The 57671-nt window shown below is 51.9% G+C and carries 42 protein-coding genes (2 of these 42 cut by a window edge); 9 read left to right on the plus strand and 33 right to left on the minus strand.

Features of this window, described 5'->3' with window-relative positions:
• The 17 genes from O9139_RS06805 to O9139_RS06885 form a co-directional block, all read right to left on the minus strand.
• Positions 1-1144 carry the 5' portion of an ABC transporter substrate-binding protein gene (locus O9139_RS06805; RefSeq protein ID WP_270878708.1) on the minus strand. It extends 197 nt beyond the left edge of the window, so only the first 1144 of its 1341 coding nucleotides appear in the window; the start codon lies at positions 1142-1144; its stop codon lies beyond the left edge, outside the window.
• Positions 1145-1241: 97 nt separating this feature from the next.
• The gene (locus tag O9139_RS06810; RefSeq protein ID WP_270878709.1) at positions 1242-2804 is read right to left on the minus strand and encodes a response regulator transcription factor; all 1563 of its coding nucleotides are present in this window, start codon (positions 2802-2804) and stop codon (positions 1242-1244) included.
• A gap of 3 nt (positions 2805-2807) precedes the next feature.
• A complete protein-coding gene (locus O9139_RS06815; RefSeq protein ID WP_270878710.1) occupies positions 2808-4559 on the minus strand; it encodes a cache domain-containing sensor histidine kinase in 1752 nt (583 codons plus the stop codon).
• 223 nt (positions 4560-4782) lie between these two features.
• Positions 4783-6576: a sensor histidine kinase gene (locus tag O9139_RS06820; RefSeq protein ID WP_270878711.1), complete on the minus strand. Its 1794-nt coding sequence runs from the start codon at positions 6574-6576 to the stop codon at positions 4783-4785.
• Positions 6577-6587: 11 nt separating this feature from the next.
• Complete coding sequence (locus O9139_RS06825) at positions 6588-7604, minus strand: response regulator transcription factor (RefSeq protein ID WP_270878712.1); 1017 nt, start codon at positions 7602-7604, stop codon at positions 6588-6590.
• A 90-nt stretch (positions 7605-7694) separates the two neighbouring features.
• Positions 7695-9836 (minus strand): glycoside hydrolase family 31 protein, encoded by a 2142-nt coding sequence (locus O9139_RS06830; protein WP_270878713.1) that lies wholly within the window; start codon positions 9834-9836, stop codon positions 7695-7697.
• Positions 9833-10813: a Gfo/Idh/MocA family protein gene (locus tag O9139_RS06835; RefSeq protein WP_270878714.1), complete on the minus strand. Its 981-nt coding sequence runs from the start codon at positions 10811-10813 to the stop codon at positions 9833-9835. Before O9139_RS06835 ends, O9139_RS06830 begins: the two co-directional genes overlap by 4 nt.
• 362 nt (positions 10814-11175) lie before the next feature.
• The gene (locus O9139_RS06840; RefSeq protein WP_270878715.1) at positions 11176-12777 is read right to left on the minus strand and encodes a type 2 periplasmic-binding domain-containing protein; all 1602 of its coding nucleotides are present in this window, start codon (positions 12775-12777) and stop codon (positions 11176-11178) included.
• 220 nt (positions 12778-12997) lie between these two features.
• Positions 12998-14572: an extracellular solute-binding protein gene (locus O9139_RS06845; RefSeq protein WP_270878716.1), complete on the minus strand. Its 1575-nt coding sequence runs from the start codon at positions 14570-14572 to the stop codon at positions 12998-13000.
• A gap of 20 nt (positions 14573-14592) precedes the next feature.
• Positions 14593-15462, minus strand: coding sequence for a carbohydrate ABC transporter permease (locus O9139_RS06850; protein WP_270878717.1), 870 nt, complete (start codon positions 15460-15462; stop codon positions 14593-14595).
• A 27-nt stretch (positions 15463-15489) separates the two neighbouring features.
• Complete coding sequence (locus tag O9139_RS06855; protein ID WP_270878718.1) at positions 15490-16449, minus strand: ABC transporter permease; 960 nt, start codon at positions 16447-16449, stop codon at positions 15490-15492.
• 78 nt (positions 16450-16527) lie between these two features.
• The gene (locus O9139_RS06860; protein ID WP_270878719.1) at positions 16528-17796 is read right to left on the minus strand and encodes a glucuronate isomerase; all 1269 of its coding nucleotides are present in this window, start codon (positions 17794-17796) and stop codon (positions 16528-16530) included.
• Between the two features lie 179 nt (positions 17797-17975).
• Positions 17976-19760 carry a glycoside hydrolase family 36 protein gene (locus O9139_RS06865; RefSeq protein ID WP_270878720.1) on the minus strand — a complete coding sequence of 595 codons (1785 nt, stop codon included), beginning with the start codon at positions 19758-19760 and terminating at the stop codon, positions 17976-17978.
• A gap of 13 nt (positions 19761-19773) precedes the next feature.
• Positions 19774-20139, minus strand: coding sequence for a cupin domain-containing protein (locus O9139_RS06870; protein ID WP_270878721.1), 366 nt, complete (start codon positions 20137-20139; stop codon positions 19774-19776).
• Entirely contained in the window at positions 20136-22352 is a 2217-nt protein-coding gene (locus O9139_RS06875) for an alpha-galactosidase (RefSeq protein WP_270878722.1), read from the minus strand. The genes O9139_RS06870 and O9139_RS06875 overlap by 4 nt, the downstream gene beginning before the upstream one ends.
• Before the next feature lie 20 nt (positions 22353-22372).
• Entirely contained in the window at positions 22373-23362 is a 990-nt protein-coding gene (locus tag O9139_RS06880) for an aldo/keto reductase (protein ID WP_270878723.1), read from the minus strand.
• The gene (locus O9139_RS06885) at positions 23362-24747 is read right to left on the minus strand and encodes a family 4 glycosyl hydrolase (RefSeq protein WP_270878724.1); all 1386 of its coding nucleotides are present in this window, start codon (positions 24745-24747) and stop codon (positions 23362-23364) included. Before O9139_RS06885 ends, O9139_RS06880 begins: the two co-directional genes overlap by 1 nt.
• 399 nt (positions 24748-25146) lie before the next feature.
• Here O9139_RS06885 and O9139_RS06890 point away from each other — a divergent pair, with 399 nt between their 5' ends.
• A complete protein-coding gene (locus tag O9139_RS06890; protein WP_270878725.1) occupies positions 25147-26226 on the plus strand; it encodes an HD-GYP domain-containing protein in 1080 nt (359 codons plus the stop codon).
• Between the two features lie 70 nt (positions 26227-26296).
• Here O9139_RS06890 and O9139_RS06895 read toward each other — a convergent pair whose 3' ends face one another.
• The 5 genes from O9139_RS06895 to O9139_RS06915 form a co-directional block, all read right to left on the minus strand.
• Positions 26297-27916: a helix-turn-helix domain-containing protein gene (locus tag O9139_RS06895; protein ID WP_270878726.1), complete on the minus strand. Its 1620-nt coding sequence runs from the start codon at positions 27914-27916 to the stop codon at positions 26297-26299.
• Entirely contained in the window at positions 27909-29705 is a 1797-nt protein-coding gene (locus O9139_RS06900; RefSeq protein ID WP_270878727.1) for a cache domain-containing sensor histidine kinase, read from the minus strand. Before O9139_RS06900 ends, O9139_RS06895 begins: the two co-directional genes overlap by 8 nt.
• 93 nt (positions 29706-29798) lie before the next feature.
• Complete coding sequence (locus O9139_RS06905; protein WP_270878728.1) at positions 29799-31133, minus strand: ABC transporter substrate-binding protein; 1335 nt, start codon at positions 31131-31133, stop codon at positions 29799-29801.
• Positions 31134-31288: 155 nt separating this feature from the next.
• Positions 31289-32119 carry a carbohydrate ABC transporter permease gene (locus O9139_RS06910; protein ID WP_270878729.1) on the minus strand — a complete coding sequence of 277 codons (831 nt, stop codon included), beginning with the start codon at positions 32117-32119 and terminating at the stop codon, positions 31289-31291.
• Between the two features lie 24 nt (positions 32120-32143).
• Positions 32144-33088 carry a carbohydrate ABC transporter permease gene (locus O9139_RS06915; RefSeq protein WP_270878730.1) on the minus strand — a complete coding sequence of 315 codons (945 nt, stop codon included), beginning with the start codon at positions 33086-33088 and terminating at the stop codon, positions 32144-32146.
• 228 nt (positions 33089-33316) lie between these two features.
• Here O9139_RS06915 and O9139_RS06920 point away from each other — a divergent pair, with 228 nt between their 5' ends.
• Complete coding sequence (locus O9139_RS06920; RefSeq protein WP_270878731.1) at positions 33317-34438, plus strand: GNAT family N-acetyltransferase; 1122 nt, start codon at positions 33317-33319, stop codon at positions 34436-34438.
• Between the two features lie 96 nt (positions 34439-34534).
• Here the strand turns inward: O9139_RS06920 and O9139_RS06925 are convergent, their stop codons facing one another.
• Both O9139_RS06925 and O9139_RS06930 read right to left on the minus strand, forming a co-directional pair.
• The gene (locus tag O9139_RS06925; RefSeq protein WP_270878732.1) at positions 34535-35755 is read right to left on the minus strand and encodes an MFS transporter; all 1221 of its coding nucleotides are present in this window, start codon (positions 35753-35755) and stop codon (positions 34535-34537) included.
• 319 nt (positions 35756-36074) lie between these two features.
• Positions 36075-37394, minus strand: a complete 1320-nt coding sequence (locus O9139_RS06930; protein WP_270878733.1) for a hypothetical protein — start codon at positions 37392-37394, stop codon at positions 36075-36077.
• Between the two features lie 137 nt (positions 37395-37531).
• Here O9139_RS06930 and O9139_RS06935 point away from each other — a divergent pair, with 137 nt between their 5' ends.
• From O9139_RS06935 to O9139_RS06950, 4 genes are all read left to right on the plus strand, one after another.
• Positions 37532-38320, plus strand: coding sequence for a helix-turn-helix domain-containing protein (locus O9139_RS06935; protein ID WP_270878734.1), 789 nt, complete (start codon positions 37532-37534; stop codon positions 38318-38320).
• 66 nt (positions 38321-38386) lie between these two features.
• Positions 38387-39208 carry a class I SAM-dependent methyltransferase gene (locus O9139_RS06940; RefSeq protein WP_270878735.1) on the plus strand — a complete coding sequence of 274 codons (822 nt, stop codon included), beginning with the start codon at positions 38387-38389 and terminating at the stop codon, positions 39206-39208.
• A gap of 158 nt (positions 39209-39366) precedes the next feature.
• On the plus strand, positions 39367-39627 hold the full coding sequence (locus O9139_RS06945; protein WP_270878736.1) for a hypothetical protein: 261 nt from the start codon (positions 39367-39369) through the stop codon (positions 39625-39627).
• A 158-nt stretch (positions 39628-39785) separates the two neighbouring features.
• On the plus strand, positions 39786-40796 hold the full coding sequence (locus O9139_RS06950) for a YeiH family protein (RefSeq protein WP_270878737.1): 1011 nt from the start codon (positions 39786-39788) through the stop codon (positions 40794-40796).
• Positions 40797-40802: 6 nt separating this feature from the next.
• Here O9139_RS06950 and O9139_RS06955 read toward each other — a convergent pair whose 3' ends face one another.
• Positions 40803-41567: a phytanoyl-CoA dioxygenase family protein gene (locus O9139_RS06955; protein ID WP_270878738.1), complete on the minus strand. Its 765-nt coding sequence runs from the start codon at positions 41565-41567 to the stop codon at positions 40803-40805.
• 144 nt (positions 41568-41711) lie between these two features.
• Between O9139_RS06955 and O9139_RS06960 the strand changes: the two genes are divergently transcribed.
• A complete protein-coding gene (locus O9139_RS06960; protein ID WP_270878739.1) occupies positions 41712-42530 on the plus strand; it encodes an AraC family transcriptional regulator in 819 nt (272 codons plus the stop codon).
• A gap of 47 nt (positions 42531-42577) precedes the next feature.
• On the opposite strand, the gene O9139_RS06965 is transcribed toward O9139_RS06960, so the two are convergent.
• From O9139_RS06965 to O9139_RS06975, 3 genes are all read right to left on the minus strand, one after another.
• Positions 42578-44482 (minus strand): S-layer homology domain-containing protein, encoded by a 1905-nt coding sequence (locus tag O9139_RS06965; protein ID WP_270878740.1) that lies wholly within the window; start codon positions 44480-44482, stop codon positions 42578-42580.
• Positions 44483-44526: 44 nt separating this feature from the next.
• Entirely contained in the window at positions 44527-48432 is a 3906-nt protein-coding gene (locus tag O9139_RS06970) for an Ig-like domain-containing protein (RefSeq protein WP_270878741.1), read from the minus strand.
• Positions 48433-48682: 250 nt separating this feature from the next.
• Positions 48683-49891, minus strand: coding sequence for an EfeM/EfeO family lipoprotein (locus tag O9139_RS06975; protein ID WP_270878742.1), 1209 nt, complete (start codon positions 49889-49891; stop codon positions 48683-48685).
• A 277-nt stretch (positions 49892-50168) separates the two neighbouring features.
• On the opposite strand from O9139_RS06975, the gene O9139_RS06980 reads away from it, so the two are divergent.
• Positions 50169-51287, plus strand: coding sequence for a PepSY-associated TM helix domain-containing protein (locus O9139_RS06980; protein ID WP_270878743.1), 1119 nt, complete (start codon positions 50169-50171; stop codon positions 51285-51287).
• 255 nt (positions 51288-51542) lie between these two features.
• Here O9139_RS06980 and O9139_RS06985 read toward each other — a convergent pair whose 3' ends face one another.
• From O9139_RS06985 to O9139_RS07000, 4 genes are all read right to left on the minus strand, one after another.
• On the minus strand, positions 51543-52442 hold the full coding sequence (locus O9139_RS06985; RefSeq protein ID WP_270878744.1) for an SDR family oxidoreductase: 900 nt from the start codon (positions 52440-52442) through the stop codon (positions 51543-51545).
• A gap of 124 nt (positions 52443-52566) precedes the next feature.
• Positions 52567-53958 (minus strand): MATE family efflux transporter, encoded by a 1392-nt coding sequence (locus O9139_RS06990; protein WP_270878745.1) that lies wholly within the window; start codon positions 53956-53958, stop codon positions 52567-52569.
• Between the two features lie 218 nt (positions 53959-54176).
• Complete coding sequence (locus O9139_RS06995) at positions 54177-55187, minus strand: glycoside hydrolase family protein (protein ID WP_270878746.1); 1011 nt, start codon at positions 55185-55187, stop codon at positions 54177-54179.
• Positions 55188-55393: 206 nt separating this feature from the next.
• Complete coding sequence (locus tag O9139_RS07000) at positions 55394-55906, minus strand: GNAT family N-acetyltransferase (RefSeq protein ID WP_270878747.1); 513 nt, start codon at positions 55904-55906, stop codon at positions 55394-55396.
• A gap of 236 nt (positions 55907-56142) precedes the next feature.
• Here O9139_RS07000 and O9139_RS07005 point away from each other — a divergent pair, with 236 nt between their 5' ends.
• Positions 56143-56754 (plus strand): flavin reductase family protein, encoded by a 612-nt coding sequence (locus O9139_RS07005; protein ID WP_270878748.1) that lies wholly within the window; start codon positions 56143-56145, stop codon positions 56752-56754.
• Here O9139_RS07005 and O9139_RS07010 read toward each other — a convergent pair.
• On the minus strand, positions 56751-57671 hold the 3' portion of the coding sequence (locus tag O9139_RS07010) for a YhgE/Pip domain-containing protein (RefSeq protein ID WP_270878749.1). It continues 264 nt past the right edge of the window; the window shows 921 of its 1185 coding nt (coding positions 265-1185); its start codon lies beyond the right edge, outside the window; its stop codon occupies positions 56751-56753. The genes O9139_RS07005 and O9139_RS07010 overlap by 4 nt on opposite strands.

Raw genomic sequence — 57671 nt, forward strand, 5'->3', positions numbered from 1 at the left:
TCTTTTGTTCAGGAGACAGATCCGGCATCAGCGCATCCTTCACTTTGGAGGAAACGGGCACACCGCGTTCGCCTTTAATGATTTTGTTCGCATCGATATCGTTCGTTAAGAAGTCCACGAATTTCGCCGCTTCTTCCTTCACTTTGGAAGACTTTGCGATCGTCCAGAACATACTAGGCTTCAGGAACAGCGCCTTGTTCTGAGCCCAGCCTGGTACCGGCAGCATATCCAGCTGACGCTTCGCAGCTGTGTTCAGCAAAATATATTGGTTGGACCAGCTGTTGGATGAGAACGCATTGCCAAGCACCAGCTCGTCGTCTTCCGGTGTTCCTTTCTTTTGCGCCAGCTTATCCAGCGGCATCAAGTATCCGTTATCGTACCATTTTTTGTACATGTTGTAGTAGTCGGTGAACAGCTTATCGTCCGTGTAGCCGAGCTGCGTACCGTCTGTTGCGTACATCTTTTGCCCTTGGCCTCTCAGATAGAACGGGAAGTAAACGTCATGACGGAAGTCGGAAGCAAGCAGCTTGCCTTTTGCTTTCAGCGCTGCGCCGATCGAATCCAGATCCGCCATCGTCCAATCCTGCTTCGGTGTAATGCCGAGATCTTTTATCATTTGCGGATCAACCGTCATTTGCAGGGCATTGGATCCGGCATTGAGGGCAAGCAGCTTGCCGCCAACTTTACCGCCGGAGAGGCTGTTCTCGCTAATATCTTTCACATTGATCAGACCGTTCTTCGTATATGGCTCCAGATCTTCCAACTGACCTCTTGTACCATATTGGGTCAGGTAGGAAATATCCATTTGGAACACGTCCGGCAAGCCGTTCGCTGCTGCTTGCGGTGCAAGCTTCTTCCAATAATCGTCGAATGCCGCATACTCGGATTCGATTTTGACGTTCGGATTTTTTTGCTGGTAAAGCTCAATAACCTTCAACGTGTAATCGTGACGCGCTTGACCGCCCCACCAAGCAACGCGCAGGGTTACCGGATCTTTCTTGGCGCCAGACGTAGCTGCTGCTGTTGCTGCGGAGCTTGCTGCCGGGCTGGAGCTGCCGCCGGATGCGCTGTTGTTCGTACCGGCATTTCCGCAAGCGGACAAAAGCAAAACTGTGGAAAGTACCGAGACCATCATTTTTTTCATCTGTATTTCCTCCCCATTATGTAATCGCTTTCCGTTTCATACTGCTATTATCCCGCTGAATGGAGGAAAGGTTAATCCAAAATACAGATACGTTTGTTTAAAATGCAGAGGTGTCCGGCGATTTCATGTACTCGGATGGTGTCGAACCCATGTATTTTTTGAAGACTTGGCTAAAATATTGGGGATTATCCCCGAATCCTAGCCGTTCGGCCAATTCGAAAATTTTGATATCCTCTTCCTGTGCGATCATCTCCGTCGCCCGGGTGATTCTCGTTTTCATCACATAGTTGGAAAATTTCTCGCCGGTTTCCTTTTTGAACAACTTGCCGAGGTAATCCGCATTCATATACAGCATCTCATGGGCGACCCAATTCAGCGAAAGCTCCGAATTGCCCAATTGCTCGTCGATGATGGCTATGACCTTGCGCACAATACCGCTGATCTTCACTTTATTCTGTTCGTAAAATCTCTCCGACATCGCATCGACAACCTGCTCGACAAATGTACGGATCGCTTGCAGCGTATTCATTTCCACGATGAGCGGAATTTTATTAAAGTATTCGTGCATCGCTTCTGGCGCGCTGCTCCTCACCAAAGAAACAAACTGCTGGATGACGTACGATTTGGTGGCGTCAATATCGAGCTGAGCCTCTCTAAGGCCAGCAAACAGTTCATCCAGGGCTGCACCCGCCTCTTCACGATGGCCCGACTTTACCGCCATATTGAGGCGCTCCTCGTCGAATACGAACTCTTTGGCCGGCGCTGCCGGAGAAGCAGCCGTATCTTTGCGGGTAATCAAGCTGCCTTCGCCCAAATAAAACCGATAGTTAAGCAGCTGCAGTGATTCCTTGTACAACTCGCGTGCCTTGGTGATGTGCCCCACCTCGCTGAGGGCGATGGTCGAGTCCATTTTATAATACGTTTGGAACGTATCCCGTATCGCATAGATGCGCTCGTGCAGAAGATCCGTTTCACCGACGTCTTCCAGCAGCAGCAAGACATGATCGCCGATTGTAGTGCTAAGCAGCGGATTATCCAGCAGCTCTTGCGCAATATTTTTTATCGCAAATAGATGTTCAAACTCAAAACGGCCTTCCAGCTTGAACAACAGCAGCCGCACCCGATAATCCATATCGAGTCGGAACATGCTGCGATAATTATCCCAGTCCCGTTGGCCGTACGTTTTGTTCGTGACGAACTCCTTCAGAAATTGCTCTTTCACATGCGGCATTACTTTGGCCAACTCTTCCTTCATGCTGCGGACAAAAGACTCTTTGCTCGTCTCCTGCTCGATTTCGGCCACGATCTCCCTGAGCGCCTCGCCGATTTTCCCTTCGTTCGTTGGCTTCAGCAAGTAATGGCGCACGCCGTACTGCATAGCCCGGCTGGCATAGTCGAATTCACCGAAGCCGGATAACAGCACAAATCGGATCTTGGGATATGCGGCATTCACGCGTGCCACCAGCTCCAATCCGTCCATCCCCGGCATTCGGATGTCACTGATGACGATGTCAGGCATAAGCTGCTCGATTCGCTCATACGCCTCAACCCCATTGCGTGCCGTACCGATGAGCTCGGTGCCGAGCTGGGACCAATCCACCATTTGTGAGATACCGTCTAAAATAATGCGTTCATCATCTACCAGCAATACTTTGTACATGTCCTACTCCTCCATTCCTCTTGGCAGTGCAATCATAACTGCCGCTCCCCGATGGGCCGGCGTAACGATCTGAATGCCGAAGGCTTCGCCAAAAGCGATCTTGATCCGCTCATCAATGTTCAAAAGCCCGATCCCTGTGCCTTTGGTCCGCTGCTCCCCGGATCGCAGCTTGTCCAGCATGTCGCTCTTCATACCGGGACCGGTGTCCTCCACGCATAAGAAGAGCCCTTCCTCATTTTCCCAGCCGCGAATCGAAAGCTCACAAGGCTCAATCGTCGGCTCGAGCGCGTAATGGATCGCATTCTCTAGCAGAGGCTGTAATGTCAGCTTTGGAATCCGACGGCCCAGCAGCTCCACCGGCACGTCGAGATGAAAGATGAGCCGTTCTTCGAAGCGGATTTTTTGAATGGTGACATAACTTCTCACAATATCGATCTCTTCGCCAACGGTGATGATCGGTTCCTTCAGATCAACGGAATTGCGCAGCAGGAAGGCAAGCGCTTCCACCATCTCGGAAATTTTCGACTGCCGATTGATTTTCGCCATCCAATTGATCGATTCCAGCGTGTTATATAGAAAATGCGGGTTGATCTGCGACTGCAGCGCTTTGAATTCCGTTTCCTTAATCAGCAGACGATTGGCATAGTTTTCTTGAATGAGCATATTGATGCGTTCGATCATAAACCGGAAGCTGCGTTGGAGCAGCCCGATTTCATTCATCGCCACCTGCCCGCCGGGCGCAAACAAATTGGCTTCCTCGAAATTCCCTTTTTCCGCCAGTTTCATGCGCGCCATCAAATCGTCGATCGGCCGGGTGAGACTGTAGGAGAAACGAATGACCAGCAGCATCACGACGGCTAAAATAACGAAAAAGACGACGACCACGATTTCTTTAATCAATGTGATCTGTTGGAAGATTTGATTAAACGGCGTGATGTTCGAATAAGTCCAGCCTGTATTCCGGGATTGAATTTGCGAAATAAAGTATTCTTCCCCTGCGATATGCTTAATCTCATAGCCTTTGGTATTCGCACTGCTGCTGCTGACAATTTGATCTGGCGCAAATGCCGGCTTCCGCGGAAATATCACGTTCTGGCCGGAATAAATCATCATGTCGCCTTCTTCAGGAGCGAGGTCGCGGACGATTTTGTCAATATTGATGCGGATGACCAGAGTTCCTAAATCGTCCAGATCGAAGTTCGTTCTGTGAAACGAACGGATTTCCCGTGTCACAATGAGCGCCGAATCCTTGCCGTCCGGATAGATCCAGCGATTCTCGCCCGAGGCCTCGGAGGCCGTCTCCAAAACCTTTTTCTTTTTCAGCGGATCCTGCTGAATGACGTTGCCGCCTTCGTGCTCCTTGCCCCACGCGTCGATGATTTGTATCGAGTAGAGATACGGCTCCTCCCCGGAATAGCTGATCAGGCGGTCCAACAAAAATTGGCTGGCAAGCAGCGAGTCATAGTCCGACGTATTGGCTTTGAGCGACGTCAGCCAGTCCTGTACTTGCTCGTCGGCAATGATTTTGTAGGAAAGCTGTTGTAAGCGCTTGAGTTCCGTTTCGATCGCGGTCGAGGACAGGTTCAGCACGTGCGACGACTTGTCGTAAATTTGCCCGTCATAGATGGAGAACGCGTACTGCTGGACCAAGACCGTAAACGCAAGCGAGATGACAATCACCAACGTGATTAAAAGTGAGAGCTTGTTCTTGATTTTCATATGCCGGTATGTCTCGATGACGTTGCGAAACCACATGGCGAATAGTCCTCCAGCTCTAAATATTAAGTAGATTATGCACTCTGTGTCGATTGAGGTCAATTGAAAAAATGTGAGTGGCCGAAGAGGGGCTGCGCAGACGCGAATCCCAAAAACAACGCTAAAGCCGCCCCGCAGCCGCACCCGACTGCTCACACGCACAAAAAAGGCCGCCCAAAGTCATCTGCAATGACTTCGAATCAGCCCTCTAGCGCTCCCCCGGCTACGAAACCGGCATAACCATCTTCATCTTCGTGCCCCGATGCTCCTCGCTTTCGATCCGCAATCCGTACTCATCACCGAATACCATTTGGATACGCCGATGCACGTTGAGGAGGCCGATGCCGCCTTTTTGCCCCGTCTCGTTCAGCTCGCCGTCGGCCAGCCGGTTCATGCTCAGCTTCTTCTGCAGCTCAAGCAGTTTGGCTGGAGCGATGCCGCAGCCGTTATCTTCCACGCTGACCCAGAAACAGCCATCCTCTTCCCCGCCATCCATGCGGATGAAGTGAAAATCTTCCACACCGTCCGGGAAGGCATGCTGGAACACATTTTCAACCAAAGGCTGCAGCGTTAACCGGACCATCGCATGCAGCAAATATTTGGCATCCATAGCGACATCGATTTCAAATGGAAAATCAATGCGATGCTGCAAAATGACCATATAATTCATCACATGCTTAAGCTCATTAGCTACGGTAATTTCTTCCAAACTCGTTTGCACGGAATACCTCAGCATATAAGCCATCGCCTTGACAATATCGGAAATTTCTTCCGAATCCTGGACAGCCGCATAGCAAACGATCGTTTCGAGCGTGTTGTACATAAAATGGGGGTTAATTTGCAGCTGCAGCGATTGGAACTGGGCGCGCTGCCGTTCCATCTGGATTTCCTGATTTTTCAGTTCCACCTGCACGACCCGGTCAACGGCATCCGACAACCGCTTCACCATGACATTATAGCGCATCATCAGTTCCGCGATTTCATCCCGCCTGCGTGGCAGCGGGATCGGCTCCCAATTCCCCTTCTCCGTCTCCCGCATACCGGACTTCAACACCTGGATTGGCTTCGTGATCGCTCTGCCGAAACGGGCGGCAAGTACAGCCGCCAGGACGAGGGTGAACGAGCCGACGATAAGCGTTGTCGTGCGAATATTCATGATCGGCTTGCGCAGCTCGCGCAAAGGCATGGAGACCACCAAGCGCCACCCCGAATAATCCGATGTTCGGGACATATACATCCGGTCGACCCCCTGCTCATCCTGATCAAAAAAAGCCGTGTCCCCCGCCGCCTCTAGCTTGCTGCGGAAGCCGTCAGGTAAGTCCTTGCCGACTTTGTCCGTATCTGGATGGTAGACATACTTTCCGTTTTTGTCAGTGATGAACATATACCCGTACTCGCCCAGATCAATTCCTTTCCAGAGGGCGGACAGATCAGCCGCCTTCATCTGAATGGCCAGCAGACCGTTCAGCTCCGGCGACGTAAGTCCGCGAATGCGGCGAACGAGTGTCAACATTTGGCTGTCAACTCCGGTAAGAATGCTGTAGTTCAAAATACTGAGCTCCCCGCTAGGGCTCGTATTCGCAAGAAAATAACGACGCTGCGCCTCGATATCCTCCGCTGTGAATGACTGCTCATTAACGCCGTTATAATAATAAACCGCGTTGCCTTTATCGCTGATCACATAGATCGAGGCAATTTGCGGCGATTGAATAAATAAAGGATCGACGCCGATCTCCCGGATCAGCTTTTTGTACATATAATAATCGTACTCCTCGCGCGTGCTCGGCAAATCGACGAATTCCTTCACCTGCCGGTTGCTGAGCAGCGAGATGATCGCCCGCTCATAATCTTTCAGGTACAGGTCCGTATGATGCACGGCATTGCCTGTAATTTGAGCTAGCTGCTTCTCGGCCATGGCATCGAGCTCCCGCGAAGCTGATGTATAGGAGAAGAAGCCTAATGAAGATAGCGAAATCACGATGATAATAAGAAAATATAAAAGCATCCTATGCGACAAGCTACGAATCCTCATTTGATGCCTAACCCCGTTCGAAAGTCAGACGGCGTCACGCCGACGATTTTTTTGAACGTTTTCGTAAAATGTGGGTAGTCGTCATAGCCGACCTCCGCTGCCACATCCACAATCCGGATATGCGGCACGGCGAGCAGCTCCTTCGCTTTGTCCATCCGTTTATTGATGCGATATTGCACGAACGTTTCATTCGTCATCTTTTTAAAAAGAGAGCTGAAATACGTCGGCGTAAGTCCAACCATGGACGCCACTTGGTCCAGAGAGATTTCCTGCGACAGCTTCGTGTCGATGTAAGCTTTGGCTTCTTCCATCGGATCGCGGAAATTTCCGCTACGCATCGATGTTAGCGCTTCCGCAACAGCGCGCAGCGACTGCTCGAAACCGTCCAGCGCTTCCTTGACGCTCACGGCCTGCACGTAGGCAGAAGTTTGCACAGGAGAAAAATTGCGGTTCTGCAGCCGCTTGGCTAACAGGGTCATGCTGTCCTGCTGAAGCTCTTTCAATTGCGCCAAAGTTAAATTCGCCGTGAGACAATCCTCTCTCCAACGTGCATACAGCGAATCGAGCTCCACCAAATTCAGCGCCCAAATATGCTGCTCCATCAAGTCGATCCATTCCACGAACCGAGAAGGCGGGATATAGCCTCGTACATGTTTGACGAGCTGATCCAGTACCTCATGCACGTCAGGTTTGGTCACCGGCTTAAGCATATAATGTTTGACGCCGAAAGCCATACATTTTTGCGCATATTCAAAATCGTTGTAGCCGGATATCACTACCTTCATGATGTGCGGATACTGTTCATGCAAAATTCGGCATAATTCCAGACCATCCATCTTGGGCATGCGAATGTCCGTCATCACGACATCTGGCTCCGACACCCGAATCCGCTCCAGTGCGGCTAAACCGTTCTCTGCTGTCTGGATTTTGGTTAGAGACGGTGTGTACTGCTCGGCCATCTTCACAAGCCCTCTACGAATGACAGGTTCGTCATCAACGACTAATAGCTGCATATCTGTACGCTCCCTCTGCGAAAAATGGCAATATGTATACTTTCATCATACTTGGCAACCCGCTAAAGCACAATCGGGATCTGCTTATCGTCAGATATGTACCTGCGCGAAACGCCAGCGAATGTCATCATACATATAAAGCTCGGTTTGCCGTGCAGCCGCCGAGATCTCCCCGCACCACGCGCCTTCAGCCTGCTGCGTCACGGCAAGATTGCACCAAATCGCTTCACCTTTTTCATAGTCAAACGTCTCGCCATCATCATCATAAAGCCGGCCTGTGCCAGGAACTGGTCCAAAATGTACCAACTCCAGCTGCACGCGTTCGCCACACTTAGGCATATGCGAACGTTCCGCCATGAGCGGAATGATCTCCCCTTCTCTTACAAACAGTGGAATCCGCTCCAGGCCGGGCTTCACACGTATCACTTGACCGCCCGTATAGCGCTCCCCTGTTTCAAAACCGTACCAAATACCGCTTGGCAGCAGGACTTCCCGCTCGCTCTCGCCGGCGACCATCGGCGCTGCAAGCAAAGAATCTCCGATCATATATTGATCGTCCCATTCTCGGATCGTACGCTTGCCATAGGCGGCGTCTGATGTATTGAGAATTTCGCCGACAGTCTGCGCCTGCTGGCTATGCGCTTCTGCTTGGGTGATTTCAGCAGCCGTCATGACCAGCGGCATCGCCCGAAACGGCGGCGTTCCTTCTTCCCGGTATAAAGCAAAAGCTGTATAGAAATAAGGCAGCAGCCTCATCCTCAGCTTGATGTAATGCCGGACGATCGGTTCGACTTCCGGATAGGACCAGGGCTTCGTGCCATCCCCCCAAGCGTTCAGCATCGCCATCGGAGAGAAACACACGGATTGCATTCTGCGCACCCAATCCTCTGCGTTTTGCGCTTTTCTTACCTCCGGGGTCCACAGCAGCCCACAGAACGACGCATTGGAAATAGCACGTATAAACTGCTTATGATCATACAGATCAGAATACAGCACATAGGGCATGGAAGATGCAGCTGCATTCGAAGCACGCACAAGTCCATACGTTCGGAGGCCGGTATTCCGGTAGAGATCTGCTGTCATTTTTTGAAACATTAGGCCGTACAACTGTCGCATCTGCTCTCCGTCCATACCTGATGGGAAGGTCGCGTGCGCCGGAAACATCCATGAATGGTTCGTGAGCTCGCTGCCATCACATTCATCCAGCTTATAACCTGCGATGCCGATATCCACATGCTCTTGCTGATGCTGCTGCATGTAAAGCGCGCGCGCATCAGGCAGCGAGTAGTCCGGCGCGATGCCGCCCCAAACCGTATGGCTGCCGGACAGCGCCTTCAGCTGCAGATAAATACGGCTGTCCGGCGATATATACGGATGCTCCCATAGATTGACCCGGAAGCCTTCCTCCTGCATCGCGCTCACGAACTGCGCCGGATCAGGGAACCGTTCTTCCGACCATTCGTTCGTGACCGGGTAGCTTTTGCTGTGCCAGCCCGGTTCAAGTCCAATGCAATCGCACGGGAAATCGCGATGGCGAAAGGCCAGCGCTTCGTCCAGCGCCTCCGTTGCGTGGAACATTTTCGGCACGCGATGCCAGAAGCCGAGCCCCCATTTGGGCGGCAGTATGCCGCCTCCGCAAAACAAATTATACCTCCGCACGACGTCTGCTGGCGCCGGACCAGCAAACACATACACATCGGCTCCTTCCGCAGGGAGCACGATTTCGATTCTCGATGCGGTAAGCGTTGCCTGCCACGCCTTATCTGTGTTGCGGTCACGCACAGCTATTGCAGCGGTATCCTCCTGCCTGAGTGTGGAACCTGCGTGGATCGTGATGATCCGGGATGAATCAACCAGCAAACCATAACCGCTATCGCTGATGTAAAAAGGGACCGGAGCATGCGTCTCCCCGGTATCCTGCTTGGGATCGCTGTTCACGCGCAAATACCGGGTTCTGCCTCGCTGGTTCATACGCATGAACTGAAGTCCCATACCGTACAGCTTTTCAGCCTGCTGTAGGGGCACGGATACAATGCGGCGGCCAGCCGACTCGTGAATCACAATCGACGCCAGCTCTAGAGGCAGCGCCGCATGCGGCAGCTTCTCCATCGCTTCGACTTGCGGCGAAGCGCCGATACACTTGAGCGGGGTAAGCCCTTGCTGCTGCTCCTCAGCCACATCGCCTATTGACGCTTTCCATACGCCTGGCGCCGTTTCTTTCCATAGCATCATGCACGCTCACGCTCCTCAGGCATAATGATCGATACTGTGCTTCCCGACGCGCTCGCGAGCTTCGTATAATGCACGAGCGCCTGCGTCCGCAAGTAATCGCGCCCGCTCGTTTCGGACTCCCGCTTCTCCTGCAGCGAAGCGAGAAATTCTGCCAGCGTGTCCGATGTGTCGATTCCGCTGAAATCGTCTATATGCCGGGTAACGCCGTCTTCGCCGGAGGTCACATAAATCTCTTTGTCGATCAGCTCTATCGCCCCCCGATCGCCTTCAATCCGCCAATTGCCGCTCCACGCTGTTTCACGGCCTCTGGCTGCAATCGAAGAGGCGTAATTGACGGCAATACCGCCGTCCATGTCGATCAGAGCATAGGCGTTTAGCACAGCGCCTTCCTCCTGCCAACCGCCAAGCGGATTGTAGAGCCTTGCTTGCACACTTTTTCCTTCACAGCCTGTAAAATACCGCAACAAATCCATATGATGCACGCCAATATCATCTAAAATGCTAACCGTGTACCGCCGTTCCACTTGGTGAAATCGGTAAAACGTAACATCAATCGTTGAAATGGCACCGATGATCCCGCTGTCCAGCAGCTGCTTCATTTTGCGGATATAGGGGTGCCTGCGGTAATTCTCGGCGATCATGAACGGGATCTCCTCCCGGATCGCACGCGCCACCACCTCCAGGGATTCGTTATAGTCAAATGAAATCGGCTTTTCACACAACACCGGAAGCTTGTGGTCAAAAGCAGCGTGATTCACACGCGTATGCGCCATCGGCGTCGTCACGTTGACGATAAAATCAGCTTTAACCTCCGCAAGCGCATCGTCCAAAGACGTATAAAAAGGATACGGATCATCCTCCATCTTCGCTTTCATTGCAGCATTCGTCTCCACAACCGCCGCCAACAAGTCCTGCTGCCGAAGACGCTTATACCAGCTAAAGCCTGCCGAGCCTAATCCGACTAGAATTGCTTTCATTTTTATTCTCCTCCGTATACTTGTCATCTATTGCACAGTGCCCAGCCATTTCCACAGTTCCAACTCATTCTCATTTCAGCTAAGCAAAAACTTTGACGTCCACTCAACCTACCACTTTGCACTGTTTGTGATCTATTATCGAGCATTTGATAACCAAAATGCATTTGCCTCGTTTGTGTTGATAATGTGTTTTTTTATGATTGGGTTGATGGAATGGAAAATATGAAGTATGAGTGCCAAGCAGTTAATGTCGAAATGGAAAAAGCAATAATGGAATTGTGATTCCGTTATTGCTTTTTGTCATGTGCTACGCGCACTTCGGCGCCAATAGCGGTAGACCACTTCCGCTATTCGCCGCTAAGCTACTTCTTATCAATCATAATCGCGCCTTGCTTTTGATTCCAGCGATCCGTCGCCTCTTTGATGATCTCGTTGCCGCCCTTAGCCTTGTACTCTTCGATCACTTTCGGCCAGTCGGAGATCGGCTCCTTGCCATAGATCATTTTGATCATATGATCAACGATCAATTTCGGGCCGACATCCGGCTGTGGCGCTGCCAAATCCGGGTATTTGCTGAACGTGCTCAAATCCGGATAGAAGCCGATGCCCGACAATCCTTCGTTAGCCAGAACGTCGTCGAACGCCTTCAAGGTCGCTTTCCCGTCATCGTTCAACTCCAAACGCGGCTTGTTATACGTCGAGTCATGCACTGCCCACAGCGTCCCGCTTCGGAAGCCCTCTTCTTCAATATCCTCTTTGGTAACCGGGAATTTGTAGTTGATTTTGCCTGCAGCATCCTTCGTATAGTTGTCGCCTTCGATTCCGAAGGTGAAGAACGTCTCCGCTTCCGGCGTCAACATCCAGTCAAAAAACTTCACAATGCCCGCAGCCGTATCTGGCTTGACACTATTATTGATAAAGAATGTTCGGATAACCGGCGAATAGTAGAAGTACCCACCTTTGCCCTCCGGTCCTTTCGGCGACGCGATAATATCGATCTTCGCGCCCGGAACCGCCTGTGCCGCCTTTGTGCGGAAGCCTGGCAGACCGGAAGCGTTCTGCGACCAGATGCCCGGTTTCGCAGCATCGATACTTTTCGTATAGTCCGTCGAAGAAATCGTGGCGAATTCTTTGGAGATAAGACCCTCGTCGTACATCGTTTTATACGTCGTCAGTGCTTTTTCCATATTTTCGACATCAAAAAACTTAGGCACTACCTGACCATTCACCAGCTCAAACTGGTCTTTATACGGAAGCACATCGTAAGCGCCCAAAATCACATCAGCATACTTGAAATTCTCACGCATTTGATACGGCGTCTCAACGCCTATCTTCTTAAACGCACGCAGCACGTTGAGGAAGTCATCCACGGTTTTGGGAACCGGCAAACCGGTCTTTTCCAGCAGGTCCGTTCGGATGAAAGTCGCCCGGCGCGACGGGTTGCTCAAAAATTCGGGAATGCCGTAGATTTTACCGTTGTAAGAGACGGTATCCCATGCGGATTTCGGGATGCTTTTCAGCAAATTCGGCCCATACTGCTTCAGCAGATCGTCCAGCGGCATAAACACACCATTCTCAACCGACCCGGACATCGATTTGCTGCCTGGACCGCCGATGCTGCCGACCACATCCGGAATGGAATTACTGGCGAACATCACCCCGTATTTGGAATCTTCCATGACGGAAATATTCATATCCGTATTTGTCAGCTGCTCTAGTTTCAGCACCCACTTGTCCTTATTTAAATCCGGAACCCGGGTATGATATCCTGTGCTTACCGTCGTTGGATAAACGATCGAGAACTTCGCCGGTTCCTTTTTCGCCGCATCCGTTTGCGCTGCAGCTTTCGGTGTGTCTGTCGATCCTGCGCTCTTGCTGCCGCCACTAGCGCTGCTGCACCCAACCACAGACGTTGCCGTCAAGGCGACGACCAGACTGAAGCTCGTCAATTTGAATTTTTTCATGAGCACCCCTGCCTTCTGATATCAAAATATGTGGGACCATCAAACTTTGTAAGCGTTTAACCTTTGTTCTACTCTTATCATAAGGAACATTCCGCACATTCTGTATGTCTTCATTTATGGTGCTATGTGATTTTATATGGTAGATTCAGATAAAAACAGCAAATACAGTAAAAAAGACCCGTGCCCCGAAGATCATCTTCGAACAAGGGTCTCCTCATACCTATGATTTTTTACCTAAAAACAATACGCCATCTTTACGGTTATACCGATCCGTCGCCTCTTTAATAATATCGTTGCCGCCCTTCATCTTATACTCCTCGATCACCTTCGGCCAGTCGGAAATCGGCTCTTTACCGTAAATCATTTTGATCATGTGATCCATGATGATTTTGGGTGCGGCATCCGAAGCCGGCGAGGCGGCGTCCGGATATTTGGAGAATGCGGCCAGATCCGGCGCAAAACCGATGCCAGGCAGGCCTTCGTTCGCCAAAATCGTGTCAAAGGCGTTTAAAATATACGGACCATTAGGGTCGGTCTGCAACTTCAGGCGATTTACCGTGCTTTCATGTGAAGCATACAGTGTACCCCGGAAATCCTGCTCCTCTTGTTCCTCTTTGTTCGTCGGCTCCTTGTACTTGATCTGCCCATTCTCCACCGTATAATGAACGCCTTCAATGCCGTAGGTGAAAAATTTCAACGCTTCATCGCTGGTCATCCAGTCAAAATATTTGACAATCGCGATCGCTGTTTCCGGCTTCACCTTAGCATTAATGTAATGCGCGCTCGTCACCGGCAAATACATCAGGTAACCGCTCTGTCCGTCCGGTCCTTTCGGCGAAGCGATCACGTCGACTTTGGCCCCTGGCACCGCATTCGGAAGGTTCGTGCGAAAATCGTTCAGGCTGATCAGGTTGGACGACCAGATGCCGGCGTCGCCGGAGCGGATGTTTTTCAGCCAGTCGCTCGAGGACACCGTAGCAAAATCCTTGGCCATCAGCCCTTCATCGTACATCGTTTTCAGGACGGTCAGCGCTTTGGTCATGTTCGCCACATCAAAAAATTTGGGCACTACTTGCCCATTCACCAACTCGAACTGCTCTTTGTATGGCAGCACGTCATAGGCGCCAAGCACCGTATCGGCATACTTCAGATTTTCCCGGCTAGCGTAAGGCTGCTTGACGCCCATCGCTTTGAACTTGCGCAGCACATTCAGAAATTCGTCGATTGTCTTCGGCGGCTGCAGCCCCGCCTTCTCAAGCAGATCGCTCCGAATGAACGTCGCACGGCGCGACGGGTTATTCAACCAATTCGGTATACCGTAAATTTTACCGTTATAGGAGACAGCGGCCCATGCTTCCTTCGGCACCTGCTTCATCAAATTCGGCGCATACTGCTTCAGCAGATCGTCCAGGGGCATGAACAGCCCCGCCTCTACGGAACCGGACATCGCTTTGCTCGTCGCCGTACCGAGGCTCCCGACAACGTCAGGCAAATCGTTGCTGGCGAACATGACACTCATTTTGGACTCTTCAATAACCCGAATATCAAGATCGGTGTTCGTCAGCTCTTCTAATTTCAACGTCGTTCTATCCTTATTGACATCAACGCGCGTGTGATACCCAGTCGTTGACGTTGTCGGAAATGAGATCGAGAACTTTGTAGGCGCTTTCTTTGAAGAAGGCGATACGGCCTCATCCTGCGGAGTGGTTGGCGCCTGCTTATCTGCACCCGAACATCCGGCGAGCATTCCGAAGGCAAGCACGATTGGTAGCGTGAAGCCAAGCGTTTTTTTCAAAGAAAACCCTTCTTTCCTTACTAGGATTTAATAGATCCGACCATCATACCTTGAATAAAATGTTTCTGCAAGAACGGATACACGAGCATGATCGGCAGCGTCGCCACGACGATGACAGCCATTTTGATCCCTTCCGGTGAAAGAAACATCATCAGCTCCGATGATACGTCGGATTGCCCGAACTGATCGGTAAACACAATCTCCCGCAGCCGCACCTGGAGCGGAATCCATTCCCGGTGATTGATGTAGAAGACGGCTTCTGAATACCGGTTCCAATGCGCAACCGCGTAAATAATGCCCATCGTCGCCATCGCCGGTTTCGTAAGCGGAAGCACGATGCTCCACATGAGGCGGAACTCACCGCAGCCGTCGATTTTCCCCGAATCCATCAGTTCGACTGGCAAATTCAAAAAGAAGGAGCGCATCACGAACAAGTTGAACGCACTGATCGCCATCGGCAGCATTAGCGCCCAAAGGGTGTCGAGTAAGCCAAGCTGTTTGATCAGCAAATAGTTAGGGATCAATGGTGCGCTGAAGATTAGCGTGAACATGATGAAGATCAGAATTGTTTTGCGGAATAGATATTCCGGTCTAGATAAAGCATAAGCCAAAGTGGACGTCATGAACAGATTAATTAGCGTACCGAATACGGTGATAATCACACTATTGCGGAATCCGATCCAGATCGTTGGATCCATTAGAATGATTTTATAGCTGCCCACTGTAAATCCCACCGGCCAGAATGAAACGTTCCCCGTATTGATGGCGACGTTATTGCTGAACGATTGCGCGATAATATGGATGAGCGGAAGTATCATGCTGAGCCCTATGAGGCCCAGAACGATCACATTGAGCAGATTGAATATTTTATGACCTCTTGACATAATCATTTGTCGCTTCACCTCCGGGCCATGATGTTAGTACAGTCCTTGACCGGTCACTTTTTTACTGAACATATTGCTGGTCATAATCAAAATCAAGCCGACCACTGACTTGAACAGCCCGATTGCCGTCGTATAGCTGTACTGCCGATCGACTAGACCCGCCCTGTACACGTACGTATCGATGATCTCGCCATTCTCGCTGTTCAGTGGATTTAGGAACACGAACACCCGTTCAAAGCCAAAGTCGAGGAAGTTGCCGATGTGCAGCAGGAACAAAATAACGATGGTCGGCAAAATGCTCGGAATGGTGATCGACCACACCTGCCGGAACCGGCTGGCACCATCCATCTGTGCGGCTTCATATAAGTCAGGGTTGATGCCGGCAATGGCGGCTAGGTAAATAATTGTCCCCCAACCGCTGTCTTTCCAAACCCCTGAACTGATCAGAATGGACCGAATGTAGGTGTTTTCGCCAAGGAAATAAATCGGATCGACACCGAACAAGCCGATGATTTTATTGACAAGCCCTGTAGAGGGCGACAGCACGCCAACGACGATCCCGCCAACGATGACCCAGGAAAGAAAATGCGGCATATAAACGACGGTCTGTACGATCCGTTTGTACGCCATGACACGCAATTCGTTCAACAGCAGTGCCAAAATGATCGGAACCGGGAAGGCGAAAACCAGATCGTAGAGACCGATCAAGATCGTATTTTTTAAAATCGGAATAAACTCCGCATATTGAAAAATCCGTTTAAAATTGTCTAAGCCCACCCAAGGACTGCCAGTAATCCCTTTGAAAATGTTATAGTTCTGAAAAGCGATGACCGAGCCAAATAATGGGATGTATTTAAATATGACAAAGTAGATGATGCCTGGGATGGATATGAGATATATTGGCCAATATTTGCGTATAAACGCCCATTTTTGTCGTTGTGTCGCGAACTGGTACACCAGTGTATGATCGGATGGCTGAATTTTTGCGGCCATGCAATTCCTCCCCTTCTTTGCCTTCAGCTTGTTCTTCTTCATCTTACACGGGCTGCGGCTCGCTCAACATGGCGAAACTTACCCGAAGCTGTGTTTTTTTATGATAGCGACAGCGGATTGTGGCGTGCGATTCGACGATAAAAGACCGTATCGCTTCGCAGAGCTGCGGTATAGCCAATCCTCGGCGACTTGGAGCGCTACATCGCGATCGATCCAGCCAGCTGCCAGCTGATCCCACAGAAATTGGCCGAGCAACTTTTTGATCACCCAAATTTTCCCGTAACTCCATTCCATGCAGCGGGCATCCGACACGACGAGCGAGCTCTTCATTGCCGAGATGGCTTCGATCCGGTACTGCATCGAATCGCGATAGGTGCTTGCACGGAAGTTAAACCACCACATCCCGCCAACAGAGACGTTGGGGAAATTCCAGGCCGCCTGGACGACATCCAAATTGTTGAGCTCCGAGGCGACAACGAGCTCGAACGGGCAGGCGTACGTCTCAAATAAAGCCGTAAGCTTCAGCACGCGCGCTGGATCGTTCGCCGGAAAAGCTTCACCGCACCAGGAACGTTCCACGCCTAAGAAAAACTGGACGAGCAGCCCATGCTTCTCAGCAGCGGCACCAACGGCATGCAGCAACTCCATTAGCGCATCGTCTTTGGAGCAGCCAGGGGCCAGTTGCACCCGCCGATTGGCGCTGGACTCGTAGCGGGGCAGCGTCGTCATAACGCCGGGGCAGCCCTGCGCTTGATAGCCGCCGAGCAGCTCCTCGATCACGAGCGCCAGCTCCTGCAAGCGCTTCATCGGATGCGCCGAGGCGACAAGCTCGTTCACCCAGCCGCCCAACTTGCCGTCTATGCGAGGCATCAGAATGGCGCGCTCCCGGGTGCCCTGAAAGTCGGCATGCTCGGCATAATTGACTACAAAGCGCTTGACGTTCAGCCGATCTGCAATGTCCTGCGCCCGTGAGGGCGTTTGGCAAGCACTTTGCACCAAAGCGTCTGCCCTACGGATGGAGGCAGCATCGGTAATTTCAACGCCGAACAGCTCCTGCATCATTTGCGTAAATACGATATTCATCAGCGTGTTCCGCGTCCCGTGGTAGGCTTCCAAGAAGGCGTTAATCCGCTCCTCCTCAGGCAGCTCGGACGCCTTGGCGGGGTACCCCCCGGTTTGCAATTCACGATTCAGCCAAAAATAATCGGCAATTTCCCAAAAATTCCGGGCACAAAGCCGCTCCCCGACGAGATGCGTATGTGTGTCCAGAACAGGCAGCTGCATGATTTGTTCAAGAAAAGAGTCCCTTTCCTGACAGCTTTGCTTGTTGAACGTAGTATCCAGCATGTCAATATCCCTCCATAAGTCATTATCTGCGTATAGTTAGATGTTATCTCGCTTCGCTGGATCGTTCCATGGCTTAACTTTCATATCGTTGTGGTTTTTTACGATCGGGTATCATCGAAAAAGCCCCGTCAAGCACAGAGGGAAACAGCGGTACCTCCTAGCTTAACGGGGCCGATAGGTTACGGCATCCGCCGAAGATGAGCTGTGCCTGCTGCAGGAATGGGCAGCTTATGCAAGCCTGCTTTCAGCTCAATGACGGATTGGCTGACGGGATCACCACAGCATGTCTTGTACGCAATCTCCACCATGCCGAGCGGCTCGGCAACCTCGATCACCAGCCCGCTTTGCAAGCGTCCGTTGACGAGCGTCCACTCCTCGGCCTCGCTGGATGCGTGCAGCGGAACAACCGTATCGTAGTAGACCGCGATGAGCACCCGGCTGCCCAGGGAGGCGCGAACGAGCGGATAGAGCAGCTCTGGGTTCGCCGGCGCAAGTTCGCCTGCCAGCAAAATATCCCGGTTGTCGCGCCAAAACGCCAGCCAATACCGCAGCATGCGCAATTGTTCCTGAGGCAGCTTGGCGAGCAGAACGGATATTTGCGGGACGCCGAACAGCGAGTTGATCAGCTGCAAAGCCGCACTCTCCAGCGGATCCGACTCATGCCACATCATCATGTCCGAATGCGCTGCCGTCTGTCCGCAGATCAAGCGGATATCCAGTATACGTACGCGATTCTGGATGCTGTCGTTCGGACAGTCGGATGCGCGGAACATGTTGCCGTATTTACGCATGGCCGGGCCAATGTACGGCTGGCGGAATTCGACGAGAATGTCCGGCTTGATGGCACGCAGACGCAGGATTGAATCCGTCATGAGGCGGTCAACCGCCTCAGGGATCGAAGCTAGATCACGTCCAGGCGTAGTCGATGACGTTTGCAGTTCAGGCGAATAGAACGTATCGATAAAATCAAGCTTAAACCCGTCGAGGTTCCATTCCTTTACCGCTTGCTCATATTTTCCAATGATATAGTCTCTGACTTCCGGATATCTCGGGTCCAGTATACCGGCACCGTGGCCTTCATTAAAGCGCAGCAGCTTATCGGCAAACCGCTTCCAGGCTTGGCTATGTTTCCCGATATGCGGCACGGAATACCACAGCATCACTTTCATGCCAAGCTCGTGAATCGTCTCGACATGCGAGCGCATGTCGGGAAATTTCCCAGGCTCAGGCTCCCAGTCGCCGGTGTAGGCATAACCTCTGCGGTTATCCGCTGTCTGCCAGCCGTCATCAATGATGACCGCCTCCATGCCTAGCGACTTGGCGAGGCGGCACTCCTCTTCGATGAGCGCCGACGTCACATTTTGATGCATATTGTACCAAGTCGAATACATCGGGCTCAGAGCCGCTTCCGGCACATACGCTGCCGCATAGTGCGGCAGCGCATTCCACCAAGCTTGCACGCCTTGCAAAGCTTCATAATATGGAACGTCCCGGGTGTCCACCAATAGTGTACCATTGTATACTGTTAGTGGAGCCAACTCCTCCTTGAAGAGCTCCAGACGGCAATGAAACTCCGCCGTTTCCTCGCGAATCCCTCCGGCATAATGCACGGTATTCAGCGCATCCGAGAACGCAAAGGTCAGGCGGTTACGGGAAAGCGCATTGAATAGCGCGTACACCGGCGCTGAACTCGCTGCGTTGGCGCGCAGTGTACGCATCCAATCCGCCTTAAAGCTTTTATTGCGATCATGAGCCGGATGCCAACTGGCGTGAATATCTGCCGCCGGATGCACAAATTGCAGCGTCACATGCGGCGGCTCCTGCGCAGTCTCCGCTTTAAGCGCAATGTGAATCAGCGCGACGCCGGGCTGCTTCTGCTCTGCTGTCAAAGCAACCTGAAAGCGCTCATCCGGTACGGTTAATGTAAACAGATGCGACTCGGTTGTAACCGTCATGCTTTTCATAGGCGGGCTCCCTTCAGCTTGGCTGTTGATTTTTATGACGGTGATCCCCGCCATGCAGCCACAAGGTCACGACTGGATCATTGGCGTTGGAATTCAAATGATGGTCTTCCCCCGGCTCTACTATAATAATGTCGCCCACCGTAACCGGATGGTGTTCTCCATTTATTTGCATCGTTCCTGTTCCTTGCAAAATGACAAATGCTTCACAATCCGTATGCACATGATAATCCCGTCCATCGGGCCCATCGTTCGTATGACTGCGCTCACCTGGCTTAGCAAAGGCAAGTCCGCCAGTCGTCAAATTCGCTCCAGGCAGCCAAGCCCCCAGAAAGTGTCCCTTCGTTGTATCCGGCAATTCACTGATACGCAGCTTTTTCATCGGCTCACTCCCTCTTTTTTCAAACGCATGAATACGCTCTTAAAATCGCCCTTCCACACCGGCAGTTGCAGCCCGATTCCCATTAGTTCGTCACCGCCACAAACTTTGGATGCCTCTTCCGCATCCGCATCCCACACCTGATAGTCGGCGGTCTCATCCAGACCTCGTAACCGCAGCTTTCGCAGCGGAGGATTCGGCTCAGCCAGCACTTGAAAATAGGCGACCAACGCCTCCGAGCGGTCCTGTGAGAGGAACATCCATGCCGTCTCATTCCCTTCGAACGGGCTAAGCAGCCGATAGAGATCGCCAAATTGGATCAGGCTGCGCAGCTCTTTATAGAGCGTAATCTGCTGTTTAACAAGTTCGCGCTCCTGATCGGTAAAGCTCGTTAAATCGAGCTCATAGCCCAAATTGCCCGACATCGCCACATGCCCCCGCATCGCGAGCGACGTTGTGCGGTGCACTTGATGGTTCGGCACGGCTGATACATGCGCGCCCATGGAGCTGATTGGATATACAAGGCTTGTGCCGTATTGGATCTTTAGACGCTCCACCGCATCCGTATTATCGCTGGTCCATGTCTGCGGCATGTAGTAAAGCATGCCCGGATCGAACCGCCCGCCACCGCCGGAGCAGCTCTCGAACAGCACGTCCGGGAATGCCGACGTGATCCGCTCCAGCACCTCGTACAACCCCAGCATGTAGCGGTGGGCTGTTTCCCGCTGCCTGTCCCGGGTCAGGCCCGCCGAGCCGATCTCCGTCATATTGCGGTTCATGTCCCACTTCACGTAGGAGATCGGGCAGCTGCTCAATATCTCGCTCATCACGGTGACGATATAATCGCGCACGTCCTGCCGGGAAAAGTCGAGCACAAGCTGATGCCTGGCGAGCGTACGGCGGCGATCCGGCACATGCAAACACCAATCGGGATGCTTGCGGTATAGATCACTGTCCGGCGACACCATCTCCGGCTCGAACCACAGCCCGAATTGCAGCCCGAGCTTGCGCACGCGTTCCGCCAAATCAGGCAGCCCTAACGGCAGCTTCTTTCGGTCCACGAACCAGTCGCCAAGCGAGCTGCGATCGTTGTCCCGCCGGCCGAACCAGCCGTCATCGAGCACGAATAGCTCCAAGCCGAGCGCCTGCCCCGCTTGGGCGATGTCCTCGATTCGATCGGCCGTGAATTGGAAATACGTCGCTTCCCAATTGTTAATGAGAATCGGTCGCGATTGGTCGCGATAGCTGCCCCGGCACAGGCGCGTGCGGTATAAGCGATGATAGGTACGCGACATCTGTCCGATGCCTTCCGAGGCATACACGAGCACGGCCTCCGGCGCTTGAAACGACTCGCCGGCTTCCAGCAGCCAAGCAAAGTCAAACGGGTTGATGCCCATCACAACACGCGTTGTGCCATAAGGATCGATTTCCGCTTGGGCGATAAAATTACCGCTGTACACGAGGCTGAAGCCATACGCCTCGCCATGCTCTTCATCGGCATCTGGGGACAGCAGCGCCAAGAACGGGTTCAATGAATGGCTGCTGGCCCCTCGGCGGCTTTCGATGACCGACCCGCCAGTTGTCAACGGGCGGCGTTCCACATAGCGCTCTCTGGCCCAACTGCCAGAGAGATGCAGAGCATCGAACTTCGCATGCGGAAGGTCGATGCCCATGCTTAATGCGCGCAGCAGCCGCATCGGCTGTCCGCTTGCATTCACATAGCGCACGGATCTGGCGACCGCATCGAAGTCGCGAAAAACGGTATAGGTCAGCACCACTTTCAGACCAATCAACGGATCGTGGAGGACAATATCGAGACTCTCCGCCTCGTCCTCCGCTTCCGCATAGGTGGAAGGCAAGCCTTCTAGCCTGGATTTGCCCGGGTAAATCCGATGGGACTCATAGACCGGCTCACTCACGGTGGAACCGTTGTCCAGCTGCACTTGATACGCCGGGACGCGAAAATCGCTGCTGCCATAGGCAGGCATCTCTTGCGGAAGCGTGTCCAGCGACAGCGACAACTCATCCGGCTCTGTTGATGGCGAGAACGAGCACCGGCGTCGCAATGCCAGCGTATCAGACAGCCCCGTTCCTCTTACTCGGCGGCCCCAGTGGACATGCGCAGCATATTTTCCTTGGACAAGCTGAATGACGTAGCTGGCGGATTTCGTTTGCAGATGAAAAAGCTGGTTAACAGCATCATATTGAATCATCATCTTGATCCTCCTCAGATCAGCTAGCTCAAAATTCGCTCAATCGCAGCAAGCTCTTCCTGCGTGAAATCAAGCTGCTTCGTTGCACCGATAATATCGTCAAGTTGCTGCTCCTTGCTGACGCCGATCAAGGCCGACGTCACGCGCCCTTGGCGCAGCACCCACGCAACCGCCATTTGCGCAAGACTTTGCCCGCGCTCCTTGGCCAACTGGTTGAGCTGACGGGATTTTGCAAGCTTTGCTTCCGTAATATCTTCACGATTGAGAAAAACGCTGGTGCCCGCCGCCCGGGAATCCGCCGGAATGGACTCCAGATACCTGTCGGAAAGCAGCCCTCTAGCCAAAGGACTGTAGGCGATAGACCCAACGCCTTCCTCTTCCAGCACTTGCTGAAGCCCTTGCTCCAACCGTCTTTCGTACATTGAATAATGGACTTGATGAATGAGGCAAGGCGTTCCTAATCGTTGTAAAATCGTAATCGCTTCCCTACTCTGCTCCGGCCCATAGTTCGAGATGCCTACATATAAAGCCTTTCCCTGCCGGACGGCTTGGTCCAGCGCTCCCATCGTCTCCTCTAAGGGCGTGTCGCTATCGTAGCGATGCGAGTAAAAGATATCGACATATTCCAGCCCCAGTCTTTTCAAGCTTTGGTCAAGGCTGGCCAGCATGCTTTTGCGCGAGCCACGCTCACCATACGGCCCCGGTCCCATGCGATAGCCCGCTTTGGTCGAAATGATCAACTCATCCCGGTATGGAGCAAGGTCTGTACGCAAAATACGGCCAAATGTTTCCTCCGCCGACCCTGGCGGGGGGCCGTAATTATTGGCCAGATCGAAGTGCGTGATGCCCTGATCGAACGCTCTGCGCACCATGCGGGCACCTTGCTCGAAAGTATCTACGCCGCCAAAGTTGTGCCACAGGCCTAGCGAAATTGCCGGCAGCTTCAAACCGCTGCGGCCGGTTTTGTTGTATGGCATCGAATCATACCGTTGCTCGCTTGCTGAGTAAACCATCAGATGTCCCATCCTTTCAAATACGTTTTCGTTTTGCTCAGCATGCTTGCGAACAACGCTTCAGCCTCATTCACGTCGATGGCTACTAGCGGATCCTGCACAAACGCGCGGAACGCCAGCGATTTGTCACGGTTGAGCGCCGCCTGCAAAATCGTCTCTTGATTCAACACATGTCGAAGCACAAGGTTGTTGACATCGACGGGAAGCGCGCCGGCATGTACAGGGCGCAGGCTGTTCCCGGAGAAGACGGCGTTCGTCTCGACGACGGCGCCGAGCGGCACGCCTTGCATCTGGCCGACGTTCGGCAAGTTCACGTTGGTGACGAAAGTTTGTAAGCCGATCAATCCTTTAAGCTGCCTCACTTCCTCCTCGCCGGAAGCTTTCAAAGGCAGCTTGGTCTGGCCACTGACGAGTTTGCGGTAGAACGACTCAGCATCCGCTTGTTTGGCGACCCTGCTGGGGACAGTTGTCAGCCCAAACTTCCACGCTTGCACCGTTTCCGGGTCTTTCACATACCATGGCGGCATGAATTCTGCCAAGTGCCGGTCTCCGGCGGCAGCGATCAGTCCGTATCGGCGGAAAAGGTCAAATTTCACACGGTTGGCGGCTGTGTATGTATTGGTTTTCCAAGCATCTTTATTGTGCTCAAAGCCTTCTTCGTAGTATTTGTCAACAAAACGACGGTATAGCGGAAATAAATCCATATTTTGGTAGGTCGCTTGGTTCAGCCATGTAAAATGATTGATCCCCAGCACATTGACGCGTATATCGTCACGCTGCACGCCCTCAATGCCTTCCATGTCGCGTAGCATGCGAATCAGCAAGTTCTGTGTGCCAAAAATTTCGTGGCAGCAGCCGAATGCTTTGATTTTTGGGAAAATTTCGTACAGCGTTCTCGTGCACAAGGTCATCGGATTCGTGTAATTGAACACCCACGCATCCGGCGCCCAGCGTTCAATCGCTTCAGCGAATTCCACGTACATCGGGATGCTGCGGAGCGCCCGCACGAGCCCTCCCGGTCCGGTCGTATCTCCCACCGGCTGGTAGATGCCGTATTGCTCCGGCTCATGCACGTCAATGTGCATCTCGGCAAACGTGCCGGGCAAGATGGAGATAAACACAAAGTCGCAGCCCGTCAGCGCTTCCTGCAGTGTCTCGTAGGCGTGATACGTCCATCGGGACTTCGTTTCGGCGTAATCCGAGACGGAGTTACCCAGCTTCTCATTCATTTTTGCCTTCGCATAATCAACATCATAAAGGCGAACCGTTCCAGACAGCTCCTCGTCCAAGGCTAAATCAGCGATCAGATTTTTGGCCCAGTACATGGAGCCGCCGCCAATGTAAGCAATTTGGACTTCGCTCACTTTCCCATTCGCAAACTTCATAAGGCCCCTCCTCCAGTCAAAGTCCCTTTCAGTATAAGGAGCGAGGTCCGGGAGCGGTATGGCAAAACTTCTGGCGAGGCTGTGATTTTTTATGGCAACCCCCGCTTGGGAGGGGCACCGCACGGATAGCACCCGCCAGGGCCGCATTAACGGAACTGGAGTTCCGTTAATGGCTCGGCGAGGGCGTGATTGCGGCGATTAGCGGTAGGCGGCTTCCGCTATTGGCGCCGCAGCGCGCGCGAGCACACAAAAATCAAACATTTTCCAAGAGAGTACGCATCCCTTTTTGGTTGATTTTGTTGTAGAATGTAGAAAGCTGCGAATAAGAGTTCAAATGCTCAGGCTTGAGCCGTTCTGAACATTTGAGTACGCGGAACAAGAGAGAGGTTGTTGTCATCAATGAGGCTTGTACATACCAGTCAACTTCGATCCGGACTCGTCGTGGCCCGGCCCGTTTATAATGAGAATGGCAGTGTGCTGTTGGGACGTGGGGTTGCATTGACGGATCGGATGATCGAGCGGCTGAGAGGCTACGGAATCGTCCATCTATACATAGAAGACAGGGCTACGGAAGGCATTCAGCCTGAGGATGTCATCACGGAGCGAACACGAAATTTTGCCATCACGACGGTCTACGATACGATGACCAAAATGATGAGTGATACGAGAAGGAGCAACAAGCAGGCCATCTTCCCCTATCAACTAAGCAAACAGTTTAAAGATATTATCCAGATGATCCTGGATGAACTGAACGGCAATTCGCTGGCGATGTTAAGTTTATCCAATATTTTTTCCAAAGATTCGTACTTATATCATCACTCGGTGAATGTAGCGATTACCTGCATTACGATGGGCATATCGCTTGGCCTGAATAAACCGCAGCTCATTGATCTCGGCATCGGCGCTATTCTGCATGATATCGGGAAGGTCAGTATTCCCTTATCGATTCTGAATAAACCCGGCAAGCTGACGCCGGAGGAATGGGAGCTGATGCTGCAGCATCCGATGCTGGGCTTCGATATTTTACGCAAAAGTGATGATATTTCCCTGCTTTCCGCGCATGTTGCCTTGCAGCATCACGAAAAAGAGGACGGCAGCGGCTACCCCCGCCAGCTGGTGGGAGATCAGATGCATTTGTACGGGAAAATTGCTGCAATCGCTGATGTCTATGAAGCTTTGACAGCGCAGCGCTCCTATAAACCGGCGCTTCCCCCGCATGAAGCTGTCGAATACATTATGGGGAACGGCGGCAGACATTTTAACTACGATCTAGTCAAACTGTTCTGCAAACATATGTCCCCTTATCCGATTGGAGCGACCGTTCAGCTGTCGTCCGGTGAAAGAGGCGTCGTCTCCCAGGTGAACCCGACGAACCCGCTCCGCCCGCTGCTCCGCATCATTGAGAATGCCGGACAGGAGACGTTGGCATCCCCGTATGAGCTGGATCTGTCCGTTCACTTGACCGCGCAAATCGTCTAAACCAACCCAAAATCCCAACGTAAAAAAGGGCTTGTTTTGAGAATCATTTCTCAAGCAAAGCCCTTTTTCATTACCCTTTGGTCGTCGAACGAAAAGCCGTTGGCACGCTGCCTGTATACGTTTTGAACAGCTTGCTAAAATAGTTCTTATTGTCGTACCCGAGCATTTCCGCAATCTCCTCAATCGTCCTATCGCTGATCTCGAGCAGCTCCTTCGCCTTCTCCATCTTCATCCGGGTGACATATTCAATGAAGTTCTCACCCGTTTCCCGCTTGAACAGCCGGCTTAAATAGCTTGGATTCAGGTGCAGGTGAGCGGCTGCATCTTCCAGCGAAATTTTGCGGTCCAAGTGGTTGTACACATAGCGCTGGCATTCCATAATCTCGCGGTTATGGGACTCCCTGTACACTTGTCCCGTCCACTGAATCGCCTGCTTGAGATACGCTTTCCACCAAAGCTCCAGCTCGCGCAAGGACGTCAGCTCCAACACATCGTGATGCAGCAGCTCCGAGGAAAAGGTCGATTGATAATGCTGCAGAGACTTCAGGCGCAGGCGCACATCGAGAATCATTTTCAGCAGCCATTCCTTCACTTCAATCGGACGGAAGCGGTGGTATTGAATGAAGTCGATCCAGCGGGATACGAAGGCATCGATACTGTCCTCGCGCTCTTCAAAGACGGTGCGGCGGAAGTCCTCCAAGGCCGTCATATATTGCGCCAGCAGCAAGTCGCCATCGCCGAATTCGGCCCGCATATACTCCAGCTTCGTCACGGACAACTCCGGCAAGTAAAAGCGTTCATCACGCGACTCTGTCAGGCGGATTAATTGGTCTTTCAGCGCTCGCGCATCTTTGGCCGGAGCCCCCATAATAAAGGAGAACGACACCTTGGCATAGCGTGATAGGCAATCCTGAACTTGCCGCAGCGTCTGCTCGACTTTCTGGCTGTTGTTCATATGAAGCTGCGAATAGTGCGGGAACAACAGCACAATTTCTCCGGCATCAAAAGTAAACAGCTCCGGCTCCTTGAGGCCGGCGAACAGCTCTTCCAAAATATTTTCGATCGTGTACATAAAAAGGTCCTTCGTCTGGAAGCGATTTGCAGCCTCCTTGCCGCGATTGGCATAGCCGAACGCCGGCAGAACCGCCTGCTTGCCGAGCTGAATGCCGAACGCCTCCGCCTTGCGGTTCCATTCGGCCTGATCGAGCAGAGGCTCGCTGACCGTGCTGCGGATAAACTGCCGCTTCGTCGTGCTGCGGTTTTTAGCCACTTCGCGCTCCAGCATACGGCTTTTGGACACAGCCCCAGCCTCTGAATCCAGCTGCTCCTTCAAACGGGCAAGGATCTCCGAAATGTTCGAAGCATCCATCGTCTCCTTCAACAAATACTCGCTCACCGCCAGCTTCACAGCTGCCTGCGCATATTGGAAATCGTCATGGCAGGAAAGGATGACCGCCTTCATCTTCGGATGCTCCTTCATGACGCCGCGGATCAAATCGATCCCGTTCATACCCGGCATGCCGATATCGGTGATCAGCACATCCGCGTTCATCTGCTGTGCAGCGGCGAGCGCTTCAAGCGGATCTTGATAGGCACCCGCCAATTGGAAACCCAGTTCCTCCCAACGAATGGCAGCGGACAAAAATTCAAGCACCGGTAAATCATCATCCACTATAACGACGCTATACATCTTGTTCCGCCTTTCCAGCCTTCCCAGGGAAACGCAGCACAATCTGTGTCCCTTGATCTGGCCAACTTTCTATCATGTAATCAAAGTTTATTCCATATATTAAGCGCAGCCGCTCAAACACATTATGGATCCCGATCCCCGATAAGGCACCGCTTTCGGTTGCGGAAGGTTTGCCGGTCGTCTGCTCGAGATGCGCCAGCAATTGTTCCAGCCGCTCGTGGGACATGCCGACGCCATTGTCGCGGATGACAATCTGCAGACGGCCGTCTTCGAGACGGCGCGAGGAGATCGTAATCTCGCCGGATTTGCTTTTTAAGCCGTGAATATAGGCATTCTCAATCAACGGCTGCAGGACGAAGCGCGGCACCTCCATCAACAACGTATCGGAGGCGGCCTGAATTTGCAACAGCACTCTATCGCCGTGACGCGAGTTTAATAACCGCACATAATGCTCCAAAATGCCGCACTCTTCATGAAGCGTGATAAATTCATTGTTGCGATTAATCGTCATTCGCAGCAGCGAAGACAGCGAACTGATCAACTCAGCGTTGTCCTTATCGCCTTTCATCATGATCTTGAGCCGGATCGAATTGAGCACATTGAATAAAAAATGCGGGTTGATTTGCGCCTGCAGCATCGCCAATTCCGCTTTGCGCTTCAGCTCCTGCTCACGGCGGTTCTCGGCCAGCATTTCCTGAATCCGCTCGATCATCCGGTCAAACACATATCCGAGCCGCCCGACCTCATCGTTCCCGCTCAGATTGGAACGCTCGCTGAGCTGCCCGGACTCAATGCGCACCACGGTCTGGACAAGCTTCGCGATCGGTTTGGTAAGCGTTCGCACCATATACATCAAAATGACCGCGAACAAGATCAGGAACAGCAGATGAATGTAAAACTCCGTCTGCCGGAAAGAATTGATTTTTTGCGCGGCCTTCTTATACGGGCTCATGCTGACAAGGCGCCACTCCGGCGTAATCGAATCGCTGAGCACGATGTATTCCTCGCCCTGCACTTTCTGAAATGAGACACCGTTATCCTGCGGCAGCTGGTCGTGATAAGGAAATATTTGACCGACCGTCGAATAATCCTTATCCACCAGGATGCGGCCTTCACGATCGATAATCACCATCGATTCATTCGCTTTGTACAAATCAAACAGCTCCTGAATCGCGTCCATTTCCAAGCTGACCACGACATAGCCGTAGGTCGCCGAGTTCGTGCGCAGCGGTTTGGCCGACGTCAACAAGTAAGGCTTGCCCAGCAGCGCTTGGTCGTAATTGGGTTCCGCTCCGACCCACTTGATATTATACCCCGCAACTTTATCCAAGTCCGGGAACCACGGCTTTTGGAAAAAACTGGTCGGATCAAAAGCAAACGTCGTATACGACGCCACATACTGCTTATTCGGCAGCAGCACGGTCACATAATAGTGCCCTAACGAATTAATCACCGTGTCCAGCCGTTTGGATATGACATTCCGGTAGGTCAGCACATCGCCTGGACTCGCCGAGTCCCCAAGTTTCCCCAGCTCCCGAATGGACAGCTGCAAATCTTCATCGAACTGGACGAAGTTCATGATGTACACCATATTTTTGATTTGGCCTGCTACGTATTGGTTCACGATCCGCATCGCTTCCTGCGAGCTCTCCGTCACTTGGGCGCGAACCGCATCCCGCGTCAGCAAGCTCGAAACATTCATCGATACGAATGATGGCAAAACGAGACATACCAAAATCGTCAGCACCAGTTTATTGCGAAGCGATAATCCTTTAATCCAGCCTGGCACGGATGCCGCCGCCTTCCCATCTCGAATGAAAAAAAGAGGAGGACCGCAGCCCCCTCTTTTCATTATAGCAAGCCTTCAAGCGAATGCTCAAACTTATTTGCCGGACTTCTTGATGTCTTCCATCTTCGTTGTCGCTGTAGTGATCGTTTTGTTCAAGTCTTGCTTGCCTGTCAAGAACAGCTCCACTTGATCCAGGTACGCTTTTTCTTGTTGCAGAGCGTAAGTTGGAGGTACGATCATTTTCGCTGCTTTGTTTACTTTTTCTGTAGCCAGCAAGGAATCTTTATCGATCAGCGCCGTAACTTCCGGTTTGCCCGCTTTGAGGATCGCTTCGATGTTCGCGTTGATGTCGGCTTTCTTCCAACCGGACATGAACAGACCTTGTGTCATGATACCTTCTGTTGTATACCATCTTACGAAGTCATAAGCTTCTTGCTTATGCTTGGAAGAGGCTGCAACACCGATGAAGTCAGAACCGGCGGATGTGTAGCCGTTTTCGTCTTTTGCATCGTATTTTGGATAAGGCGCAAATGCCGTTTTAAATTTACCGTTCAGCACGAGCTCGCCGATCATCCAGTCGCCAGTAGCAAGCATCGCTGTTTTACCCGCATAGAAGACGTCGCGGTAAGCCATTTTTTGCGAAACGACATCGAAGTATGGAACGGACGTTTTATCTACATTTTCCATTTTGTTACGCAGGTCAAGGGAGAACTTGACTTTGTCGTTATTGATGTTAGGCGTTCCGTCCGGTGTTGCCAAGTAAGGGTTATCCTTATCGTTCATCAGCGCCAGCAGGCCGTATTCTTTCCAGTTGTGGAAGTAGGAGCCGTATGTTTTGTTAGCGCCTTCGCCTTTGGTCAGCTTTTTCGCATATTCCGCGTAGTCGTTCCAAGTCCAGTCTGTCGGTACAGGCAGTTTCGCTTCGTCCAGCTTATCTTTGTTCAGCATGACGAACCATTGCGCCGTTTTACCTGGCAGAGAGTAGTTTTTGCCGTTGACGGATTGGTCGACTTTGTACTCATCCTTCACAACGACGCCATCTTTTTTCAAATAGTCATCCAGCGGCTCCAAAATGCCTGCGCCTACACGCTGTGCGAAGTCAGCCGGGCTGGAGTACATAACAACGTCCATTTGCTCTCCGGAAGCTGCGAGCAAGTCTAACTTTTTCATGCCTTCTTGGGAATCGCCCTTCTCGGACATGCCTTCGTAAACGACTTTCACGTTTGGATGCGTTTTGTTGTAAGCCTCAACGGTTTTATTCCAGTTACCTTGAGCTTCTGTATACCAGCCTTGTACCTTAATCGTAATCGGCTCTTTAGATCCAGCCGTTGCTGCTGCTCCTCCACTCGCAGCCGGTGCGGAACCGGAATTGCTGCTGCAGCCAGCCAGGGAAGCCGCGGTCAAAACGATAAGCAAACTCTTTTTCATGTGAACCCCTCCGTATACTAGTTGTAAGTGTTCGTTTCTGAAATTTCTGAAACCCTTTACATTCCCGATGATAGCAAATTATGACTAAGGAATAGAGCAATTATTTTGACTTGCTTGAATCAAATTTTGACTTTTTGCTGCAAAATGCGTCTTTCTTAGCCTTTTACGCCGCCCATCGAAATCCCTTCGATAACTTGCTTCTGACCGATAATGAAGATGATCAGCAGCGGCACAATCGCAAGCACGGAGCCAGCCATGATCAGCGCGTACAGATCGCCGTTCAGCGTGGCAAAAGAGCGGATGCCCAATTGAATCGTGAATAAGTCTTTCGTCCGCAAGAAGATCAGCGGATTCTGATAATCGTTCCACGTCCAGATAAACCGCAGAATCGCATAAGTGGCAATCGCCGGTTTTACAAGCGGTGTACAGATCGTGAAGAAAATACGGAAGTAGCCGGCGCCGTCGATTTTGGCGGATTCGATGTACTCATCGTGGATCCCCATATAAAATTGGCGCAGCATGAACGTTCCGAGTACACTGAAGGACCCCAGCAGAATCAAGCCTAAATGCGTATCGTACAAGCCCATGGAGCGAAGCAGCAAAAATTGTGGAACAAGAATAGCTTGTCCGGGAATCATATAAATAGCAAGCACGATAATGAACAACACGTTGCGGCCGCGGAATTTCACTTTGGCGAAAGCGTAAGCCGCCATCGAGGACAGCAGCACGGAAAGCCCCGTTGTCAGCAGCGTAACTTTAATGGAGTTCCAGTAGAACAATGGAAATTTCGTTGTCGTCCAAACCGTTGTATAGTTCTCAATGGCGTTCCAGTGCTTCGGGATCCATTCGATCGGATAATTAAAGACATCCACTTCCGGCTTCATGGAAGCCGAGATCATCCATATAAACGGTGACATGAAGAGCAGACCAATGACCAGCATAATTACCGTTAAAATCGTCTTTTTCAAACCATTCCACTTATCCATCGTTCAAGCCTCCTGATCGTTTTCTTAGTAAGTAACCCATTTGCGTTGGCCGAACCATTGAACCAGCGTAACGAGGAGTACGAAGAACAACAGGACGATCGACATTGAGGAAGCGTAACCGGAATCGAGGTTCACGAATGCGGTTTCGTACAGCCTGTACACAACGACAGTTGTCGAGTTCGCCGGACCGCCGCCGGTAAGAACAGCGATAATATCAAATACTTTGAACGTTCCGATGATGCCGGTAACTAGCAGGAAGAACGTTGTTGGCGACAAGAGCGGAATTGTAATCGACACGAGCTGCTTCCACTTCGAAGCGCCGTCAATATCCGCGGCTTCATATAAATCCTTAGGGATCGACTGCAAGCCAGCCATGAAAATAATCATGTTATAACCGATGCTGACCCACACCATCAGCCCCATCACGCAGTACAAGGCAACGTCCGGATCGGCAATCCATTTCGGCGGGTTCGCCATGCCAAGCGCTTGCAGCGTCTGGTTAATCGGACCGTAGCTTGGATGAAACAACACTTGGAACACGATCGCTACAGCGACGATACTCGAGATATAAGGAATAAAGTAAATGACTTTAAACACACTTTTAAAATAAATCTTCTTATCGATGACAACAGCCAAGAGTAGCGACAAAATGAGCGTAATCGGTACGACAATAATTAAGATGAGGTTATTGCCAATCGATTTGATAAAGATATCATCATGCAGCAGCCGGGCAAAATTATCGAATCCCACAAACTTCGTCTTAGAGAAGCCCGCTACGAAATTCCAGTTCGTGAAGCTTAGGAAGAAAGAAGCCAGGATCGGAAATAAGGTAAAGACGAAAAGCCCGATCACCATGGGACCGACAAACGTATATCCGGCCAAATCCTCTTTCCATTGTGTAGAGCGCTTGCGGCGTTTATAGGCTGCATTTGGTTCAACGTTGGTTAGCGTTTGAGCTTTTTGTGACATGAACTTCACCCCATGAAGTAGTTTTCTATAGTCTACCTTCCTTCAGATGAAAAAGTAAGAAAATATATTGACCCTTTCGTAAAAAGTTTTGACAATACGTGCGGATGTTTCGTTATGGAGGAAAATTTTAGGGGAAAATTCACTCACGTTTATTGACAGCATGCGATGTGGATCATATACTGAAATTAAACATACCGACCGTCGGTCGCTAAAAGAGGTGCAAGTATCATGTCCGCTAAACGCTATATTGTGTTCAGTCTCCTGATTAACGGAATAATCCCCTGGCTTTTGTACGTAGTTTTAGCTCATTTTATGACCAGCATCCTTGCGCTAACCATCGCGACACTCGTCCCACTGGCCGATAATCTAGTTCATTTATGGAAGCATCGGAAGCTTGATGCCCTAGGCTCGCTCATGCTGTTCACTTTCGTGCTGACGCTCATACTCGCCATGCTGGGCGGCAGCGAAAAGCTTTTGCTGATCAGGGAGTCGCTGATTACGGGTTCCGTCGGGCTGATTTTTCTCGGATCGCTGCTGTTTCGCCGGCCTTTGATGTTCTATCTCGCCCAAAGATTTGTGCCGGGTACGGCTTTCGAGGACAATCTCAACTACCCCTATTTCCTCACTGTGCTGCGGCTTATGAGTTTAGGATGGGGGTTGATTCTCTTAAGTGAATCCGTCGTTCGCGTCTACCTCGTGTTCCAATTGTCGACAGCTCAATTCCTTGCGGTCTCTAATGTCGTCTTGTATGGATTTATCGGCGCGGCTATCTTGTGGACGGTGTGGTACCGGAGGAGATCTGCGAAGCGGCTAGCAGCGATCAAATTACGCGCGGCAGAGGAGTCAATTGGCGACATCGTTGTCCTCCGGCCGGAGCATCTGCCTGAGGCGCTCGACTTATACCGGACTGTCACCGACCGCCTGCGTCAGCAAGGCATCCATCAATGGGACCGTTATTATCCGAACCGGTTCGTTATCAAACAGGATATCGCCCATGGCTGCTTATACGGCCTTCGCGGTCAGGGCCGGATTATTGCCGCGGTCGCCGTGAACCGCCAGCAGAGTGACAAGTATGCTGGCATTCACTGGAGCGATGTGCAGGGCAATCCTGCCATTATTCACCGGCTGGCCGTTCACCCTTCCGCCCAAGGCAAGGGCATCGGCAAGCAGCTGCTCGAATTTGCGGAAAGCCATGCCCGCAACAAAGGCTATACCAGTGTAAGATTGGACGTCTATTCCGCCAATCCGAGCGCGGTCAGCATGTATGAACGCTACGGGTACACGCATAAGGGCGAAATTCAGTTTCCGTTCCGTAAGGCGCCTTATTTTTGCATGGAAAAGGTGTGGTGAGGGGGCGGCGCGATTGACGATTTCGCCAATGCAATGAGCAAAAACAAAAAAGGCCGCCCGACGGCGGTTTGACCATCGGAGGACCTTACCATTTGACTATGATTTGGCCAGAGGCTGCGCCGCAGCTTCCGCCTGAACCGCCATTTTCGGTTCGCGATATTTGAAGTAAAAGGCTACGCCTATGAGCGCCAAGCCGTTAATGGCAAAAACCATCGGAATCCCGATCCATCCGCCGAGAAATCCGCCTAGCACTGGGCCGATCATCGTCCCCAATTGAGTGAACGATTGGTTCAGGCTGAACGCCCGGCCTCGGAAGCTGGCATCCGTAAATTTTACAATGAGTGCATTAATCCCTGGGTATACAGCTGCAAAAAAGAGTCCGTAGCCGAAGCGCAGCGCGCCGAATCCGATAAGATGATGGATGCCGAGCTGCAGCAAACTGCCGATGCCCCCGCCGAGTAAGCCGATAAACAGCGTACGGGAGTAGCTGATTTTTTGCCCCAGCTTGCCCCATCTCGGCGCTGCCAGCACGGTGGCGATCCCGACGGCGGAGAAAATGATGCCGGAGCTGAGCGAGGCGGAGTTTTGGCTGCCTCCTAATTGCAGCACATAGATCGTGAGCAGCGGCTCGATGATCATGACGGAAGTCTGCACCAGCAGCATAATGCCGAGCAGCATCATAAACGGCTTGTTTTGCATGGCCAGCTTCAAATCTTCCTTCACACCGGAGCGTGCGGCGGAGCGGTTGAAGTTTTTCTCTTTGGCTCCGAATAAGCCGATGAAGGCGGCAACCAGCACCACGAAGCCGGAGACGAGGAACGACTCACGGTTCCCTACCCAGTGGCTGACAAAGCCGCCAACGAGCGGCCCGATTACACTGCCGGCGGCACCTGCGGTGGACATGACGCCGAGCGCGTAGCCGACTTCTTTCTCCGGCGTATTCGTCGCCACCAGCGCGATTGAGGCCGGAACGAAGCCGGCGAGCAGCCCTTGGAGAATACGTACGCCGAGAAACAAGTAAGGATCATGCACGAAGAATGTGGCAAAATAAAGTGCGCTTAAACTAAATCCCGAACGTATCAGCATCGGCTTGCGACCGTATTTGTCGGCAAGCGATCCCCAATAGGGCGAGATGAGGGCGCTTGCCAAGAACGTGATGCCAAAAGTAATCCCTGACCACGCTTCCAGCCCCGAATCGATCCCTAGCTCGGTATGGAGGAATATCGGCAAAAACGGAATGGAAATCGTATACGCCGTTCCACAAAAAAATACGCCAATCCACAGGGTAACCAAATTGCGTTTCCATGAAAATTCCATGCTAGTGCTCCCTTCAGCTCTATTTAGATGAATGAATGCGCATACATCCGACAACCTCAGTGATAAGGCAAGTTTATCATCAATGGGGAAATAATAGAAATTTTAATGAGCAGACGAGCTCCTTCCTCGGCCGTTTTAGGCGGTTTAGCGGGAAGGTTCTTCGCTGCAGCGCCTTTTTTCGGGGGTATCAGCTGCTTGACAGCGGTTTTGGGGGGATGGTGGGGAAATGCGGGATACGGAACATCGTTTCCGGTATTGGCACGGCAAGCTACCTCACAAATCGAAAAAGCCCGCAGCTACCGCCGCAGGCCCTTCCTCTTCAATAATTCCCCGCAAAGCCGCCGGGAAGAGATCTTTCCCCACGCCCGCCGTACTCACCCGCGCCTTGCTCGCCACGCGCATGCGCCGCCATATACGCAGCCCGCTTCTGCACCGTCCGCTCCGCTTCCTCTTGCGCCGCACGCACATCGCCGCCATGCACGTCGTCGATCAGCCAGCGCTGTCCGAATCCGGCATGGACAACTTCGTCCGCCCAGTCAAAATCCTGAAACGTCGTCATCAGCGGATCCTTCGCCCGATCCCGGCAAAACTCCCACTCTTCGCGCTTTCCCGGCGGATATTTCATCGCCGCCTTCTCAATCGCGATCGTCAGATGCGAGTACGCCTCGCTCCCCTCATACAGCTGCGCCGTCATATCGTACCACCCCGTCCAATTGGCAAATTGGTACACATCGTAGCCTTTGGCCCGGAGCGCCGCTTCGCCGAACCAGCTGTGGCGCACTTCGTCCCACATATGCCTGGCCGTATCGAGATAAAAGTCCCATGGCTTCCCTTCAGTAGCAAAATGGACATACGCGATACCTTCTGCCGGCGACATTTCAAAATACCGAGACAACATCATTTGCAGAAATCTCCCTTCATCATTATCTTCAAAAGGAAGATCCTGAAACTTAACAACCTGCGAGCGGAAGCGGCTATCTCGCGTACTTACGAAGGGCAGCGCAAAAGGCCGCGCTTCCACGACAAATGCCGGGTCAAGCGGCACCCGCTCCGCGGACCCGTCAATGCCGCCGGCTGCAGCCAGCAGCGCCTGCAGATACGTTTTCCAGCGGCTCGCGTCAGCCTGCTCCGATGCTGTGGCTATGCCGGCGAAGTGCGCCAACGCCTGCCGCCCCCACACCAGCTGCTCCTCGCGATCGATGAGCTGGTGCTTTAGCATGTGCAGCGTCGGCTCGTCGACGAGCGGCTGCGCCTGCTGCATATAGGTCCGGATCACGGCGATCTGCGCCGGCTTGACGACCTCGAACAGCGCTGTGAGCAAGTTGAGCGTCGTTTCCGAGTCCAGCACACGCACCGTAAGCGCCTCCAATGCGGCATCCGGGCACTTGTCAAAAGCGACCGTGCTCATGCGCAGCTGCTTGATCCGCTTGCGAATCTGATCATGATGATCGGCATCCTGCCAAGCCAGCCGCGCGAGCGCGCCCTTTACTTCATATTCAGGCCGAGCCGCCATATGGCCGGCTTCAATCCGCATCAGCTGCCGGTCGACGTATCCGATTCGCTGCAGCTTTCGCGCAGACTGTTCAACGGACATGCCCACCCGTTCCCAATCCTCAATGCCCATAAAAGGATGAAGCATATGGATCCCCCCTAGTCTTATGCACAATAAGTACTCGCTTACCTTTATCGTAGAACGAATATTGAGTAAAATGAAGGTATTCAATCTCATAGTAATTGGCACTAAACTACATATGCAGCAGAGGTGAAACGTGACAAATGATCGACTGGCAGCCGACAATGTCTGATAATTACGGAAAGGTTGTCTGTGAGCGAAACTGGAAATGGGATACAAGGCATAATCCTTTGCCTGATTATGACCTGTGGTATGCCTGGGACGGCGCGGGCGAGATGCGCATCAATGATGATCCGGCTATCGCCATCCAGCGTGGCACTTGCTTTTTGCTGCGGCCTGGCGACCGGACATTCGCCGTTCATCATCCTGATCGCCCGCTGACGGTGACGTTCATCCACTTCAGCCTGACCGATCCGCCAGCGGACATCTGCGATAACTTTCCAGATCGGTACCGTCTTTTGCATGAACCGCTATTTTTTGAAACGTTATTAACGCAGCTTACCTCCACACTGCAAAGGCTCCAGCCACTCAACCTCGTCGAAGCGCAGCTGCTGCTTAAGCTGATGATGCTCAAACTGCGGCAAGCGGACGTATGGCCAACTTCCCAAGGCCGCCAGCAATTGTCAGCGATTCAGCACGTAGCGGAACTTGTGCGACAATCGCCCGCTGCCCCTCACTCCCTTGCGCAATTAGCGGAACAAGTGCATATGTCGCCACGCTACCTGTCGATCAAGTTCAAACAGGTTATGGGAGAAACGTTGGAGCACTACTGCGTCCGCATGCGGCTTGAACGAGCCGAGAATCTATTGCGGTACAACGGCATGAATGTTTCCGAGGTGGCCGAAGCGCTTGGCTACAGCGACATCTCCTTTTTTAGCCGGCAATTTTTAAAGTATCGTGGGAAAAGACCGTCCGCTTTGTTCAAACAATGATACAATGGAAAAGATTCCAAGTTTCCGACAATCATACTTCAATCATTTTTTGGGGAGGGAACACACATGATACCGGAAGGCAATTTGCAAAGCAATGTAGACCGATTTTTAGGTTTTGGGGAGCTCTATGACCAGCACCGCCCGGAAGCTCCGAAGCAAGTCATTGAGATCATCAACACCTACCTTGGGACCAAGCCGTCCCGTGTGATCGATATCGGCTGCGGTACCGGGCTGTCCACCTTCATCTGGGCGGACGCCGCCGAGCAAATCATCGGCATCGAACCGAACCCGGACATGCGGGCTGAAGCCCAAAAAAAATGGCAGCAGCTCGGGGCGCCGGCCTCCATCTCTTTCCTTGCCGGCTATTCCAATCAGCTGCCGCTGGAAGCCGACTCCGCCGATGCGATAACTTGCTCGCAATCGTTTCATTGGATGGAACCGATGAGCACGCTCCAAGAAATCGCCCGTGTTCTGCGCAGTGGCGGCGTCTTTGCCGCCTATGACTGCGATTGGCCGCCGGTTCTCGGCTGGCGCCTGGAGACTGCGTACAATCAACTCATTGATCATGGAGACGCGATTATCGCCCAGACGACCCCAGCGGAGCAGACCGCGAACAAGTGGCGCAAAGACCGGCATTTGCACAATATGACACAAAGCGGTCTGTTCCGCTTTACGCGTGAGATCGTGTTTCATAACATGGAACTGTGCAACGCGGACCGTTATATGGGTCTAGTGCTGAGCCAAGGCGGATTGCAGACGGTATTCAAAATGGGTTCCACGGAGCTGAACGCCGAGGTGGATGCGTTCCGCAGACTTGTCGAAGAACATTTCGGCGGCAGTACACTGGAGCTTCTGTTCAGCTACAGATTGCGGCTCGCCGTAAAATAAACAAAAGGGCTGTCCCGGACGTAGTATGCCGCTACGTTTGGAACAGCCCTTTTGTCTTACCTAGCTCCCCTATTGTCAAACCGTCAAGAATTGATTATGATAATCGTATATATTCCTACCTGTTTACTAAGATTAAGTTGAAAGGTGCGGATACGTCTATGCTCAAGCGTTGCCCGCAATGCCATACGGAAGCGCAGCCCCGACAGTTTATTTGCGATCAGTGCGGTCTGGAGCTTCAGCCGAACGGCACACAGCTGGAAGCCCTCACCTACTGGAGCGCCTCGAAGACAGGGCGCACCTTCAAATATGCAGGGACCGTTCTGGCAGGTGTCGCGCTTACCGTCGCCCTGCATCATATTGTCCCTTGTGTGATCGGATTAGCCCTGGCCGCGTTCCTGTATATGAGAGACTACAAATAAAAACGAAACGATCTCTAAACCGGGAAACCGGTTTTTTTGCGTTTCTTCCATATAATCTTCCGTTATATACACAATAAGAATTTGTGATTTGCCCAATAGGCAAGCCCTCCGATATGATGAGTGTGCTTATCATTTACAGCTAAGGAGATGCACACGCTATGAATTGGCTTCGAACTTTCGGTCCCGGGCTGCTTCTTGTTGCCGTCTTGGCTGCGATCGCTCATGTTCTGGGTACCCTGGTGCCGCTGATCGGCGGTCCAGTCTTCGGCATCGTGCTTGGCATTATCATGAATCATACCTATGGGAAACCTGCACATACACAGAAAGGCATTTTGTTCGCGTCCAAAAAGATCCTGCAATGGGCGATCATCGCACTCGGCGCCGGGCTCAGCTTATCGCAAGTTTGGCAGACCGGCCAGGAATCGCTGGCTGTGATGCTGATCTCGCTTGCAGCCGCTTTTGCTGCGGCATACGGCTTCGGCAAGCTGCTGCGAGTCCCGCTGAAGCTGCAGAGCTTAATCGGCGTCGGCACTGCGATTTGCGGCGGATCCGCCATCGCTGCCGTCTCGCCCATTCTCGAAGCCAAAGATGATGAGATCGCGTATTCAATCTCGACGATCTTTTTGTTCAATGTGCTGGCTGTGCTCTTATTTCCCGCATTCGGCCACTGGCTTGGCTTGACCCAGCATGGCTTTGGGCTATGGGCTGGAACGGCCGTCAACGACACATCTTCCGTTGTCGCTGCAGGCTATATTTATGGCAATGAGGCCGGCGCTTACGCCACCATCGTCAAGCTAGCTCGAACAACGATGATCATCCCCATCTCCCTCTTGTTCACAGCCTTGATGGCCTTCCGTAAAAAACGGGAGGCAGCCGGCAGCGGTGAACCGTTCCTCGCGCGGCTGCGCACCATTTTCCCGTGGTTCATCCTCTGGTTCTTGGTCGCCTCTTTCCTCCATTCCATCGGCGTCATCCCGCCCGGCATCGAACCGCTGATTGGCCAGGCCGGCAAATTCATGATTGTCATGGCCCTGACCGCTATCGGCCTGAACGCAGATCTGCGCAGCATTGCCACAACCGGCTTCAAACCGATCCTGCTCGGACTTCTCGTCTGGATCGTCGTGTCTGTCGTCAGCTTACTGGTTCAGTTCACAACCGGGAGTGTGTAGCCACTATCAATATAAAGGATATTTGACACGCAAATCCTCACGATGCAAAACCGTGGAGTCCTGGCGGATGTAATGGCAAACATAGGAACGCCGCCAGCGGTCTTTGCTTTTGTTTTTATAGGAAGAGTGGATAAGCAGCTCGTGGAAAAAGAGAATATCTCCCTTTTCCATCACGACGGGAATTTCATTCGTCAGATCGACCCCTTCCGTCTCGTCGGTCCACGCTTCATGCTCCTCCAGATTCCTCACCTTGCCGTGCGGTAAAAGTCCCAGCTTATGCGTGCCTGGAATCACCCACAGACAGCCGTTCTCTACGTCCACGACCTCTTCCATCGCGATCCATGCAGCAATCATCGATTTCGGATCGTCTTTAATGTAGTAATAATCCTGATGCGGCGCTTGTCCGGGCGAGCCGGGCTCCTTGTAAAAATACATGCTTTGCACACAAACCGCCTCATCACCCATCATTTGCGCCAAAGCTCCCCGGATGACGGGCAGTTTCATCAGTTGACGGGAGAAGCTGTCATGCTTGTGGGGATTGAACAAGCGGACAGAGAACCTGTCCTTGTCATCGACGGCAAGATTTCCCTTCTTCGGCAGCGCCCACTCCGGCATTTCACTGGAGGAACGAATGCTGTGAATGTGTCCGTTAAAGGCATCGATCAGATCAGAGCTGCAACCCTTTTTCAATAAGAAGTATCCGTGTTCATGAAAAAAATCGAGATCATCCGCCTGCAGCGGCGTCGTTCGCTCACTAGTTTTTGCCTGCATAGCCGTCTCCCCTTCCCAAATCTGACTCTTGTTATATACTTAGCATACGGGGAATCCACTCGTACGAACATGGTTGTGTTTGACCGCTTTGTATCTGTGATTGATATTTAGAATCTTTCAAATTTACTAAAAAGAGGCGCGATGATGAGCGATTTTTTGCGTATCCCTGACATTCTCCATGCGACCGCAGGAACGGTCATCTATCCGCCTGGAGGCCGGTTCGGTCCGCGCACACAGCCGGATATTCAATTGGTGCTGCTGCACACGGGCCAAATGACAGTCTACATCGATGACGTCCCGCATGAAGCGCAGCCCGGGCATGTCGTGCTGCTCAAGCCGGGGCATATGGAGCAATTCTTTTTTGCCAAAGCGCAGGAAACGTGGCACCGCTGGATCGCCGTACATATGCAGAAGCTTACGGCGGAGCAGCTTGCTCATCTCCAGCAATTGCCCTTCTCCATTCCCATCTCGGAAAATATGAACCGCCTGACAGACCTCATGCTCTCCCTGCGTCACAGCCAGCCCGATACGGCGGAGGTCATATGCAGCCTGGGACTTGCGGCGATTCAGCTTTATGCCAGCGAAATGTCCGGGAGCCGTCCCCAGGACACGCACCCTTCCGTCAGCCAAGCGGTCGCCTACATCGAGCAGCACTACCCGGAAGAGCTTACGCTGGAGCAGATTGCCAGGTGCGTCAGCCTGTCGCCAGAGCACCTGGTGCGCTTGTTCCGGAAATACGAGAACGTGACACCGGTCAAATATTTGTGGCATTACCGCATGCTGAAAGCGAACGAGCTGCTGGCCCAAACAGGCTTGCCGATCGGCGACGTTGCCGCCCGCTGCGGGTTCAAAACCTCATTTCATTTTGCCCGGATGTTCAAGCAAATGACCGGCATGACCCCCAGCGCGTATCGCCGCCATAACTGGGATGGCCTTCAAAACGAAAAAAGCCGGGGGACTTAATTCCCCCGGCTGCTTGCCGTCGTGCTGTTATGGCTTGCTGATTACATTTACGGATTAATCAAATCCGCTTTGACTAGCAGGCGGTGCAGCATGGCCGCAGTCTGTGCTCTCGTGACCGGTGCATTAGGGGTCAGTTGACCATCGCTGCCCTCCACAATGCCTTGCTTCAAAGCCGAGGCGGCAGCTTGCTTCGCCCATTCGTCCAGCTGATCACGATCGGAGTAACCGCCAAGCAGCGTCTCCATGTCAGCCGCGTTGACGTATGTGGAAATCTGCGCCAGCTTCATCGCCCGCGCGATCACATTCATCGCTTCCTCGCGGGTGATTGTGGCATTCGGCTGGAACGTTCCATCTTCATAGCCGCTGATCAATTGATACGATAAGCCGGTATCAATAGCTTCCTTAAACCAGTCTCCGCTCGCCACGTCGCGGAAGCTTGCCTGGCTGCCCGCAGCTGGCTGGTGCAGGCCGAGCGCCCGCAGCACCATCGCTGTAAATTCGGCCCGCGTCACCGAACGGTCAGGCGTAAATTGATCGTCGGACGTGCCCTGCACGATAAGGCGCGAAGCAAGATCGTTCACGTCTTTGCGACTCCAATGATTCTCAACATCCTTGAACGTCTTAGGGTTCCAAATGACCGTATAGGAACTGTTCGTCAACGAGTTGATATCAGCGTAATATTTGCCATTCTCAACGTGCACCTTCGTCGGTACGTGAATGAGGCTTCCATCGCTGCCGATCGTAACACCGGTCGTGATTTTCGAAGGATCTACATCATCCGGCAGTGCAATGGAACGCTCAATATACCGATTAAACTCGCGGATGATCTCCTTATGATCCCCGTACGTCGCTTCCAAGTCGAAATCGACTGGTTTGGCGATGATGTTCATCTGCCCGTCAGCCGCTTTATGTTCGGCCGCTTGCACCACTTCCGCCGCAGTGTCGGTGATCTTCATATTGATTTTGATGTCTTCCAAAGAGACATTGTGCCCCATCGCTTGGGAGACTGCGTCAATCCGAATTTCCGATGCAGGCAGCGTATAAGTGACTTTGCCAGTCTGAATTTGAATGATGGCATCCTTGCCTTCCATCGCTTTCACCAGCTTGCCGTTCAGTACGGCAACAACCGCATCGGATCCTTCGCTGTTCACGGGCAGCAGCAGCGTGTGCATGCCGTTCTTTTCCACTTGCTCGGCAACCTTGTCATTATCCACACTCACGGTGGTAACCGTTTGGTTGTTAGCTTTGCTGGTGACAGCTGTAGCCGATTGCGGCTGCTCTTTACCGTCCAGATAGACGGCAATTCCGCCCGGAGTTGCCGTTGCTGCGCCGCCCAATGCTGCTGTACTTTGCTCGGAACGCGATTTATCATTGCGACTTACGGTCAGCGTGCCGATCGTTTTGGATACGGATAACGTCTGCGTGGCGTTACCTTGGAAGACGGCATTCGTGAACGTTAATTGCTCTGGGTTGGATTCGTCCAGCGTGAGTGACTGATCACCGATCGTGGATGTACTCTTCGCTCTAACCGTTACTTCGAATAAGGTCTGCTCCGCGGCAATCAGATGATTGCCGCTTGACATATCGACCCAGATCGCCCGCAGCCAACCTTCCGTATTATCGAATCCGGATTGGAAGCAGCCTTCCGCAGCATCCTTACAGGCCGCCGTATCCGCATTTCCGTACTTGGGTGTGATCGCAACAATCTCGAGCGCATTCGGATCAAAATGAAGCTCCAAATTATAGGAAGCGATTCCTTCCTCCGGCTTGACGACGACGGGAATGACTGTCGTTTGGCCGATATTGACCATGCTCGCCGGAATCGTCAGCTTGACTTGCGGTGTGAGGTTCGTTGTTTGAGCCTGTATCGGACTAGCCTGGATGCATGCCGCAAGCGCAAGCAGCGCCGCCGCCCCTTTAAATGGTGTTAATTGAAAAAAACGTTGGGCCATGGTGTGTCTCCTTTGTATGCTTAAACTTGAACGCTGATCAGGTTCTAGGGGGTTACTGTATGCCGAGCCAGACCTTGATAAAACTTCTCATTGATCAGATCCGTTTTGGAATAATAATCCCATTGCAGCGGCTTATACATCGAACTGGATTGATGAATTGCCGCTTTGCGCCGCATTGTATTCCCTGCAGCCAAAACCGGGTTCGTATTAGTTGAACTTGGGTCTCCGATCCTGTCAACTACGATGCCGTTCTTATTAATAAGCTCAATCGCTGTAATAGGAGCTCCTGTCTTGATCGGCACCTCGAAGTTGTAATACGGCACAGCATCAGGATCGCCTTCGTTTTTCCCCATATAATAGTACTTATTGGATACGTCCTGAAGCTCGTAGAACGTTGGATCGATAGCCAAAGCAGGAACGTTGGTATCGAACACAAATGGTTGATTAACACCGTTACCTAAACTGCTCGTCGTCACTTGGATAGCTCCGGAGTAAAACTGGTATACCTTCAATGTGTAGCCGGAATCCGCTGCCCCCGTATTATACATTTCAATACCGACTTGGCTGCCGCCGCCATTCAAGTACTCTGACAGAAATACCGGCGCTTCGGTTTCCACCGTCGCTGTAATCGGCAAGTTGTCCGAGGTAAGAGCGGAATTGCTCTCCAGAGCGGTTGCTTTCACAGTAACGTTAAAATTGTCAACATTGGCATCCATATCCGTGCCATCGAAATCAAGCGCCAAATACACTTCCGTTTCACTGATCCAAGTGGCATCCAGAATTGTAACGCCTGCTGGCGCATTGTTCAGTTGGAAGTCGGCTGCCCCAAGTGTCTCCGCGAACTTATCTCCCGTAATTGTAATATCCAGATAAGCACCTTTGTCCATATTGAGCTGTTTCTCCGTTAGCGGGCCTGGCTCCGTATTGGCAACTGCAATTGTCCGGTTAACGTTCGACGTAAACGTCCACGAGCCGGGCCCGACGAGTCCCGCAAATGGATTGCCGACACCATCCGTAAAGGCTCCTGCCTCAATATCAACCGCATATTTGGTATTCGGTTCGAGCTCATCGTGCTTAATTGTCACGACAGCACCGTTCACCTGAACATGAGCCGCATCCTCGACACGATAACTCGCAACTTCACTGGAACCGGAGTCGGTTATTTTAGTTATGGTAATATGTTTGCCGTTGACCAGGCTTACCGGTTCATGGAAGGTAACGGTCCAGTCCGTTTGCGGGCTTACAGCAACAGCATCGTTCACTGGCGATGTCTGGATAATTGCAGGCGGATTCGTATCCGGTGTGTTGAAGCTCCATTCCGTAGAACCGCTCAAGCCGCCGAACGGATTGCCGGAACCGTCTACGAAGGCGCCGTTTTCCACTTCAACATCATACTTGTTCTCATCCTGCAGTCCCGGGTTATGAATCGTAACCGTAGAACCATTAACTGTAACATGAGACGTATCGTTAGCGTTATATGCAGCTACTGAACTTTGATCCGAGTGCTTGCGAATATAGATCATCTTGTTAGGTGCAGCAACCACATTTTCGCTAAATGTTAATGTAAAATCGTCCGACAAACTGACGTTGGAGGCACCGTTCATTGGCAAGAATGTCGTAGCCGTCGGCGCCGTCACATCCGGAACCGTAAACGTCCAATCCGACGATTGAGTCAAACCTTCGAAAGGATTGTGGGATTTATCTTCGAAAGCTCCTGGCTCCACTTTCACTTCATAAATGGAGTTTTCTTCCAGATCGCTATGTCGTATCGTGACAACTTTGCCGTTAACGGTCACATTCGCCGTATCGTCAGCCTCGTAAGTAGCTTTAAGGACGGTTGTCGAACCACTTACTTTATAAAGCTCAATTTTCTTACCTGCGACAGCCGCAACATTCTCGCTGAAAGTCATGGTCAGGTCGGTCGATTTGCTGGCAATCGTACCGTTTGTCAGCGGACTTAGCGAAGCAAGCGAAGGAACAATTGTATCCGGTGTGCTGAAGGACCAGTTGGCAAGCCCGCTCAAGGCAGGTGCTTCATTGCCCGCAAGGTCTTTAAACGCGCCTGCTGGAATATCCACGTAATAGCTGGCGTTATCCAAAAGATTCAGATGCTTGAGTGTCACGACTTGTCCGTTAACTTCGACCTGTCCGCTGTTGTCAACAGCGTAGACCGCCGCAGCCACATTCGTCGCCGCGTCATAAATCGTAATCGTTTGCCCGCTCACGGGCACAACCGCTTCGCTGAAGGTTATGCTCAAATCACCGGTCGGGCTGACATCAACCGCTTGATGAGCAGGCGCTGTCGATGCAATTGTTGGTTTCGTAATATCAGGAACAGTAACGGCCCAGTCAGTCGGAGACGTGAATCCGGCGAAAGGATTACCGTATGCATCGGTGAACGCACCCGGGTCAACAGTGACATAGTAACTTTGCGACTCATCCAGCTGGGTATGCGTCAAAGTGACAGACGACGACGCGATGCTGATATGCTGCGTGTCAGTCGCGTCATAGGAAGCTACGAGCGTCTGATCCGCCTTATAGATAGACACCTTTTTCCCGCTGACCGCTGTTACATTTTCGTTAAAATTCAAAATAAAATCCGCCCCGCTGCGCACATGTAAATCACCATTAACCGGATTCAACGCGCTCACGACCGGCGGGGTCTTGTCTGGAGTTGTAAAGCTCCATGCGGTTGTGCCGGACAGCCCGGCAAAAGCATTGCCTGCCAAATCCTGAATCGCCCCAGGCTGCACGGTGATGTAGTAATTCGTTACATCGTCGAGCGGAGGATGATCAATGTTGACCGTATTTCCAGTGAAGGTCGCCGTGCAATCCACTTCGGTCGCACCTTGATGCAGTGTAATTTTGCCGCTTCCTGCCTTGACTGGTTCGTTAAACACAATTTGAAAAGGCGCACTTACCGCTGCAATCGTTGCTGTAGATCCGCTAACCGGCGCCATAGAAACGACTTCAGGCGGTTTCGTATCCGGTACCGGCAAGGCCGTGCTCCCCATGCTCGCCTTGCCGCTTGCGACGCCGGCACTAGCTGACGGAACGACTTTAAAGAACAAGTAGTAAGACTCATCTTCACTTTGTACGGTGTAGCTGGAAGAAGTGGCGCCATCAATGGCGACCTGATCCGAGCCATCTGCATGTTTCCCACGGTACCACTGAAGTTGGGAAGCTCCCTCCGCATCTCCCTCAACATCGTAATAGGAGTATGAGCCGGTCAGTATTTGACCAACGGCTGGTGTGCCTGTAACTTGTGTATGATAAGTAATTGGAGCATCATTTACTTCCTTCATGTTGACCACATAAGAGCTTGCGGCCGATCCGCCTTTACCGACATACTTACTGAGCAGCGTAGAGGCGTCTCCTTTATCGAGTTGTCCGTTGCGGTTAATGTCCAGTCGATTGAGCTCTTCCTCTGTCGGAACCGTCCCGTCATTCACGAGCTTCGTTATATATAGAGCATCTGACGAAGTAATCATGCCATCCCCGTTGGTGTCCCCAAGTCTGCTGATATTAAATTGCAGCGTGTCGATGACCGATACGACACCATCCTGCTCAGCATGAATCTCCACCAGGCCGACGCCGGCTGAAATGACATTCACGTTCAACAGACTTCCTTCCACGCTGGCCGAAGCAACGGCAGCACTTTTGGAGACGGCCGTCATTGTTAAATTGGCGTTCATTTGCAGTGACGGATGTTGACTGAGATCGATCGTCAAGGTCGATCCGCTCACAACGACAGACGCTTTGCCAGTGTCGTTCCCATTTTTCTGAATCCAATTGATGTCTACATTTTTGACCGGCGCAACAATCAAATTTCCATTGGAATCTGCATGCACGGTGCCTACCAACGGCTGTAACGCCAGTAAAGCGCCGAGCGTTAGAGCGCTAGCCTTACTTGGTGCGGGCAGAACTCGTTTCCACAAATCTCTTTTCACGATGAAATTCCTACTTTCTATTGGCTATTGCGTATAGTACTTAAGAACTTAGGAATTAGTTAAAAAGTACCTTATTTCGAGTATATTCGACACTTATTTAGGTCTTTCCTCCTTTGTTTCAGCATTTTTGTCTTCCTCATTCTGGATAAAAGAGGCATGACTAGCTGAAATTTACGTACCAATAAATAAAAAACCGGGGGACTTGCGTCCCCCGGCTGCTTTCCGTCATCTGACGGCTGTATGGCTTTACTTATTGACCAAGCGTTCCCGGCATTTTCACAAGCGGTTCCGCCAAAGCTTCCAATTTGTTTTTCAAATCGACTTGTTTGGATTGCTCCAGCTTGTTGAAGTCGTTCCAGGTTGCCCCAGCCGGCGACAACGTGTTCATCGCATCGAGAACGGCCGTCAAGCTTTTGCTGATCTTATCGTCAAGCGCCGCATCTTTCTGCTTCAGCTCGCCTTTGACCAGATCATAGATTGCCTGAGCGCCTTCAACGTTCGCGCGGATAACAGGAACTGTAGCTCCGCTCCAACGCTCTTCTTCCCCAGTGATCTTCTTCGTTTGCGCCTCTTCCATCAGCTCGCCCACACCGGTTACGAAGTCGGCTGCTTCGATATTCGTGGCGGCAATGCTTTGCTGCATCTTCTTGCCATCATCCAGCAAGCGCGCTGCGAACGGCTCCGCCTCTTTGATCGACTTCTTCACGAACAAGAGTTGCTCAATGCGGTGATAACCCGTAAATTCCGGATCGTTCTCATCCTTGAAGTCATCCACACGCGCATCCATCACGCCGTCAAGCTCACTGAATCTCTCAATAACAGGTTCGATTCTCTCATAGGGCATCCGGGCAGCGACATAGGCTTCCTGTGCCTTTTTCAAATCACCGCTCTTCACAGCCGCATTCAACTGATCCAGAAGCGTAACCAACTGGTTGCCTTGATCCTGCACGTATTTATTATACGCTTTCGTCGCTTCCTGCAGCGGCTGCGAGCCTGCAATTGCAGTTGCATTGACAGCGCCTTTGTTATCCGCCAGCGACGTGCTGAGCTCAGTCAATGCGCCTTTCAAGCCGTCATTTAATTGCCCGAGCAATGTAAAGTCAAGCTTCTCTTGCGTCAAACCTGCCATCAGAGGCGTTAAGAACTTCTCAACCTTAACATAGAGCTCCGGATATTTAGGCTTGATCTCATCCTCAAAGCTTGCCCATTCGCCTTCCAAAGTCGCGGAAAACTTCTTCGGATCATCCACTTTTTGCTGATTCAGCTGCCCTTTCAACCCATCGACGCTTTTCAGAAAAGCGGCCGCACCTTCCTTCGCCGGAACCTTCGTTACGTTCGGGGTCGGACTTGCAACAGGCGCAGCGCTTGTTGTTGTCACCGGAGCCGCTGCTTTGCTGCAGCCTGCCGCTACGAGTGCGATCGCTGCTGTTAAAATAATCAGTTGGTTACGTTTGTTCATCAGGTAGACCCTCCAAAACTTCATTTTTATGTAAGGGAAGAGAATGATCCTCCGCAATTAATATTGATAATCATTATCATGTGTTGTGCACGTTGTTTATTTTACTCTCTTTCAACAATCTGTCAATTCATTTTTTCAGAAATCGTTGCAGAAACGACTTGTCCACTTGTTCACCATCGGTTCATGGAATTTTATGGATTGACAACTCGATTGATAATGATTATCATTCGTTATTGTGATAATGATTATCATTATTATTTACATGGAGGGAATTTATTTGCGAAAAACTGTGTTATCCATTCACCTGTTTTTTAGCTTGATGCTAGGGCTGTTCATTGTCACGACGTGTACGACAGGCAGCCTCCTTTTGATCGAACCCGAGGTTGAACGCTGGATGCACCCCATCGGGCACAAGCCAAGCTCCGGTGATGTCGGTATTTTGACCATCAAGCAGCAGGCGGATGCCTTGAGCCCGGATCTGAAAACGGACCGCATTGAGCTGCCGGCTCAGGATGGCTTTTACCATGTGCATATAGCCAAAGAAGGCGGCAAAGGCGGCCGCCTGGTGTACGGCGATCCTGGAACGGGCGAAGTGTTCGGCCAGGTGCAAGAAGCGCGGATGGAGCCTTTTGCCACCATTTATGATTTGCACCGGTACTTTTTACTGACCAACATGATCGGTAAAGCGCCTGCCGCTTCTTTTGTCGGTTTCTTGGGCGCAGGGATGATGGTCATTTTGCTGACGGGTATTTATATGTGGTGGCCAGGCATCAAAAAATGGGCGCTCGGCTTCCGCATCATCCGCAACCGCGGCAAGCTGGCGCACCACATGAGTCTGCACAAAACGATCGGGATCGTCTCCATCCCCGTCCTGCTGGTGATCACGCTGACAGGGGTTATCAATGCCTACGAGAAATCGATCCCGGCATGGATCGGGTTTAAAGCCAAGGAGGAAGTGCCGGCTTCGGCCATGCAATCCAAAAGCAAAGATCAACCGATCCTTCCGGTCGACAAAGTCGCCGAGCTGGTCCATACCAAGTATCCGGACAGCCAATTGATCAAAATTCAGCTGCCCGCAAAAGTAGGCCAAACATACCAGATCGGGCTGAGAGAAAGTTTTGGGGCTTCCAGCGCCAGCAATAGTACGGTGTATATGGACGCATCCAGCGGAGAAGTGATTTACAAAACGAATCCGAATCTCGCCATTAACATTTACAACACTTGGCGAAAAGGGCTGCATTTTGCCACTTGGGGCGGTGAAACGACGAAGCTGATCTACTTCTTATTCGGCATGATGCCGCTTGTGCTGATGATTACGGGCGTGGCCATGTGGCGATTGAAAGCACGTGCCCGCAAGCGGCAGAGTAAAAAGAATACGGCAGCGGCGGCGGCTTGACCCGCAGTGCCGGGGTGAAAAGGAGCGCGGGGACTCCTCCGCCGCAGTCCGAAAAAGCCCAATTGCTGACGCCACAGGCATGGGGTTGTGCACTGTAGTCCGGTTATGCCGGACTACAGCGTGCTTTTTCGCTCGCCTGCGCTAAAAAGTATGCTGCAAGTGGGCAAAGTCGGACTACAGCAGCTTGGCGCGGATCATGATATGCTGCAAGTGGGCAAATCCCGACTACAGCTTCCTTTGCAAGGATGCCAGGACTCAAGTCTCCGTCATCACGCCGCCGTTAACGTGCAGCACCTGGCCTGTCACGAATGATGAATCATCCGACGCCAAATAAATATACGTCGGCGCCAGCTCGAACGGCTGCCCCGCACGTTTCATCGGCGTTTCCAGGCCGAACGTCTTCACGTAATCGGCGGAGTAGCTGGACACGATAAGCGGTGTCCAAATCGGTCCCGGCGCAACCGCATTGACGCGGATGCCCCGCGAGACCAATTGCAGCGAAAGCGATCGGGTGAAAGAAACGATCGCACCTTTAGTCGAAGAATAATCGACCAGCAAAGGGGCGCCGGCATAAGCCGTCACAGACGCGGTTGAAACGATGGCGCTGCCCGGTTTTAAGTAAGGCAGTGCCGCTTTGGTCATATAAAAAAGCGGAAAAATATTCGTGCGGTACGTATCTTCAAGCTGTTCATCCGAAATGTTCATAATATCGACCTGCGGAAACTGGACTCCTTGATTCAAGACAAGAATATCAAGCTTTCCATAGCAGTCCAAAGTTTGGCGAACTACTTCCGCTGAAAATGCAGGCTGCCTCAAGTCGCCTTCAATGAGCAGGCAGCGGCCGCCGTAGTTTTCCACCATTTGTCTGGTCGCGTCGGCATCCTTGCGTTCATATAAGTAGACGATCGCCACGTCGGCCCCTTCTTTGGCAAAACCGATGGCAACTGCGCGCCCTATGCCGCTATCACCTCCCGTGATGATGGCAACCTTCCCCTGCAGTTTGCCGCTGCCTTTATAGGCGGGATTGTCAGAAATAGGCGTCGGATACATGAGATACTCCAGCCCAGGCTGCACATTCTGATGCTGCGCCGGGAACGTAATCGGCGTCTGACGACACCGGGTCTCGTAACTGTAATAAGGATACATCGGAACCATAGCTAATCCTCCTTTGCACATAAGCAAAAGCAGGATATTCACCCAGATCGCAATTGGTGCGTAGTGCCGCAGCAAAATAAAAACGGCCCCAGATTCAAGATCTGAGGCCGTTCTTTGTTGCATTTTATATAGCTGCAGCGTTGGTTGAATTGTGCGGTTTTACTAAAGCCTTGCCAACCCATGCGCGGCTCTTCCAGCGAAGCATCATCATCAAGCCCCGCAGCCATTCATCCACCGTAAAGGCGATCCAAATGCCGAGCAAGCCCATACCCGAGTGCACGCCAAGCCAATAGGCTAAAGGGACGGCCACGCCCCACATGGACACGACCCCCATCATGACAGGGAATTTGGCATCGCCGGCGGCTCTTAAGGAGTTGATAACGACCAAATTAAACGTTCGTCCGGGTTCTAAAATCACCGAAAGCAGCAAAATGCTCGAGCCCATTGCAATGATATCCGGATTATCCGTGAACAACCCGAGGAGGTCTTTACGGAACCAAGTTACCGTTCCGACGACGAGCAGCGTAGTCAAGAAGGTAATTCGCATACTTTTCAACAGCCTGTGGTAAGCGGCTTTTACCTCGCCGGCACCCACCATATGGCCGATAATAATTTCTGTTCCCGCTCCGATCGCCATGCCTAAGGCCATAAAATAGTTCGTTATATTCATCACATAGACATGCGCGCTGAGTGCAGAAGCGCCAATAATATTGATGAAGCTTACGATCATCATGTGCTGGGATTGCCACGACAGGTGCTCACCTGCAGCAGGCAAGCCGACTCCAAGAATTTGCTTCACATACCGGGCATCAAATTTCAAATAATCTTTCAAACGGATCGGCACCGGCAGGCGGCGATACAAAATAATCAGCAGCACGATTAAGCCGAGGATACGACTACCCACCGTAGATATGGCTGCGCCTGTCACGCCTAGCTCCGGAAATCCGAAATGGCCGAAAATAAGTGTAAAATTACCTGCCACATGAATGAGGTTGACCCCTAATGTGACAAACATGACATCTCGTGTATAGCCATTCGAACGAATAACCGAAGAAATGGCATAGGACAACGCCTCGGTCCAAATAAAGGAGCCGATGATTTTTAAGTAAACACTGGCAATCCCGACTTGATCCGCCGGCAAATTCATTAGCTTCATAAGGGATTCGCCGAAAATAACAAGCACCATACTGATGATGATACCAAAAATTAAGTTAATGGTAATCGCCAGCGCCGAGATCTTGCTCGCTTCTTGCGGCCGCCCTGCGCCGAGATACTGCGTGACAGCGACACTCGTGCCGATGCCGACAAAACCGAACATTAAGATACAAAAAATAATGATTTCGTTGGCCAGGCCTACTGCTCCAGTCACTTGGTCCGACAAGCGGCTTAGCATAAATACGTCGGCGGTGCCTAACATCATCCGAAGTACAGAATCCACAAAAATCGGCCATGTGACGGCGAATAACCCCAATCTCTTCCAGCTGGGAATCGCTCCCAATGCGTCTGCTTCTTTCACTTTCCTCGCTGCTCCTCACCATGTGTCGTCTCAATTGCTCACAGTGTAGAATACGAAAGCGATTGCAGTCAAGACCATCCGCAGCGGGAAATCAATGGGAGCGTGGCCGCGGTTTAGCGCGTTTTACAGCGCTAACTCCGCTCGGGCGACCGCATGGCGCGTCTTAGCGTTATAAAACAACGCTAACTCGCCGCGCAGCCACACACTCCCGCCGCTCCCTATGGCGCTAGCGGGATCACCATGTTCCACGTGCAAGTAGCATCGTGGAACCCACGCGTGCCATCGGAAGTCGCTGCAAACAGATGCGTCGGCTTGCCGTCCTGAAACAAAAGGAATGGCCGTTCCAAATTGCCCATTTGCCGCGTAACGCCATCGTCCCACTGGATGGTCCGAGAATAAGCGAACGGCTCCTCATGCAGCTTCCAATTCAGGCCATCCGGCGAATAAGCACGGACGCCGCCGTATTTTTCTCCGCTCCAGTCGCCTTCCATGTCTTTGGCAATCATTTCATAGCCATTCTCGCCGCGCCACACAAAAGGGTCCTCCAAATGCACGTCGGCGGGAAACAACGGATGCTCGCTCATCACTTGATAGGGCCCCTCATAGTGAGGGGCGCGCGCGACGCCTAGCGTCATTGTGCCATGGACGTTGCCCTCATATTGCCTTGCTTTATAAATCAGCAGCACAGATCCATCCTCTTCCACGCATGGCGCAGGGTTAGAGGTCAAAAAGCTATCGAACTTACCGGGCCTCGTTGAGACGATAGGCGCATCCAGCCTTTTCCAAGGCCCTTGCACGCTGTCCGCTACCGCTAACCCGATACGCTTGCACGCCCTGGCGACGATACATCTCGGATCCAACAGATCGTAACCGTCACCTGGTTCAGGTTCAGGCAGCGGATGTGTCGATCCCATATAAAAAAGCAAATATTTCCCTTTATGCTTAACAATATGCGGATTATGCGTACTGCGCCCATCCCAATACTCGGCTCCCCGCGCGGGCAATACGACTTCTTCGAAGACATATGGCCCCTCTGGTGCATCCGCTACAGCGCGCACAATTTCGGACATCACGAGCCAGCCCGGATGCATCGGAAGCCACTTCGGCCACCTGGAAGCAAATAAATGAAACTTGCTATCCTCCCCCTGAACGGCCGAACCGCACCAAACCCAATAATCTTCCATGCGAAACCCGCCATTCACAGGCGCTGTCAGTAATTTGTGGAACATTGACCCCATCCTCCTCCTTCATCCTCACGTCCATTTCCCAGGAAATCCTCATATCCCGCTCAACTAGAATTTCATCTTACTATTGAAAAGAAGCTTCCGCATGTTCACAACTTATACTCGTATGTCTTTTTTTACGATCCAAAAAAAGCGCCTTTACTTTACTAGCAGCAAGGCGCTTTCACTTCATTACAACGATGATAAGTTACTTATTTTTGCTTCCACTCCGAGGCTAAAAGCCCCATTAGGTACGTATCCGTATACACGCCATCCATAAAAGCATGCTGTCTCAGTTTGCCCTCAATGACAAAGCCGATTTTTTCATAAAGCCGAATGGCACGATCATTGAAGCCTCTTGTCGTTAAGTAAATTCGGTTCAAGCGAAGCTGCTGAAAACCGATGTCGATCATTTGTTCCATCACGATCTGCCCATACCCTTGACCTCTGGCTTCAGGCGCAAGCAGAATCCCAATCGCCGCCCTGCCGTGATCGTGCTCAATATCTTTTAGAAAAACCCAGCCAATTAGCCGGCCCGCACCATCTTCGGCAGCCAAACAAAGATCGCCGCGGCTTCTCTTCTTCTCAACCAACTTTTCAATTTGTTCCAAAGTTTGCGGAATTCGGCCGACCGTGCGGATTGCATCGGGATCGTTGGACCAACGATGAAGCTCATGAATATCATGCGTCTCAAAAGCACGTAACTTGATCTGTTTAGCAGCCATAGGTCCTCCTTGATTTTGAGTAAATCTCCTAATTTAAAGCATACCATTAAGACCAAGCGTGTCCTATCATTTTTTCCTCAAAAATAAAGCCACTCCCCTGTGGGAAGCAGCTCATTTCCTGCTAAGTGAGATACGACTTTTGCGATCTTGCTGTCATATTCCAGATTCCTTTTTACCGCCATAAGCCTGTGATATAGTTATCAAAAATTGCTTCCACAAAAAGGAGATCAGCACTTATGCACACCGTAATTAAACCGAAAATTCTTTACTTCGGCACCTCAGTCGTTCTGATCAGCACGATGAATCCAGACAGTACGCCCAATCTCGCCCCGATGTCTTCAGCTTGGTGGTTAAATCAATCTTGCATGCTCGGCATGAGCAGTAAATCGCAGACCGTCCAGAATATCATCCGCGAACAAGAATGCGTAATCAACCTGCCTGCCAGCAATTTAACTGAAGCGGTGGATCGGCTGACACTGCTAACCGGGCGCAGTCCCGTGCCGGAAACCAAAGCTGCGCTTAGTTATCAGTATGAACCTGACAAATTCGGCGTGGCGGAACTAACTCCGCTTGCCTCACAGACGGTACGGCCGCCACGCGTCCAAGAGTGCCCCATACACCTCGAAGCGACGCTAGTTAAGGTGCATCCATTCGAGGAGCCCAGCTCGCTGGTCGCAATGGAAGTGCGGATCGATAAAGTTCATATCAAAGATAGTCTGCTCATGGAAGGTCATCCCCATTATGTCGACCCAGCGAAATGGAACCCGATGATCATGAATTTCTGTGAATATTTCGGATTGAGCGAGCAGCGCCCCGCATCCAAGTTAGCACCGGTTTTCGGACCTTAATGCGCGGAAAGTTCCGCAACGTTAGCAGCATCGGGACGATCAGCGGCGGCGGCTTGCACACGCTTACCCCGCCCTTTGATGGCAGCCGCCCCCGCTGTAATGGCAGCGCTGCAAACCATCGTAACCATCAGCATCCATACATCCTTCTCCGTATGCGCCCCGCCGAACTGCAAGTTCATGATGCCTTCAACCGAATACGTTGCCGGCAGGAACTGGCCGAGCGATTGATAAAAGCTGCTTAGCAGCTGTTTCGGCACAATCGTTCCTGAGGTGACAAGTGACAACGACAGCACCATCATGTTCAAGAACATGCCCGCCATGCCGAATACGACGAGAAACATTTGAGCAAAGAACATGAATGTGACAAGTGTAAGGAAATGGAAGAGCCAGAATGCCGCGAAGCCGCTCGCCATTTGTCCGCCAAGCGCGGCGATCAACGAGGAACCGGCGATGGAAATGATCGCTGCAGCCGCTAATATAATAAGCGCGCGAACTGCAAAATGCTGTCTTGTGGAACACGCAGAGCCAATCGTTTGCGCAACCTGGTGAATGTTCATCGCCATCAGCATGGCACCAACATAGGAAGCGAGCACGAGCATCATCGGCACCATTTGATTATCCATGCCATCGACTTTATTCAAATTTTGAACTTGCGCATGCACTTTATTCATTAAGCTTTGGGCGGTGTGCGACGCTTGATCAGCCGGAAGCTTCAGCTGCTGGAGCACCACTTGTGTACCTTGAAGCGCAGCATTTCGGTTCATCTCATTGGTGACTTGCGTGACGACAGTTTGCATCATGCTTTTCGTCATTTGCGGGTTTGATTCATTGAGCGTGTACGTCAGCTCGGCCTGCGTACCCGATGTCTGCAGCATCTGCCCGAACTTCTCCGGAATCGTCACAATAAGATGAACATC

Origin of the sequence: Paenibacillus aestuarii, from assembly GCF_027789125.1 — a bacterium.
GTDB classification, from domain to species: Bacteria; Bacillota; Bacilli; order Paenibacillales; family NBRC-103111; genus Paenibacillus_E; species Paenibacillus_E aestuarii.

Bases quoted from the DNA above. Each gene is read 5' to 3' on its own strand.
- O9139_RS06950 (WP_270878737.1), top strand. From the start codon at position 39,786: ATGAATTGGCTTCGAACTTTCGGTCCCGGGCTGCTTCTTGTTGCCGTC.
- O9139_RS07000 (WP_270878747.1), bottom strand. From the start codon at position 55,906: ATGGCTGCTAAACAGATCAAGTTACGTGCTTTTGAGACGCATGATATT.
- O9139_RS06880 (WP_270878723.1), bottom strand. From the start codon at position 23,362: ATGGTTTACTCAGCAAGCGAGCAACGGTATGATTCGATGCCATACAAC.
- O9139_RS06995 (WP_270878746.1), bottom strand. From the start codon at position 55,187: ATGTTCCACAAATTACTGACAGCGCCTGTGAATGGCGGGTTTCGCATG.
- O9139_RS06975 (WP_270878742.1), bottom strand. From the start codon at position 49,891: ATGAACAAACGTAACCAACTGATTATTTTAACAGCAGCGATCGCACTC.
- O9139_RS06825 (WP_270878712.1), bottom strand. From the start codon at position 7,604: ATGCAGCTATTAGTCGTTGATGACGAACCTGTCATTCGTAGAGGGCTT.
- O9139_RS06850 (WP_270878717.1), bottom strand. From the start codon at position 15,462: ATGATTATGTCAAGAGGTCATAAAATATTCAATCTGCTCAATGTGATC.
- O9139_RS06905 (WP_270878728.1), bottom strand. From the start codon at position 31,133: ATGAAAAAGAGTTTGCTTATCGTTTTGACCGCGGCTTCCCTGGCTGGC.
- O9139_RS06890 (WP_270878725.1), top strand. From the start codon at position 25,147: ATGAGGCTTGTACATACCAGTCAACTTCGATCCGGACTCGTCGTGGCC.
- O9139_RS06945 (WP_270878736.1), top strand. From the start codon at position 39,367: ATGCTCAAGCGTTGCCCGCAATGCCATACGGAAGCGCAGCCCCGACAG.
- O9139_RS06830 (WP_270878713.1), bottom strand. From the start codon at position 9,836: ATGATGCTATGGAAAGAAACGGCGCCAGGCGTATGGAAAGCGTCAATA.
- O9139_RS06940 (WP_270878735.1), top strand. From the start codon at position 38,387: ATGATACCGGAAGGCAATTTGCAAAGCAATGTAGACCGATTTTTAGGT.
- O9139_RS06915 (WP_270878730.1), bottom strand. From the start codon at position 33,088: ATGTCACAAAAAGCTCAAACGCTAACCAACGTTGAACCAAATGCAGCC.
- O9139_RS06895 (WP_270878726.1), bottom strand. From the start codon at position 27,916: ATGTATAGCGTCGTTATAGTGGATGATGATTTACCGGTGCTTGAATTT.
- O9139_RS06955 (WP_270878738.1), bottom strand. From the start codon at position 41,567: ATGCAGGCAAAAACTAGTGAGCGAACGACGCCGCTGCAGGCGGATGAT.
- O9139_RS06985 (WP_270878744.1), bottom strand. From the start codon at position 52,442: ATGGTTCCGATGTATCCTTATTACAGTTACGAGACCCGGTGTCGTCAG.
- O9139_RS06930 (WP_270878733.1), bottom strand. From the start codon at position 37,394: ATGCTTCATCCTTTTATGGGCATTGAGGATTGGGAACGGGTGGGCATG.
- O9139_RS06870 (WP_270878721.1), bottom strand. From the start codon at position 20,139: ATGAAAAAGCTGCGTATCAGTGAATTGCCGGATACAACGAAGGGACAC.
- O9139_RS06925 (WP_270878732.1), bottom strand. From the start codon at position 35,755: ATGGAATTTTCATGGAAACGCAATTTGGTTACCCTGTGGATTGGCGTA.
- O9139_RS06920 (WP_270878731.1), top strand. From the start codon at position 33,317: ATGTCCGCTAAACGCTATATTGTGTTCAGTCTCCTGATTAACGGAATA.
- O9139_RS06855 (WP_270878718.1), bottom strand. From the start codon at position 16,449: ATGGCCGCAAAAATTCAGCCATCCGATCATACACTGGTGTACCAGTTC.
- O9139_RS06935 (WP_270878734.1), top strand. From the start codon at position 37,532: ATGATCGACTGGCAGCCGACAATGTCTGATAATTACGGAAAGGTTGTC.
- O9139_RS06810 (WP_270878709.1), bottom strand. From the start codon at position 2,804: ATGTACAAAGTATTGCTGGTAGATGATGAACGCATTATTTTAGACGGT.
- O9139_RS06865 (WP_270878720.1), bottom strand. From the start codon at position 19,760: ATGAAAAGCATGACGGTTACAACCGAGTCGCATCTGTTTACATTAACC.
- O9139_RS06860 (WP_270878719.1), bottom strand. From the start codon at position 17,796: ATGCTGGATACTACGTTCAACAAGCAAAGCTGTCAGGAAAGGGACTCT.
- O9139_RS06885 (WP_270878724.1), bottom strand. From the start codon at position 24,747: ATGAAGTTTGCGAATGGGAAAGTGAGCGAAGTCCAAATTGCTTACATT.
- O9139_RS06815 (WP_270878710.1), bottom strand. From the start codon at position 4,559: ATGTGGTTTCGCAACGTCATCGAGACATACCGGCATATGAAAATCAAG.
- O9139_RS06840 (WP_270878715.1), bottom strand. From the start codon at position 12,777: ATGAAAAAATTCAAATTGACGAGCTTCAGTCTGGTCGTCGCCTTGACG.
- O9139_RS06910 (WP_270878729.1), bottom strand. From the start codon at position 32,119: ATGGATAAGTGGAATGGTTTGAAAAAGACGATTTTAACGGTAATTATG.
- O9139_RS07005 (WP_270878748.1), top strand. From the start codon at position 56,143: ATGCACACCGTAATTAAACCGAAAATTCTTTACTTCGGCACCTCAGTC.
- O9139_RS06875 (WP_270878722.1), bottom strand. From the start codon at position 22,352: ATGATGATTCAATATGATGCTGTTAACCAGCTTTTTCATCTGCAAACG.
- O9139_RS06960 (WP_270878739.1), top strand. From the start codon at position 41,712: ATGAGCGATTTTTTGCGTATCCCTGACATTCTCCATGCGACCGCAGGA.
- O9139_RS06965 (WP_270878740.1), bottom strand. From the start codon at position 44,482: ATGGCCCAACGTTTTTTTCAATTAACACCATTTAAAGGGGCGGCGGCG.
- O9139_RS06835 (WP_270878714.1), bottom strand. From the start codon at position 10,813: ATGAAAGCAATTCTAGTCGGATTAGGCTCGGCAGGCTTTAGCTGGTAT.